Origin of the sequence: Klebsiella sp. JB_Kp042, from assembly GCF_040065275.1 — a bacterium.
Taxonomy (GTDB): domain Bacteria; phylum Pseudomonadota; class Gammaproteobacteria; order Enterobacterales; family Enterobacteriaceae; genus Klebsiella; species Klebsiella quasipneumoniae.
This window is the reverse complement of sequence record NZ_JBEAJL010000085.1, coordinates 1-56392: the sequence shown is the minus strand read 5'-3', so window position 1 is coordinate 56392 and position 56392 is coordinate 1. Positions and strand designations below refer to the sequence as shown.

Genomic DNA, 56392 nt, shown 5'->3' with positions numbered 1-56392 from the left:
GCAGATTGTCGCCATCGACTTACTGCTGGGCGGCGACAACGCCGTGGTGATCGCCATGGCCTGTCGCAAACTGCCGCCACAAAAACGCACCAAAGCGATCGTTATCGGCACCGTAGGCGCCATCCTGGCGCGCATCCTGCTGCTGGCGATCGCCCTGTATCTCCTGTCGCTGCCGTGGCTGAAAATAGTCGGCGCGCTGCTCCTGATGTGGATTGGCATCAGGCTGGTCAGTAATGAGGAGGACGAGAGCGAGGTTGCCAGCTCCGGCAGCCTGTGGCGCACCGCAGTCACCATCACCGTCGCCGATGTGATCATGTCGCTGGATAACGTGCTGGCGGTGGCCGCCGCAGGCAAAGGACACATTGCGCTGGTCGCCCTCGGCGTGGCGATCAGCATTCCGGTTATCGTCGCCGGCAGCAAGCTGGTGCTGGCCCTGCTCACTCGCTTTCCCGCGGTGGTGCTGCTGGGCGGGATGCTCATCGGCTGGATTGCCGGGTCAATGCTGGTCAGCGACCCTACCCTTCGCCAGCTGTTTCCCACCGCCGGCGACGGCATTGCGCGCCTGGCCGGCGCCATCGGCGCGCTGCTGGTGCTGTTCGCAGGCTGGCGCCGTCGTCCGCGGCCGCAGGTGAAAGACTAGCCGCGCCCGCGACGCCGTTGACCCCGACGGCGTCAAGTTTCCGCCACTTTTCTTCCCCTTCAGGGCGCATTTGCCCTACGCTTTATACAGACGCCTGATCCAGGGAATATGTAACCACCGCACTGAGCATAGATGAGATAACAGCATGGAATTGAAGGATTATTATGCCATTCTCGGGGTGCAACCAACCGACGATCTGAAAACCATCAAGACCGCCTACCGCCGCCTGGCGCGCAAATACCACCCCGACGTCAGTAAAGAAAACGATGCCGAAGCCAAATTTAAGGATCTCGCCGAAGCCTGGGAAGTCCTGAAAGATGAGCAACGGCGCGCGGAATACGATCAGCTCTGGCAGCATCGCAACGATCCCGGGTTCGGTCGCCAGCAGCAGACCCACGAGCAGAGCTACAGCCAGCAGGATTTCGACGACATCTTTTCCTCCATGTTTGGCCAGCAGGCGCATCAGCGTCGCCGTCAGCACGCGTCGCGCGGCCACGACCTGGAGATCGAGGTCGCGGTGTTCCTTGAAGAGACGCTGGCTGAGCAGACCCGCACCATCAGCTATAACCTGCCGGTGTATAACGTGTTCGGCATGATCGAAAGCGAGACGCCGAAAACGCTGAATGTGAAGATCCCCGCCGGGGTGGCCGATGGACAGCGCATCCGCCTGAAAGGCCAGGGGACGCCGGGCGAAAACGGCGGGCCGAACGGCGATCTGTGGCTGGTGATCCACATCGCCCCGCACCCGCTGTTCGACATCGTGGGACATAACCTGGAGATCGTCCTGCCGCTGGCGCCGTGGGAGGCCGCGCTGGGCGCCAAAGTCACGGTGCCCACCCTGAAAGAGAGCATTCTGCTGACGGTGCCGCCGGGTAGCCAGGCAGGGCAGCGCCTGCGTATCAAGGGCAAAGGGCTGGTGAGCAAAACCCACACCGGCGATTTGTTCGCCGTTATTAAAATTGTGATGCCGCCAAAACCAGATGAAAAAGCGCGTGAGCTCTGGCAACAGCTGGCCACCGCCGAAGCCAGCTTCGATCCGCGTAAGACATGGGGGAAAGCCTGATGGCTACAGTAACAGTGACGTTTACCATTACCGAATTGTGCCTGCGTACCGGGGTGTCGGAAGAGGAGCTGACGGAGATTGTCGGCTTAGGCATGATTGAACCGCACCAGCCGCAGGCGGACGCCTGGCTGTTCGACGACAGCGCGGTGACGATCGTCCATCGCGCGGTGCGCCTGCGTAACGAGCTGGAGCTGGACTGGCCGGGGATTGCGGTGGCGCTGACGCTGCTGGATGAGAACGCGCGGCTGACCCGCGAAAATCGCCTGCTGCAGCAGCGCCTGGCCCGCTTTCTCGCCCACGGATAGGGGCGACATCCCGGGTGGCGGCGTACCGTCTTACTGCCGGGTGGCGGCTACGCCTGACCCGGCCTACAAACTAAGCACAGCGCAAGCCGGGGAATTTCCCGGGTCGCGGCGTTCCGCCTTACCCGGGCTACCGGACAGTGTAAACAGTAGCCCGGCTAAGCGCAGCGCAAGCCGGGGAGTTTCCCGGATAGCGCAAACCGCGAATAGCGCTTAGTCCGGCAGCGAACCAGCGAGGTTGCGCGCCGAAACGCTCTCGCTGACCGGCGCGGGCGGCTCCGGCGCCTTAGCCGGGGCGGCCGCTGGGGCGGCTGCCGGGGCGGAAGAGGCCGGCTGGATCTCAAGGAACGAGGCCAGCATCTTGCGCAGCGTTTCCGGTTTAGTGTCTTCCGCCAGCAGCGCCGCCAGCATCGACGGCAAGCGGCTATCGACTTCCCCTAACGCCAGCCCCGCCAGCAGCGCCGTGCGCGACATATCGCCACGGTCGCCGCGATGGTGGGCCTCAATTTTTGCGTCCGCGAAGCGCTCGCTGGCGCTGATATCCGGGCGCAGGTAAATCAGCACTTTTCTGCGTTCCAGAGTCATAGACGCTCCTTAGCCAATAATTTTCAGACCACGCACCAGGGCGAACTGCGGCTCTTCAGCCACCACGAAACGGTCCTCACGCAGGCCCATACGTTCACGAATGGCATCGGCAACCAGCGGCGCGCCGCCGCCAATCACGATGGCATGCGAGTAGCCTTTAAAGCTATCGATAGCCGTCAGGACGCGGGTGGTCAGACGTTCGATGCTGTTAGTGATCACCTTTTTCACCTCAGAAACCGCATCCGGATCGTTGATGTTATCGGTCAGGTACGCTTCGTCATGGCGATTGATAATGATCTGGTCGACGTTATAGCTTGAGGTATCGGTGTTAGCCCGCGCCAGCGCCAGCTTAACGGCGTCGGTCACCAGCGATACGCCCAGCTTCGGGTCGCCGTAAATGCGCGAAACCGAGGTCATCTGCCCGGCGACCATCGAGATATCGAGCGTGGTGCCGCCGAGGTCGATAATCAACACCGAATGGGAGGGCTTGAGTTCATCGCACAGGCTAATGCCCGCCGGAATCGATTCCGGGCGCACGGTGACTTTGGTGATGTTAAACACCACGCCTTTATTCAGCTTAACTTCGCGCAGCAGGCTCTTTTTCTTACGCTCAATGTTATCGAGGCGATATTGCGCATCCTCGTCATAAAATTCAGTCAGCGGCAGCGTCACAACTATTTCGACGTCCTGTGGCTCAAGACCGCTGGTCAGCAGCGCGTGATGGACAGCGATGGAGTTCAACGGGCTGTACTGCCAGTCAATATTATTGGTCGGGAGCGCATCGGGAGTGATCAGGTCGAATGAGTACTTTTCATCATCCACGGTGTAGTTAAAGGGCTTCCCGGAACCGAAGGTGGCAGACCAGCCGCGTTTGAAACTGTTGGGGCTGATATGGGTGAAAGTTTCGCCATCTTGCTCCCACAGCATTTTGATATTGGTTGAACCATCATCGATAAAAATGCGCATTGCATTGCTCCATCACTGAGACAAATAAGAGAAAAATGTAACACCCAAAAAGAGTAGCAAGAGTTAAAAAGCAGCGCAAGAGCACGAAAAAGAGACAATTCTGAGTTTTAATTGAGAACAATTGGAGCAAATAACAACTTCACGAACCTAAAGAGAGAATATTTTGAGAAAAATTAGAGAAATTCGATTTCTCTTTTCGTCCGCTTTCAACGCTCATTTTTGTCCAAAAAAGAGAGCATCCCTCCCCTCTTTCGTCAGCTGTTTTCGAACGCTTTTTACACCTGGTTGGGTACCACAATGGGCCGTTCCGGCTCAGCCACATTTTCCGGTACCCGGCGATATTTATCCAGCAGGTGAATCTGAATGCGACGCAGCATATCGCCGTTGAGCTTGTAATAGCGGAAATAGAGAAACAGCGTCAGGGCAAAAAAGAGCGTCGGCAGCGCAATCATAATCGCCTGCATCCCCAGCAGCGTCTGGGACGACTGGGCCACATTCGGCACATAACCGATGATACCGAGCACGATGGCGATAAACCAGGCCGCGAACGCCGAGCCCGCTTTCACCACCAGCGTCTGCACCGAATAGGCGATACTTTCGCAGCGGATGTTCATCGTATATTCGCCGTAGTCGACGGTATCGGCCACCATAATAACCTGCAGCACCCAGAACAGCGCGGTGCCGATATTCAACAGCACGCCGGCCAGCGAAATCAGCGCGACGTTGTAGACCCCGCTCAGCGCCATCAGCAACAGCACGCCGCAGCCCAGCACCGGCATGATCGAAGCGCCCGCCCACAGAATGCGCCGCGACAGCCCTTTCACCAGCCGCGGAAACAGCACCAACGTCAGCAGGTTCGCCGCGCCGGCGTAGGACATGTAATACGGGAACATCTCCGCGCTGCCAATCACGTAGGTAAAGTAGTAAATCGCAAAGCCAGCGATAATATTCGCCGCCGTGTTATAGGCCAGCGCCATGCCCAACAGGCAGGCCAGCTGATCGTTTTTATAGATCAGCGCCACCATCTGGCGCAGTGAGAGATGGCTGGCATCCTCGCTCACGCCGCTATCCGAGGAGTAAACCTCGTGGACGTTACGCAGCGTGACGAGGGTGGAAACCACGAAGAAGGCGATCAACACCAAGGTGAACATCTGGAAACCGAAACCGCGGTCGGCGCCGCCCACGGCGCTGACAAACGGCAGCGTGACGCCGGCAGTGACGAATCCCGCCAGGCTGGCGAAAAAGCGTGGATACGGCACCAGCTGTTCACGTTCGCGTTTATCAAGGGTAATGGTCGGCACCAGCGACCAGAACGGCACATCCATGATGGTGTAGGTGAACCCCCACAGCAGGTAGGTCAGCCACACCCATGCCAGCAGCGCCCCGCCGGAGAAGTGATGGGCGCTGAACAGCATATACAGCACCACCGAGTTGGTTATCGTGCCAATCAAGATCCACGGTTTGAATTTCCCCCATCGCGATCGCGTACAGTTGACGATCCAACCCATGATCGGATCGGCTATCGCATCGAGGATCCTCGCCACCAGAAACAAGGTGCCGACCACCCCAACCGACAGTCCAACAATATCGGTGTAGTAATACATCAGGTACATGTAGACGATACCGATAGCGAAATCTTTACCAAAGGCACCAAATCCGTAGCTGAGCTTTGTTGTCATTGAAATACTCATAGGGTACAGGTCGCTGTCGCCAGCGCCTCCTTCAGTGTTTGATAGAGCATGCAGGACGCCGCCAGGGTCGTTGCCCCCGGCGGCATGAGAAGATTAACGATGCAGCCAGGACGGCAGCCAGTCGCCGTGGCTGGCGATCAGATCGTCCACCAGCGCGTAGATCTCTTCGATCCCCAGCACCGCGGCGGTGTGCGGATCCATCATCGTGGCGTAATAGACGTAATCGCGATTTTCGGTGAGGATCGCTTCCGTGAGCAGCGTCTGCACGTTGATGTTGGTCTGCATCAGCGCCGCCAGATGCGCCGGCAGCGCGCCCACTTTGGTCGGCTGAATGCCGTTGGCGTCCACCAGGCAAGCCACTTCCACGCAGCAGCCCTGCGGCAGGTTGTCGATAAGGCCGTCATTGCGTACGTTGCCATACACCACGCTTGGCTCGCCGGTCCAGATGGCGTTCATGATGGTGCTGGCATACTCACGGGATGGCTTCACCTCGATGCGCTCGCCGCGCTGATAGCTCTCCAGCTCCTGATGCCAGTTGGCCAGTTGCTCGACGCAGCGTTTCGGGTATTCATCCAGCGGCACTTTATAGCGGGCGATAAGGTCCTCGCGGCCCGGCTTGATAAACCATGGCGTGTATTCGGCAAAATGCTCCGATGACTCGGTCACAAAGTAGCCGAGCTTTTTGAACATCTCATAGCGGACAATGTTTTCGCAGCGCGGGTTACCGTGCAGGTTAGGCTTCGGCGCGCGCCCGTCGGCGTAGGCCTGCAGCAGGTCGGGATAGAGGCTGACATAGCTGCCGTCGGCGAGCTTTTTCTCCAGCGAGAGATAGAACGCCATATGGTTAATCCCGGCGCAGCGGTAGCGTAAATCCGCCGGGTTGAGGTCAAGATCGCGCGCCAGTTCTTCCGCCGTTCCCTGCACCGAGTGGCACAGGCCAACCTGTTTAATATGCGGGTAGCGGGCGTACATGGCCCAGGTGTTCATCGCCATTGGGTTGACGTAGTTAAGCAGGGTGGCGTCCGGGCAGACCTCGGTCATGTCGTCGCAGATAGCCCACAGGTGAGGTATGGTGCGCAGGGCGCGCATAATGCCCCCCGGACCCAGCGTATCGGCGATGGTCTGCTCCAGGCCATGGCGTTTACAGACCTCAAAATCGGTGACGGTACAGGGCTCATAGCCGCCAATCTGGAAGGCGACCACAACGAAATCAGCGCCCTGCAGGGCGGTTTTGCGATCGCGATGGCAGCTGATTTCGCCCTTCGCGCCGACGGAATCCATCAGCTTGCGCACCACGGTATGCGACTCTTCCAGCCGGGTGTCATCGATATCCATCAGCGCGACATGCGCCGATTTCAGCGCCGGGCGCTGGAAAACATCACCGAGAATATTTTTAACGAACACCGTCGAACCGGCGCCGATAAAGGTAATTTTTGGGGCGGTCATTACGCTCTCTCCATCTGGTCATTGAACCCTTGCAGAGTGGCACGCCGTTCAGCGTTGCGCTGCCCTGTTCCCACCGGAGCATTCCCGAAAGCTCAGATCGGCCATTAAGCGCCACAAAATCTGAGTTTTCGGGAACAGATTGCGCAAAAAGGAGAGAAAATGGGCCGATTCTTCCGCTAAGCTGTCGTCAGTTCTGGCGAAAAATGCAGCCACTCTGACAATTCAGGAATACGCTAACGATGGAATACCGCTTCACCTCCCTGCCCCCCGATCCCTTTATGTGCAGCAGCGATGAAAAGCAGAGCCGCAGCCCGCTGGCGCTCTACTCTGAGTATCAGCGTATGGATATCGAGCTGCGCCCGCCGCACGCCATGCCTACCAGCCACTGGCATGGCCAGGTGGAGGTCAACGTGCCGTTCGATGGCGACGTGGAATATTTGATTAATAACGAAGTAGTGCGCATAGAGAAAGGCTATATCACCCTGTTCTGGGCCTGTACGCCGCATCAGTTGACCCGCCCGGGGGATTGCCAGCAGATGGCGATCTTTAACCTGCCGATGCATCTGTTTCTCTCATGGCCGCTGGACCGGGAGCTGATCAACCACGTCACTCACGGGATGGTGATTAAATCCCTTGCCGCCCAGCAGCTGAGCGCCTTCGAGGTGCGCCGCTGGCAACAGGAGCTGAACCACGACAATGAACAGATTCGCCAGCTGGCGATCGATGAAATCGCCCTGATGCTGAAGCGGCTGAGCCTCGCCGGCTGGCAGCCGATTCTGGTCAACAAAACCTCGCGCACCCATAAGAACAGCGTCTCGCGCCATGCGCAGTTTTATGTCAGCCAGATGCTGGAGTTTATCGCCGCCCACTACGACCAGGCGCTGACCGTCAATGCCGTCGCCGAGCACGTTAAGCTCAACCCGAACTATGCGATGGGGGTATTCCAGCGAGTGATGCAGCAAACCATGAAGCAGTACATTACCGCCATGCGCATCAATCACGTGCGGGCGCTGCTGAGCGATACCGACAAGACCATCCTGGATATCGCCCTCACCGCCGGTTTCCGCTCCAGCAGCCGCTTCTACAGCACCTTTACCCGCTACGTGGGGATGCCGCCGCAGCAGTACCGTAAACTCAGCCAACAGCGTCGTCACGGTCTGGCCTTGCCGGAGGCATAAAAAATGCCGCCGGGGTTTCCCCAGGCGGCATGATTAGCAGTGAAAACAGTTAGTCGTTGATACGCGGATGCTGCTGCACCAGACGCGACCGTTTTGCCTGCAGATCGGCGATCTCCTGATCGATATCTTCGATTTTTTGCTCGATGTTATCGTAGTGCTCGCCAAGGATTTCTTTCGCTTCCTGGATGTCCGACGCCGCCGGGGTCGCCCCTTTCAGCGGACGGTTAGCGGTCTCTTTCATCGACAGGCCCGTCGCCATACCCACCACCGCGATTACCATCAGGTAGTATGCCGGCATCATCAGGTTCTGAGTGGTTTCCACCAGCCACGCCGCCAGGGTTGGCGTCAGACCGGCAATCAGCACCGAGATGTTAAAGGCGCTGGCCAGGGCGCTGAAGCGGATGTGGGTCGGGAACATCGCCGGCAGCGAGGAGGCCATCACCCCGATAAAGCAGTTCAGCACCACCGCCAGCAGCAGCAGACCGGCGAAGATCAGGCTAGTCACGTTGCTGTTGATCATAATGAAGGCCGGGATCGACAGGGCAAACAGCGCCACGCTACCAATCAGGATAAACGGGCGACGGCCGAAACGGTCGCTAAGCATACCGATAACCGGCTGTACAAACAGCATCCCGACCATGATAGCGATGATGATCAGCACCCCATGGTCTTCCGAGTAGTGCAGGTTATGCGACAGGTAGCTCGGCATGTAGGTCAGCAGCATGTAGTAGGTCACGTTGGTGGAAATCACCAGACCGATACAGGTCAGCAGGCTGCGCCAGTGCTTAGTGGCAATCTCTTTAAAAGAGACCTTCGGCCCGTCCTGCAGACCTTCACGATCGCCCTGCTCCATGGTGTCCACATGCTGCTGGAACGCCGGGGTCTCTTCCAGCGCATGGCGCAGATAGAGGCCGATGATGCCTAGCGGCAGCGCCAGGAAGAACGGGATACGCCAACCCCACTCAAGGAAGTTCTGTTCACCCACTACGCTGGAGATCAGGACCACCACGCCGGCCCCCATCACAAACCCGGCGATAGAGCCAAAGTCCAGCCAGCTGCCCATAAACCCGCGTTTACGGTCAGGGGAGTATTCCGCGACGAAGATCGACGCCCCGGTATATTCACCACCGACCGAGAAGCCTTGCGCCATTTTACACAGCAGCAGCAGGATCGGCGCCCAGATACCTATCGTGGCATACGAAGGAATAAGGCCGATACAGAAAGTACTTATCGACATGATCACGATAGTTATCGCGAGAATTTTCTGCCGACCGTATTTATCGCCCAGCATCCCGAAGAACAGGCCGCCCAGCGGACGAATTAAAAATGGAACGGAGAAGGTACCGAGCGCGGCAATCATCTGCACGCTTGGGTTGGCATCGGGGAAGAAGACTTTACCTAAGGCGTAGGCCACAAAGCCGTAGACGCCGAAATCGAACCACTCCATCGCGTTGCCCAGCGAGGCCGCGGTGATCGCCTTTTTCAGTTTACCATCGTCGATGATGGTCACATCCTTAAGGGTGATGGGCTTTATTTTTTTCCTTTTAAGCATATTTTTCCTCTGCTACTCCGCCTTGAATGCACGTCTCTTCGCCGAATGGCAAAGCCATTCGCAACGTGCGTCAGGAGCGGTGAATTGCTGTGCTCCTCATTTCAAGCGTAGCAGGTTTGCCTGCACTGTCTGCTGACAGAATGTACAACCGAACCTGTTGACGCCTGCTGTGGCTACTGGTGAATAAATGGAGCGGCTCATCGTCATAATTGATGAAATTGACCTGCTCCCCTTTTTTACCCTAACAGTGTTTATATCTGCGATCAACTTCACATAAATTTACCGCCTAATTACAGAGTCCCAGAAAATAAATAAGTTCATTTCCTGCCGTTTGCCCGGAAATTATTTCGTCGGTGTTGTTCCATCTCCGGCGGTTAATTTCAGCAATTATTCGGTTCTTCCCGGAATAGCGCCCCGGCTATTTTTTAGCAAAAAAACACCCGACAAAAGTGGGTGATTGCGCTATAATCATAGCCACTTTCGGCTCTCAGCCGCTGTTTAAAGGACCAACGTCCTGTTTTTCGACGACATCACGAGGAACGTCATGCAACTGCCACACTGCCCAAAATGCGATTCGACTTACACTTATGAAGACAACGGCATGTACATCTGCCCGGAATGCGCCCATGAGTGGAACCCTGCCGAAGCCACGGAAGAAAACGACGTTCTGATCGTTAAAGATGCCAATGGCAATTTACTGGCCGATGGCGACAGCGTCACGGTAGTGAAAGATCTGAAGGTTAAAGGCAGCTCTTCGATGCTGAAAATCGGCACCAAAGTGAAGAATATCCGTCTGGTCGAAGGCGATCACAATATTGACTGCAAAATTGACGGTTTTGGCCCGATGAAGCTGAAATCTGAATTCGTCAAAAAGAACTGATTTATTTCCGGGCAGGCGACGCGATTATTTTCCCCTATCGCCGTCGCCGCTCCCGATATCCTCACTGCCCTTCGCCTCCCTGCGCATCCGGTTATTTATCCCGCCAGCCGCCGCTATTTACGCTGCCGCCTGCAGCACTATTCCCGCCCCATTTTCGCGCTGCCGTCTGGCTCAATCCCGCTGTGGGCGACTACGCTTTACGGGTTACGGTCACTGAGGTATTCACCATGTCCTTAAGTCCCTACCTTGCCTTTGCGGGCAACTGCGCCGAGGCGATCGCCTTCTATCAGCAGACGCTGGGCGCCGAGCTGATGTTTAAAATGACCTTTGGCGAAATGCCGCCTTCGGCGCAGGAAGCCTCTGACGGCTGCCCGTCTGGCCAGAAGATGGCGGATGACGCCATCGCCCACGCCAGCCTGCGCATCGGCAACGGCGAGCTGATGCTAAGCGACAGCGCCTTCGGGCCCGATGTGCATTACGCCGGCTTCACCCTCGTCCTCGATCCCAACGATGTCGCTGAAGGCCAGCGCTGGTTCGACGCGCTGGCGGTCGGCGGGCGCATTGAGATGGCCTGGCAGGAAACCTTCTGGGCCCACGGCTTCGGCAAAGTCGTCGATCGCTTTGGCGTCCCATGGATGATCAACGTGGTCAAACAAGGCTGACCCCGCCAGGGCGGCCTGGCCGCCCTGTCATCCGTCTGGCATTAACTCTTCATCCTTTAGTCATCATCACTTAACAGAACTGCAACATAAACCGGTCAGGATCGGCTCACAACGCGAGGAGGCTCCTCGCCTATGCTGTGTGAGGCTTGATGACCATGCACCTGTCCAGACATCCGACCAGTTATCCCACGCGCTATCAGGAAATCGCCGCCCGGCTTGAGCAGGAGCTGCGCCACCACTATCGCTGCGGCGACTATCTGCCCGCCGAGCAGCAGCTGGCGACGCGCTTCGACGTAAACCGCCATACCCTGCGTCGGGCTATCGACCAGTTGGTTGAGCGCGGCTGGGTACAACGCCGTCAGGGCGTCGGCGTGCTGGTGCTGATGCGGCCGATCGATTACCCGCTCAACGCCCAGGCGCGGTTCAGCCAGAACCTGCTGGAACAAGGCAGCGATCCCACCAGCGAAAAACTGCTGTCGGTACTGCGCCCCGCCAGCGCGCACGTTGCCGAGGCCTTTGGCATTAGCGAGGGCGAGAATGTCATCCACCTGCGCACCCTGCGCCGGGTCAATGGCGTCGCCCTGTGCCTGATTGACCACTACTTTGCCGACCTGCGCTTCTGGCCGGTGTTGCAGACCTTCAGCCACGGCTCGCTGCACAACCTGCTCCGCGATCGGCTTGACGTCGAACTGACCCGGGTGCGTACCAAAATCAGCGCCCGTCGCGCGCAGGCGAAAGAGAGCAAGCTGCTGGAGATCCCCAATATGGCGCCGCTGCTCTGCGTGCGCACCCTCAACAGCCGCCAGGGCGAGCAGGCCGTCACCGAATACTCCGTCAGCCTGACCCGCGCCGACATGATTGAATTCACCATGGAGCACTGAATGCACTTCGATACCGCCACCCGCCAGCGCTGGATGTCCGTGCTGGCCCACAGTGAACCGCAAGATCTTCTGGCACGCATGCACGCCCTGCAGCTGGCGCCGGAGTATGAGCTGATCCGCTCTCCCGAGACAGGCCTGGTGCAGCTTCAGGCCCGGATGGGCGGTATCGGCGACCGTTTCTTCGCCGGCGACGCCACGCTCACCCGGGCGGCGATACGTCTGGCCGATGGTACGCTCGGCTACAGCTGGATCTTAGGCCGCGACCGCCCGCACGCCGAACGCTGCGCGGCCATCGACGCCCTGCTGCAGTCGCCCCGCCATTTTCACAATTTAATGGAAACCCTGATAACCCCGCTGGAAGCGCTACGCAGCGCGCGCATTGAAGCCCGACGCGCCGAAGTCAACGCCAGCCGGGTCGACTTCTTTACCCTGGTTCGCGGAGATAACGCATGACCTTACAACCCGCTTTTACCCTGGCTGTGCAGGATGCCCAACACAGTTTTCGTCGCCTGCTGAAAGCGATGAGCGAGCCGGGGGTGATTGTCTCCCTGCAGCAGTTGCAGCACGGCTGGCAGCCGCTGAACGTCGCCTCCACCAGCCTGCTGTTGACCCTTGCCGATCACGAAACGCCGGTCTGGCTCGCCAGCGCCCTGCATAACGATCTGGTGGGACAGAATCTGCGCTTCCATACCGGCGCGCCGCTGGTGGACCAGCCGCAGCAGGCGGTCTTTGCGGTCGCCAATGACGGCATCAGCGCCGAGCAGCTCAACGTCCTCTCCGCGGGCACCGTCACCGCCCCGGAGACCGGCGTCACGCTGATCGTCCAGCTCGCCAGCCTGAGCGGCGGGCGCATGCTGCGCCTGACCGGGGCAGGCATTGCCGAAGAGCGAATGATCGCCCCTCAGCTGCCGGACTGCATCATTGACGAACTGACGGAGCGCCCGCACCCGTTCCCGCTGGGCATTGACCTGATCCTCACCTGCGGCGAGCGCCTGCTGGCGATCCCGCGCACCACCCACGTGGAGGTTTGCTAAATGTACGTTGCCGTCAAGGGCGGCGAGAAGGCGATCCGCGCCGCTCACGCCTTACAGGAACAGAAACGACGGGGCGATGGACGGCTTCCCGAACTGAGCGTTGACCAGATAAGTGACCAGCTCAATCTGGCGGTGGACCGGGTGATGACCGAGGGCGGCATCGCCGATCGCGAACTGGCGGCGCTGGCGCTCAAGCAGGCCAGCGGCGATAACGTCGAAGCGATCTTCCTGCTGCGCGCCTACCGCACCACCCTGCCGCGGCTGGCGATTAGCGAACCGATCGACACCGCCGGAATGCGTCTCGAACGCCGCATCTCGGCAGTGTACAAAGATATCCCCGGCGGCCAGCTGCTGGGCCCCACTTACGACTACACCCACCGCCTGCTCGATTTTACCCTGCTGGCAAACGGCGAAGCGCCTTCTGTGCAGCAAGCCGAGTGCGACACGCAGCCGACGCCGCACGTCTTTAGCCTGCTCACGCAGCAGGGGCTGGCGAAGGCCGAGGAAGATCGCGGCACACCGCCCGACGATATCACCCGCACCCCGCCGGTCTACCCCTGCTCGCGTTCTTCGCGCCTGCAGCAGCTGATGCGCGGCGATGAAGGCTACCTGCTGGCGCTGGCCTATTCGACTCAGCGCGGCTATGGCCGCAACCATCCGTTTGCCGGCGAGATCCGCAGCGGCTACGTGCAGGTGGAGATTGTCCCGGAAGAGCTGGGCTTTAGCGTCAATATTGGCGAGCTGCTGCTGACCGAATGCGAAATGGTCAACGGCTTCGTCGCCCCGCAGGATGAACCGCCGCACTTCACCCGCGGCTACGGTCTGACCTTCGGCATGAGCGAGCGCAAAGCGATGGCCATGGCCCTCGTCGACCGCGCCCTGCAGGCGGCGGACTATGACGAAGAGATTGCCGGTCCCGCCCAGGATGAAGAGTTTGTGCTGGCCCACGCCGATAACGTTGAAGCCGCCGGCTTCGTCTCGCATCTGAAGCTGCCGCACTATGTCGATTTCCAGGCCGAACTGGCGCTGCTGAAACGCCTGCAACGGGAGAACGAACGTGGCTAACCCACTGACTGGCTATAACTTTGCTTATCTCGACGAGCAAACCAAGCGCATGATCCGCCGGGCTATTCTCAAAGCGGTAGCCATTCCCGGCTATCAGGTGCCGTTCGGCGGTCGCGAAATGCCGATGCCCTACGGCTGGGGCACTGGCGGCATCCAGTTGACCGCCAGCGTCATCGGCGAGAACGACGTGCTGAAGGTGATTGACCAGGGCGCCGATGACACCACCAACGCGGTGTCGATCCGCCAGTTCTTTAAGCGCGTAACCGGCGTCGCCACCACTGAGCGCACTGAAGACGCCACCCTGATCCAGACCCGCCACCGCATCCCGGAGACGCCGCTGGTGGAGGATCAGATCCTGATCTATCAGGTGCCGATCCCGGAGCCGCTGCGCTTTATCGAGCCGCGCGAAACCGAAACCCGCACTATGCACGCCCTGGAAGAGTACGGCGTGATGCAGGTGAAACTGTATGAAGATATCGCCCGCTTCGGCCATATCGCCACCACCTACGCCTACCCGGTGAAGGTCAATGGCCGCTACGTGATGGACCCCTCGCCGATCCCGAAATTCGATAACCCGAAAATGCACATGATGCCGGCGCTGCAGCTGTTCGGCGCCGGGCGCGAAAAGCGGATCTACGCCGTGCCGCCCTATACCCCGGTGGAAAGTCTCGATTTCGACGACCATCCGTTTACCGTTCAGGAGTGGGATGAGCCTTGCGCCATCTGCGGCTCGCGCCACAGCTACCTCGACGAAGTGGTGCTGGATGACAGCGGCCAGCGGATGTTTGTCTGCTCCGATACCGACTATTGCCGCCAGCAGAGCGAGGGGCAGAAAAAATGAGCCAGCCGTTACTTGCCGTCAATCACCTGACCCATCTCTATGCCCCGGATAAAGGCTTCCGCGACGTCTCCTTCGAACTGTGGCCGGGGGAAGTGCTCGGCATCGTTGGGGAGTCCGGATCCGGTAAAACCACCCTGCTGAAGGCGATTTCCGCCCGCCTGACGCCCCAGCGGGGCGAGGTGCTGTACCAGCAGCGCTCGCTGTACGCCATGAGCGAAGCCGAACGCCGCCGCCTGCTGCGCACCGAATGGGGGGTGGTGCATCAGCACCCGATGGACGGCCTGCGTCGCCAGGTCTCCGCCGGGGGCAACATCGGCGAACGGCTGATGGCCACCGGCGCGCGCCACTACGGCAACATTCGCGCCACCGCCGAAAAGTGGCTGCAGGAGGTGGAGATCCCGCCCTCGCGCATCGACGACCTGCCCACCACCTTTTCCGGCGGCATGCAGCAGCGCCTGCAGATCGCCCGCAATCTCGTCACCCAGCCGAAGCTGGTGTTTATGGATGAACCCACCGGCGGGCTGGATGTGTCCGTGCAGGCGCGGCTGCTTGATCTGCTGCGCGGCCTGGCGGTGGAGCTGAATCTGGCGGTGGTGATTGTCACCCACGATCTCGGCGTCGCCCGCCTGCTGGCGAACCGACTGCTGGTGATGAAGCAGGGCCAGGTGGTGGAGAGTGGCTTAACCGACCGGGTGCTCGACGATCCGCATCACCCTTACACCCAGCTGTTGGTGTCGTCGGTATTGCAGAACTGACGCTGTTTTGCCGGGCGGCGGCTGCGCCTTACCCGGCCTGCAGATGCGTTATTCGTAGGCCGGGTCAGCGAAGCGCCACCCGGCAACTCAACCCCGTGAGGGCTAACATGATCCGCGTTGAAAACATTCATAAAACCTTTGTTCTGCACCAGCAGCACGGCGTGCGTCTGCCGGTGCTGGCCGACGCCTCGCTGACCGTTAACGCCGGGGAGTGCGTGGTGCTCCATGGCCACTCCGGCAGCGGCAAATCGACCCTGCTGCGCTCGCTGTACGCCAACTATCTGCCGGACAGCGGACATATTCATATCCGCCACGGCGACGAATGGGTCGATCTGGTCACCGCCACGCCGCGCAAGGTGCTGGAAGTGCGTCAAACCACCATCGGCTGGGTCAGCCAGTTTCTGCGGGTGATCCCGCGCATTTCGGCGCTGGAGGTGGTGATGCAGCCGCTGCTCGACCTCGGGACGCCGCGTGAAGCGAGCGCCGCCAAAGCCGCCCAGCTGCTGACCCGCCTCAACGTTCCCGAACGTCTGTGGCATCTTGCGCCGTCGACCTTTTCCGGCGGCGAACAGCAGCGGGTCAATATCGCCCGCGGTTTTGCGGTCGACTATCCGATCCTGCTCCTCGATGAACCCACCGCCTCACTGGATGGCAAAAACAGTGCTGCCGTGGTCGACCTGATCCACGATGCCAAAGCGCGCGGCGCGGCCATCGTCGGGATTTTCCATGACGAAGGGGTACGCCGTCAGGTCGCCGACCGGCTGCACCCCATGGGAATAACAGCATGATTATCAATAACGTAAAACTGGTTCTCGACGATGACGTGGTCCACGGTTCGCTGGAAGTCCAGGACGGTCGCATTCTCGCCTTCGCTGAAAGCCAGAGCCGGCTGCCGCAGGCGCTGGATGGGGAAGGCGGCTGGCTGCTGCCGGGCCTTATCGAACTGCATACCGATAACCTCGACAAATTCTTTACCCCGCGACCGAAGGTGGACTGGCCAGCCCACTCGGCGATGAGCAGCCACGATGCAATGATGGTCGCCAGCGGCATCACCACCGTGCTCGACGCCGTGGCGATTGGCGACGTGCGCGATGGCGGCGATCGTCTTGAGAATCTGGAGAAGATGGTCAATGCGGTGGAAGAGACGCAAAAGCGTGGTCTTAACCGCGCCGAGCACCGCCTGCACCTGCGCTGCGAGCTGCCGCATCACACCACGCTGCCGCTGTTCGAAAAGCTCATTGACCGCGAGTCAGTGAGCATGGTCTCGCTGATGGATCACTCCCCGGGCCAGCGCCAGTATGCCGATCGCAGCAAGTACCGCGATTACTATCAGGGAAAGTACCATCTGACGCATGACGAGATGGATCGTTTTGAAGCCGAGCAGATGGCCCTGGCCGCCACCTGGTCGCAGCCCAATCGCCAGACCATTGCCGCCATGTGCCGCGCCCGCCGTATCGCCCTCGCCAGCCACGACGACGCCACCGAGGCGCATGTGGCTGAATCCCACCAGTTGGGTAGCGTGATCGCCGAGTTTCCTACCACCCTGGCCGCGGCGCAGGCTTCACGTCAGCACGGGATGCACGTCCTGATGGGGGCGCCGAATATCGTGCGCGGCGGTTCCCACTCCGGCAACGTCGCCGCCCACCAGCTGGCGAACCACGGTTTGCTCGACATTCTCTCTTCCGACTACTACCCCGCCAGCCTGCTGGATGCCGCATTCCGCATCGCCGACGCCGAGGATAACGCCTTCACCCTGGCGCAGGCGATCCGTCTGGTCAGCAAACATCCGGCGCAGGCGCTGGGCCTTGACGATCGCGGCGTCATCGCCGAGGGGAAACGCGCCGACCTGGTGCTGGCGCACCGTCGCGGCGAGCATGTCCACATCGACCATGTCTGGCGCCAGGGAAGGAGGGTCTTTTAATGCCGGGGAAACTGATTTGGCTGGTGGGGCCCTCCGGCTCCGGTAAAGACAGCCTGCTGGCGGCGCTGCGCCAGCGCGAGCACCCGCAGCTGCTGGTGGCGCATCGTTACATTACCCGGCCCTTTAACGCCGGTAACGAAAACCATATCGCCCTCAGCGAACATGAATTTTTTACCCGCGCCGAGCAGCATCTCTTTGCCCTCAGCTGGCACGCCAACCATACTTACTATGGCATTGGCGTGGAGATCGACCTCTGGCTGCACGCCGGCTTCGACGTGGTGGCCAATGGCTCCCGCGCCCATCTGGCGCTGGCGCGGGAACGCTACGGCGAGGTGCTGGTGCCGATCTGTCTCGCCGTCTCGCCGCCGGTGCTGCGCCAGCGGCTGGAGCAGCGCGGCCGGGAAAATGCGGTGGACATCGCCCAGCGTCTGGACCGCGCCGCGCGCTATAAGCCGGACGATTGCCTGACGCTGAATAACGACGGCAGTCTCCGACAATCGGTCGATGAATTTTTCCGCCTGCTGCGCAGCCACGCGGTGCGCGAAGCGGATCCGCTGGTATAAACACAAGGTGACACGATGAGCCTGACCCTCCGCTTAACCGGCACCGGCGGCGCTCAGCTGGTGCCGGTCTTCGGCTGCGATTGCGCGGCCTGCCGCCGCGCCCGCCGTGAGGAAAGCCATCGCCGCCGCCCCTGCAGCGGGGTGGTGACGTTCAACAGCGCAGTGACGCTGCTGGACGCCGGCAGGCCGGATCTGATGGAACATCATCCCGCCGGCAGCTTTCAGCAAGTGCTGCTAACCCACTATCACCTGGATCATGTGCAGGGGCTGTTTCCGCTGCGCTGGGGCGTGGGCGGGCCGATCCCGGTCTATGGCCCGCCGGACGACGCCGGCTGCGACGATCTGCTCAAGCACCCCGGCCTGCTCGACTTCAGCCATACCGTCACGCCGTTTGTGGTGTTTGAGCTGCAGGGCCTGCGGGTGACGCCCCTGCCGCTCAACCATTCGAAGCTCACCTTCGGTTATCTGCTGGAGTCGGCCCACAGTCGGGTGGCCTGGCTCTCGGATACCGCCGGGCTGCCGGACAAGACGCTGAAGTTTTTACTCAACAATCGCCCGCAGGCGATGATCATCGACTGCAGTCATGAGCCGCGCGCGCAGACCCCGCGTAACCACAACGATTTCACTACCGTTCGCGCCCTTAACCAGGCGATAGGCTGTCCGCGGGTGATCCTCACCCATATCAGCCATCAGTTTGACGTCTGGATGATGGATAACCCGCTACCGGAAGGTTTCGAAGCGGGTTATGACGGGATGGAAATCGTGCTGGATTAGGCGTCGGTCTGCTGCGGGGCGATCAATAGTCATCGTCCAGACGACGCTGATCGCTTTCTAACTGGCGGCGATCGCGATCGAGCTGGCGCTGGCGTTCATCCAGCTGACGGCGGCGATCGTCCAGCTGGCGTTGCCGATCGTCATACTGACGCTGGCTGTCACGACTCTGCTGGCGGCTCCCTTGATAGCGCCCGTCATCATAACGGCCATCGTCGTTGTCTCTGTCGTCGTCGTCACTGGAACGGCTACTGCCCGGGTTATAGGCGTCGTTAATGGCTTGCTGAATATTGCCGATCGCGTCATCGATAATATCGGCGCGAGCGGCCAGGCTGGTCAGCGACAGAGTGCAAAAGAGCAGTGCGGTTGCGTAACGTTTCATCGGGGCCAATCTCATCAGAGTCCTGCCGCTACCTTAATCAACGGCATGCCGCCCGGGTAGCGGAGGAATCTCAAATCCTCGCGTACGCCGCGCTCAGCGCCTGCGCCAGCTGGGCGCGGGTAAAGGGCTTACGCAGCCACTCCACCTCCGGCAGGGCCGGGTTCTGCGCCGGGCGCAAATCCTGACCGCTGATCAGCAGTACCGGCAGCGCCGGAAAGCGGCGTCGGGCGGTATGGATCACATCGGCGCCGCTCAGCGCGCCGGGCAGCATCAAATCGCTGATCAACAGGGCGATATCCGGCGAGGCCTCCAGCAGCTGCAGCGCCTCTTCCCCGCTGGCGGTTTCCAGCGTCAGCCAGCCCAGCTGATGCAGCTGCTCGCACAGCGTCTGGCGAACATCCTCTTCATCCTCCAGCACCAGCGCCAGCCGCTCTCCCGCCGGGATGGGTTCGTCTTCCACCGGCGCCACCGCCTTCCCGACCTCGGTCATCGCCCGGGGCAGCTGCAGCCGCACCGTCGTCCCCTGCCCCGGCGCGCTCTCCAGCGCCACCCGGCCGCCCGACTGGCGCACAAAGCCATACACCATCGACAGCCCCAGGCCGCTGCCGCTGCCGGTGGCTTTGGTGGTGAAGAAGGGTTCAAACACCCGGGCTTTCACCGCCTGCGACATGCCGCTGCCGTGATCGATCACCTCCAGGGCCACCATATCCTGCCGCTGGCCGCTGCTGCGAGTGACCCGCTGATTCCAGGTGCGAATTTTGATGACGCCCGCGCGCCCGGCCATGGCGTCGCGAGCGTTCATCACCAGGTTGATCAGGGCGTTTTCCAGCTGGCCGACGTCTATCCATGCCGGCCATGCCGGCGACTGCGCCTCAATCTCCAGGCTCAAGGTCGCCGGCAGGGAGTGGCGCATCAGCTCGCTGAGGTTCTCCAGCAGCGGCGCCATCGCCACCGCCTGGGGATGCAGCGCCTGCTTGCGCGAAAAGGCCAGCAGCCGCTGGGTCAGAAGCGCCCCGCGTTCCGCCGCCTTCAGCGCCCTGGTGAGGCGCGGCGCATCCTGCGCATTCGGCTCCACCAGCTCAAGGCTGCCGATGATCACCGCCAGCAGGTTGTTAAAATCATGCGCCAGGCCGCCGGTCAGCTGGCCGACGGCCTTCATCTTCTGGCTGTGCAGCAGCGCCTCCTCCAGCTCCTGGCGCTTAATCCGATCGATCTCCATCTGGGTGGTCTTCTCTTTCAGCAGCCGGGTGGTGTGCTCCAGCGACGCCGTATTGCGGGCGAAAACGTTAAAGGCGCGCGCCAGTTCGCCCAGCTCGTCGCGCCGCTGCAGGGCCGGCACCGAGACGTTCGGCTCTCCCTGAGCCAGCCGCGACATCGCCCGCGAGATAGCGGTCAGGTTAGAGCCCAGGTTACGGTAGATGTACCACCCGGCGCAGCCGGTGATCGCCAGCGCCAGCAGCGCGGAAAGCAGAATAAACATGCTGATGGAGCGCAGCTCCCGATGGCTCTGCGCCGCCCGCTGTTCGGAGGCTTCCGCCACCCGGGTCACGTACTGATTGATGTCGTCGTTAAGCAGCGCGACCAGCGCTTTGATGTGGTACATGTACCAGCTGATCGTCAGGTCGCTCTCCTCCAGCTGGGCCGACAGCGGGGCAAGTTTCGCCAGCTCCCGGGTGACGTCGGGGAGAACAAACGCCAGCGCGGGATCGGCGCTATGGGCCGGCAGGTCGCCGCGCAGCTGGTCGAGCTGCAGGACGATCGACCGCGGCGTGACGGTATGGATCGCGGCGACGATCAGCCGGTCCATCTCGGCCAGCCGGCGGGGATCGATCGCCCGCTCCCCGCCGCGATCGTTAAGATCGGCGAGATGGCGCAGGTTGCTCTGATTCTGGTAAAGCGAACTCAGCAGCGCATTGCGCTGCAGATGGCGGCGCTGGCCGCGCTCCAGCATCTCCGCCACGCTCTGCTGCAGCGCGTTGCTGCGGCGAATAATACTGGCCACCAGCGCCTGCTCCTGCTGCGCCAGCGGGGCCGCCGCCAGCTGGGCCAGCGAGTGCTTCAGCGCCTGCTGCGTCGCCCGCAGCCGTTCCGCTTCGCTTTTGTACTCCAGCGCGCCCACCACCTGCGACAGGCGCACCGCCGCCGTGGCGACATTCGCCGTGTCCCGCGCCAGATCCATACTGCCGCGCATATCGTTGAGGGTCTGGCGCTGCACCTGCTCCTGCAGCTGGCTGGCGTGGTGAAAGCCGAACACCGCCACGCCGCTCACCAGCAGGGTGACGACCACCATCAGCAGATTAAAGGAGAGCAGGCGGCCACGGGCGCTGGTGAAAAACGGGTGTCGGCGAGCGGTCATAGCAACTCCGGTGAAGGAACGGTCGGCAGATAGGCGTGACGGTGCAGAAAATGACGCCGCGTAACTGTGATCGCGGTTAACTATTTATCACTATGACAAATATGAATGGATTCTGACATCCTGCATTTATTTTCCGGTGGTGGACTGCAGCTATTGTTCTCGCAGACAGGAGCGCCGTGATGACCGCCACCCCGGTACTGGAAATGCGCCATATCGCCAAAGCTTTTGGCAAATTCTACGCGCTGAAGGGCGTCGACCTGACGGTCTGGCCCGGCGAGATCCATGCCCTGATGGGGGAAAACGGCGCCGGAAAAAGCACGCTGATGAAGATCCTCGCCGGCGCCTATACCGCCACCAGCGGCGAGATCCTGATCGACGGAAAACCGCAAACGATCCGCGGCCCCAAGGACGCGCTGGCCGCCGGGATCACGTTGATCTACCAGGAGATGCAGCTGGCGCCGAACCTGAGCGTCGCGGAAAACATTTTCCTCGGCAGCGAGCTGGCGCGCGGTGGCCTGGTGCAGCGCAAAGCCATGCTCAGCCAGGCGCAGGCGGTGATCGACCGTCTCGGCGCCCAGTTCAGGGCCAGCGACCGGGTGATGACCCTGACCATCGCCGAGCAGCAGCAAGTGGAGATCGCCCGCGCCCTGCACCGTCAAAGCCGCATTCTGGTGATGGATGAACCCACCGCCGCCCTCTCCTCGCGGGAAACCCAGCGCCTGTTCGACCTCATCCTGCGCCTGCGCGATGAGGGGATGGCGATTATCTATATCAGCCACCGCATGGCGGAAGTGTATGAGCTCTCCGACCGGGTCAGCGTCCTGCGCGATGGGCAGTATGTCGGCAGCCTGGTGCGCGACAAGCTCAATGCGCCGGAGCTGGTGCGCATGATGGTCGGCCGTCCGCTCAGCGATCTGTTCAATAAAGAGCGCGATATTCCCCGCGGCCAGCCGCGCCTGCGGGTCGAGGATCTGACCGATGGCGGCAAGGTTAAGCCCAGCAGCCTGGTGGTGCATGCTGGCGAAATCGTCGGCCTCGCCGGGCTGGTCGGCGCCGGACGCTCCGAGCTGGCGCAGCTGATCTTTGGCGTGCGCAAAGCCACCGGCGGGGTGATCGAGATCGACGGCGAGCCGGTGGTGATCCACTCGCCGCGCGAAGCCATCGACCATGGAATCGGCTTTCTGACCGAAAATCGCAAAGAGCAGGGCCTGTTTCTCGAACTGGCGGCCCAGGAAAACATCACCATGGCGACGCTGGAGCGCGACGCGACCTGGGGGATGCTCAATCGCCGTAAGGCGCAAACTATTTCCGATGACGCCATCCAGCTGCTGAACATCCGCGTGCCGCACGCCCAGGTGCGCGCCGGCGGACTGTCCGGCGGCAACCAGCAGAAGCTGTTAATTTCGCGCTGGGTGGCGATTGGCCCACGCATTCTGATCCTCGATGAACCCACCCGCGGCGTCGACGTCGGCGCGAAAAGCGAGATTTACCGCATCATGAACGACATGGCGCGCCAGGGCGTCGCTATTCTGATGATCTCCAGCGAACTGCCTGAAGTGGTGGGCATGAGCGACCGGGTCTATGTGATGCGCGAAGGGACTATCGCCGGCGAGCTGCAGTCCGGCGATATCAGCCAGGAACAGATCATGACGCTGGCCACCGGCGTGAACGATTCTCACCTTAAGGCAGGGCAACTATGAGCATACCGAAAGAGACCTCCGCGCCGGTCGCGACATCCGCTTCGGCGAAAAAAATGCTGATGGGCGACCTGATGCAGACCGTCGGCATTCTGCCGATCCTCATCCTGATCGTCGCCGTTTTCGGCTTTATCGCCCCCAACTTCTTCACGGAAAGCAATCTGCTGAATATCACCCGCCAGGCCTCGATCAACATTGTGCTGGCGGCGGGAATGACCTTCATCATCCTCACCGGCGGCATTGACCTCTCCGTCGGCTCCATTCTCGGCACCACCGCGGTGGCGGCAATGGTGGTCTCGCTGATCCCGGAGTTGGCGTTGCTGTCGATTCCGGCGGCGCTGATGCTCGGCCTGCTGCTTGGGCTGTTCAACGGCGCGCTGGTGGCCTTCGCCGGGTTACCGCCGTTTATCGTCACCCTCGGCACTTACACGGCGCTGCGCGGCGCCGCCTATCTGCTGGCCGACGGCACCACGGTAATCAACTCCGATATCAGCTTCGAGTGGATCGGCAATGACTACCTCGGCCCGGTGCCGTGGCTGGTGGTCATCGCCCTGGCGGTTATCGCGGTGTGCTGGTTTATCCTACGCCGAACCACCCTTGGGGTGCATATCTACGCGGTGGGCGGCAACATGCAGGCGGCGCGGCTGACCGGCATCAAAGTCTGGCTGGTGCTGCTGTTTGTCTATGGCATGAGCGGCCTGCTCTCCGGCCTTGGCGGGGTGATGAGCGCCTCCCGGCTGTACAGCGCCAACGGCAACCTCGGGGTCGGCTACGAGCTGGACGCCATCGCCGCGGTCATTCTCGGCGGCACCAGCTTCGTCGGCGGCATCGGCACCATCACCGGTACGCTGGTGGGGGCGCTGATTATCGCCACCCTCAATAACGGTATGACCCTGATGGGGGTCTCCTACTTCTGGCAACTGGTGATCAAAGGGGCGGTGATCATCATTGCGGTGCTGATCGACAAATACCGTACCCGACACCATCAAAGTGCATAACAACACCATCTTACCTGCGAGGAAAAGCGAATGCGTTTAAAACCGATAGTCACCGCGCTGTGTGCTGGCGCGCTACTGGCCGCCTCCCCCTTTGCGTCGGCCAAAGAGCTGAAAGCGATAGGCGTGACAGTGGGCGACCTTGCCAACCCGTTTTTTGTGCAGATCACCAAGGGCGCGGAGCTGGAAGCCCGCAAGCTGGCGGGGGATAACGTCAAAGTGACGCTGGTCTCCAGCGGCTACGACCTGGGCCAGCAGGTGGCGCAGATCGACAACTTTATCGCCGCCAGGGTCGATATGATTATCCTCAACGCCGCCGATTCGAAAGGCATTGGCCCGGCGGTGAAGCGGGCCAAAGAGGCCGGGATCGTGGTGGTGGCGGTTGACGTTGCCGCCGAAGGAGCCGACGCCACCATCACCTCCGATAACACCCAGGCGGGCGAGCTGGCCTGTAAATACATTAGCGACCGTCTGAACAACAAAGGCAACGTGGTGATCATCAACGGGCCGCCGGTCTCCGCGGTACAAAACCGCGTCGAAGGCTGCGAAACGGAGTTCAAAAAACACCCGGATATTAAAATTTTGTCCTCCAACCAGAACGCGAAAGGCAGCCGGGAAGGCGGACTGGAGGTGATGACCTCCCTGCTGGCGGCCAATCCGAAGATTGACGGCGTGTTCGCGATCAACGATCCGACGGCGATTGGCGCCGATCTGGCGGCGAAACAGGCGCAGCGCAGCGAGTTCTTCATCGTCGGCGTCGACGGCAGCCCGGACGGCGAAGAGGCGCTGAAGCGTAAGAACTCGCTGTTCGTCGCGACGCCGGCGCAGGACCCGCAGGTGATGGCGGCGAAGGCGGTGGAAATTGGCTACAACATCCTGCAGGGCAAACCGGCCCCAACCGCGCCGGTGCTGATCCCGGTGACCATGATCGACAAAAACAACGTCAGTTCCTACAAAGGCTGGACCGTGAAATAAGCGCAACCCGGCGCACAATCGTTCCGCCGATTGTGCGCTACGCTTAACAGGTATGACGGCGCGGAGTAGCGATCATGGAACGTAAAGGGATTATTGCCGCAGGCAACATGCTGGTCGATCATGTCCACCAGATCAGACAGTGGCCGGAGCGCGGCTGGCTGGTGGAAATTATTCACAGCGAACGCGCCACCGGCGGCGCGCCGCTGAATGTCCTGCTGACCCTGGCCAAAATGCACGCCGGACTGCCGCTGCAGGCGGTCGGCCTGATTGGCGAGGATAACGATGGCGACTACATTACCGCCATGCTCGATCAGTACCATATCAATCGCCAGCTTGTGCAGCGCACCAGCTCCGCCCCCACCTCGATGACTCAGGTGATGACCGACGCCGAAGGCCAGCGCACCTTCTTTCACTCTCCCGGCGCCAACCGCCTGCTTGACCTTCCGGCCTTTGAGCCGCTGGATGCGCCGCTGAAAATTTTCCATCTCGGCTATCTGCTGCTGCTTGAAAGTCTCGATCGCCCCGACGAAGAGTACGGCACCCGCAGCGCGCGGTTGCTGGCGCAGATGCGCGAGCGAGGCTATGAGGTTTCCCTCGATCTGGTGTCGCGCAAGGGCGACCCGCGCTACCGCCCGCTGGTCCTGCCGGCGCTGGCGCATCTTGACTACCTGACCATCAATGAGCTGGAAGCCAGCGAGTTTAGCGGGCTGGAGATTCGTCTACCCAACGGCGAGCCGCACGTCGCCCATATCGCCCGCGCCGCCAGCGCATTGCTTGACGCAGGCGTGCGCCAGCGAGTGGTGATCCACTGTCCGGAGGGGGCATGGGGCGTCTCCCGTACCGAAGCCGGGCGCTGGGTACCGTCATGGCGGCTGCCGCCGGAGGAGATTGTCGGCAGCGTCGGCGCCGGAGATGCCTTCTGCGCCGGCCTGCTATACGGCAGCCACGAACGCTGGCCGTTAACCGACAGTCTGCAGCTGGCTCATGCCTGCGCCCGCGCCAGCCTGCAGGCCGCCAATGCGATCGACGGCGCCAAAACGCTCTCTGAGCTGCAGGCGTTTATTCAGTTGCAGAATAGTGAGAGGGGTTAACACCGCCAGCAATGGGCAGGCCGGTTAGACAGCCCCCGCCCTACGCCGCCTTCTCGCTGTGGGTCACGTCGGCGGAAAAGACATAGCCCAGGCCGCGCAGCGTTTTAATCAGCGTCGGCTGATGCGGGTTCAATTCGATTTTGCGCCGCAGGCGCATGATCAGCACATCGATGGTGCGATCGAACACCTCGGTGCTTTCGGTATGGGTTAGCGCCAGCAGCTGTTCACGGTTCAGCACCCGGCGGGCGTTCTGCGCCAGCGCCAGCAGCAAACCGTATTCTCCCTGGGTCAGCGGGATCGCCTGCTGCTGTGGGTTATACAGCTCACAGCGGGTGGTATCCAGCCGCCAGCCGTTGAACGTCAGGCCGGCGACGCCGCCCGGCGCCTCGCTGGCCAGCGCCCCGCTGCGCCGCAGCACCGCCTTCACCCGGGCGACCACCACCCGCGAACTGAACGGTTTGGCGATGTAATCATCGGCGCCCATCTCCAGGCCCACCACCACATCGGACTCGCTGCCCAGGCCGGAGAGCATCACCACCGGCAGCTCAGGCCGCGTGCGCTGCAGCTGCTGGAGCACCTGCAAACCATGGGTATCCGGCAGGATCATATCCAGCAAAACCAGCGCGATGTCCGCCCGCTGCGCCACCGTCGCCAGCGCGTCGTCGCCGGTCTGGCAGACCAGCACCTCAAACGCGTGCGCGCCGAGCACATCGCTGAGCAGCTCGCCCATCGCTATGTCGTCATCAACCACTAAAATGACCGGTTTCATCTTTGCCTCTGCCCGCGGGGGAGTTAGTGTCAGTCTGATCGATTCTGCAAGGCTGTGCCGACAAATTCCTCTTCCGGTGACATTTTTTCAAGCGCCGTCACATCTCCAGGGTATCGACACGTCAAATCTGTCGACAGGCTGTTTTTCGTCAGCATTTCGCCCAAAAAAGCCACGTATCATCAAGGAATACCCACAATGAAAATATGGCATAGAAGATGCATAGTGACGGCGCGATAGCGCAAACGCGCCCATTGAATAACTGGAGCAAGACCGATGAAAAAAGTCGTCACGGTTTGCCCGTATTGCGCATCAGGTTGCAAAATCAACCTGGTGGTCGATAACGGCAAAATCGTTCGGGCTGAAGCGGCGCAGGGGAAAACCAACCAGGGAACCCTGTGCCTGAAGGGCTATTATGGCTGGGACTTTATTAACGATACCCAGATCCTGACGCCGCGCCTGAAAACCCCCATGATCCGTCGTCAACGCGGCGGCAAGCTGGAAGCTGTCTCCTGGGATGAGGCGCTGGATTACGTCGCCACTCGCCTCAGCGCCATTAAAGCCAAATATGGCCCGGATGCGATCCAAACCACCGGCTCCTCCCGCGGTACCGGTAATGAAACCAACTATGTGATGCAAAAATTCGCGCGCGCCGTTATTGGTACCAATAACGTCGACTGCTGCGCTCGCGTCTGACACGGCCCTTCGGTTGCAGGTCTGCACCAGTCGGTCGGTAATGGCGCCATGAGTAATGCCATCACGGAGATTGATAACACCGATCTGGTGTTTATCTTCGGTTACAACCCGGCGGATTCCCACCCTATCGTGGCGAATCACGTCATTAACGCTAAACGCAACGGGGCGAAAATTATCGTCTGCGACCCGCGCAAAATTGAAACCGCGCGCATCGCCGATATGCACATTGCGCTGAAGAACGGCTCGAATATCGCGCTGCTCAACGCCATTGGCCACGTGATTATTGAAGAGGATCTGTACGATAAATCCTTCGTCGCCAGCCGTTCCGAAGGCTTCGAGGAGTATCGCAAAATCGTTGAAGGCTATACGCCGGAGTCGGTGGAGGAGATCACCGGGGTCAGCGCCCAGGAGATCCGCGCCTGCGCCCGGATGTACGCCAGCGCCAAATCCGCCGCCATTCTGTGGGGCATGGGCGTGACCCAGTTCTACCAGGGCGTGGAGACCGTGCGTTCCCTGACCAGCCTGGCGATCCTCACCGGCAACCTCGGCAAGCCGAGCGTCGGCGTCAACCCGGTGCGCGGCCAGAACAACGTCCAGGGCGCCTGCGATATGGGGGCGCTGCCGGATACCTATCCGGGCTATCAGTACGTTAAGTTCCCGGAAAACCGCGAGAAGTTCGCCAAAGCCTGGGGCGTCGACAGCCTGCCGGCACATACCGGCTATCGCATCAGCGAGCTGCCGCACCGCGCGGCGCACGGCGAAGTGCGGGCGGCGTACATTATGGGTGAAGATCCGCTGCAGACCGATGCCGAACTCTCGGCGGTGCGCAAAGCGTTCGACGATCTGGAGCTGGTTATCGTCCAGGACATTTTCATGACCAAAACCGCCTCCGCGGCCGACGTCATCCTGCCGTCCACGTCGTGGGGCGAGCACGAAGGCGTGTACACCGCAGCGGACCGCGGCTTCCAGCGCTTCTTTAAAGCCGTGGAGCCGAAGTGGGATCTGAAAACCGACTGGCAGATCATCAGCGAAATCGCTACCCGGATGGGTTATCCGATGCACTACAACAACACCCAGGAGATCTGGGACGAGTTGCGGCATTTGTGCCCGGACTTCTACGGCGCCACCTACGAGAAAATGGGTGAGCTCGGCTATGTGATGTGGCCGTGCCGCGATGAGTCCGACGCCGATCAGGGGACGTCGTACCTGTTTAAAGAGAAGTTCGATACCCCGAACGGGCTGGCGCAGTTCTTCACCTGCGACTGGGTCGCGCCGATCGATAAGCTCACCGACGAGTACCCGATGGTGCTGTCGACGGTGCGCGAAGTCGGCCACTACTCGTGCCGTTCAATGACCGGTAACTGCGCGGCGCTGGCGGCGCTGGCGGATGAGCCTGGCTATGCGCAAATCAACACCGCCGACGCCCAACGGTTAGGCATTGAGGATGAAGCGCTGGTGTGGGTGAATTCGCGCAAGGGTCGGATCATCACCCGCGCGCAGGTCAGCGACCGGCCGAACAAAGGGGCGGTGTATATGACCTACCAGTGGTGGATTGGCGCCTGTAACGAGCTGGTGTCGGAGAACCTGAGCCCGATAACCAAAACGCCGGAGTACAAGTACTGCGCGGTCAACGTTGAGCGGATTGCCGATCAGCGCGCGGCGGAACAGTACGTGATCGACGAGTACAATAAGCTGAAATCCCGCCTGCGCGAAAGCGCGATGGGTTAAGGTGCGGCGGCCTGATCCGGCTCGCGCGATGCGTAGGCCGGGTCAGGCGTAGCCGCCACCCGGCATACAAGCGGCGCCGTGTCCGCGTACCTGCGGTAGGTAGAGAGAATCCGCTCTACCTACCGATCCCTGTCATTTTCTTCTTTTTCGCCTCCCTTTATACTGCGCGCTATGTTCCTTGCTGATAATAAATACAAATGAAATACCTCTTTTTATTTTTACTGGTCATTACCAGCGGCGCAGCGGTGGCCACCGAACCGGGTAGCCGGTATCAACAGCAGGCGGAAGCCGGCGATCGACGCGCGCAATATTACCTTGCGGATACCTGGGTTAGCTCCGGCGATTATCAGAAAGCCGAATTCTGGGCACAGAAAGCAGCGGCGCAGGGCGATGGCGACGCGCTGGCCCTGCTGGCGCAGCTAAAAATTCGCAATCCGCAGCAGGCGGACTATCCGCAGGCTCGCCAGCTGGCGGAAAAAGCCGTCGAGGCCGGCAGTAAATCCGGGGAGATCGTCCTCGCGCGAGTGCTGGTGAACCGTCAGGCTGGCCCCACCGACGTGGCGCACGCCATCACGCTTCTGCAGGATGCCGCCCGGGACAGCGAAAGCGATGCGGCGGTAGACGCCCAGATGCTGCTGGGGCTGATCTACGCCAGCGGCGTGCACGGTCCGGAAGATGATGGGAAAGCGAGCGCCTACTTTAAAGGCAGCTCGGCGCTCTCGCGGACCGGCTATGCCGAATACTGGGCCGGGATGATGTTCCAGCAGGGAGAGAAAGGCTTTATCGAACCGAATAAGCAGAAGGCGCTGCACTGGCTTAACGTCAGTTGCCTGGAGGGGTTTGATACCGGCTGCGAAGAGTTTGACAGGATCAGTAAAGGATAAGAAAAAGCCCGGCGCTCGCGCCGGGCTTTGTGTTTTATTGCGCGGTTTTATCAAACTTGCCCAGCACTTCGCGTTCATACGCCAGCGCTTTTTTGCGGTCGAACTTATGCTCCCACTTGGCGATAACCAGCACCGCCAGCGCATTGCCCACCACGTTCAGCGCGGTACGCGCCATGTCGAGGATACGGTCGACGCCGGCGATAAAGGCGAGGCCCTCCAGCGGGATCCCGACGCTGCCCAGGGTGGCCAGCAGCACCACAAAAGAGACGCCCGGCACGCCGGCGATCCCTTTCGAGGTCACCATCAGGGTCAGTACCAGGGTGATCTCCTGCCAGATGGAGAGGTCGATGCCGTACAGCTGGGCGATAAAGATCGCCGCGATGCTCTGATACAGCGTTGAGCCATCGAGGTTAAAGGAGTAGCCGGTCGGCACCACGAAGCTGGTGATCGACGCCGGCGCGCCATAGGCTTCCATTTTCTCGATAATACGCGGCAGCACGCTCTCGGAGCTGGCGGTGGAGTAAGCCAGAATCAGCTCATCTTTCAGGATGCGGATTAGGATCCAGATGCTCAGGCCGCACAGGCGGGCGACAATCCCCAGCACCACCAGCGCGAAAAACAGGATCGCGAAGTAAACCAGCAGCACCAGCTTGGCCAGCGGCCACAGCGAGGCGAAACCAAAGGTGGCGACGGTCACTGAAATCAGGGCGAACACCCCGATCGGCGCATAGCGCATCACCATATGGGTGACTTTGAACATGGTTTCGGAGATGGAGCGGAAGACCGTCACCAGCGGCTCACGGTGCGTCGCCGGCAGCGAGGAGAGCCCCAGACCAAACAGCACCGAGAAGAAAATAATCGGCAGCATATCGCCTTTCGCCATCGACGCCACGATGTTGGTCGGCACCAGCGACAGGATGGTGCCCATCAGGCCATGCGCATGGCTCTGCACCTCAGCGGTGGTGTTCTGGTATTTCGAAATATCAACCGCCGCCAGCTGCGACATATCAATGCCCGTTCCCGGCTGGAAGACGTTGGCCAGGGTGATACCCAGCACGATCGCCACCGTGGTGATCACTTCGAAATAGATAATGGTTTTGGCGCCGATCCGGCCTAACTGTTTGGCATCGCCCACGCCGGCAATCCCGACCACCAGGGTCGAAATAACAATTGGGACTACGATCATTTTAATCAGATGGATAAAGATATCGCCCGCCGGCGTCAGCAAATTGCTAATCAACCAATCGCGACTTTCGGCGTGGTAATGCAGATAACTGCCCAAAAGGATACCCAGCACCAGGGCTAGCAAAATTTGCCAGGCCAGACTGACTTTTTTTGTTTTCTTCACTACTGACTTCCTCAATGAAAGGCACCATTCCTTTTCGTCATGGTACCCACTGCAGGGGGTATGAATTGTGTTGCGTTGCTTTGTGGGGTTATTTAACGCGCAATATCAGTATCATTTGCACGGCATGCTGCGCAAGCCTTTAAGAATAGGGCTTTCTTCTGGTTTTCTGCATAAAGTCACGAATTTCCCCCAGTTACAATGCATAAGTATTTGTAATAAAAAATATTTCACATCTTCCGTTTCTATAAATTCATTTACGCAATTATTTCACTTCAAAGTTTCATTTGACGAAATTTCACTCAGTTGAATCATTGCGTGATCTGCCCCCCAATTAACAAACAAAGCTGTCAAAACCCCTACTCTTAACGTTTGTTTGACATATATTTAACAAGTTCAAAGGAGAAAAAAAGCCATGAGCCAAATACACAAACACCCTATTCCCGCTAACATTGCGGAACGTTGCCTGATTAACCCGGATCAGTACAAGGCGCAGTATCAACAATCCATAACCGACCCTGATACATTCTGGGGCGAGCAGGGCAAAATCCTTGACTGGATGCGCCCCTATACCCGCGTGAAGAATACCTCCTTTGCGCCAGGTAACATTTCCATCAAATGGTATGAAGACGGCACCCTGAACCTCGCCGCCAACTGCCTCGACCGCCATCTCGCCGAGCGCGGCGATCAAACCGCCATCATCTGGGAAGGCGACGACGCCAGCCAGAGCAAGCACATCACCTACCGTGAACTGCATGCGGACGTCTGCCGCTTCGCCAATGTGCTGCTCGGCATCGGGATTAAAAAAGGCGACGTGGTCGCCATCTATATGCCGATGGTGCCGGAAGCCGCGGTGGCGATGCTGGCCTGCGCCCGCATCGGCGCCATCCACTCGGTGATTTTCGGTGGCTTCTCGCCGGAGGCGGTGGCCGGACGCATTATCGACTCCAGCTCGCGCCTGGTGATCACCGCGGATGAAGGGCTGCGCGCCGGTCGCGCCATCCCGCTGAAGAAAAACGTCGATGACGCGCTGAAAAACCCGAACGTCAACAGCATTGAACACGTCGTGGTCCTGAAACGTACCGGCGGTAAAATCGACTGGCAGGAAGGCCGCGATCTGTGGTGGAGCGATCTGATGGCGAACGCCAGCGCCGAACACCGCCCCGTCGAGATGAACGCCGAAGATCCGCTGTTCATCCTCTATACCTCTGGCTCCACCGGTAAACCGAAAGGGGTGTTGCACACCACCGGCGGCTATCTGGTCTACGCGGCCACCACCTTTAAATACGTTTTCGATTACCACCCGGGCGATATTTACTGGTGCACCGCCGATGTCGGCTGGGTCACCGGCCACAGCTATCTGCTGTACGGCCCGCTGGCCTGCGGCGCCACCACTCTGATGTTCGAAGGGGTGCCGAACTGGCCAACCCCGGCGCGTATGTGCCAGGTCGTCGATAAGCATAAGGTCAGCATTCTGTATACCGCTCCGACGGCGATCCGTGCCCTGATGGCGGAAGGCGACAAGGCTATCGAAGGCACGGACCGCTCCTCACTGCGCATTCTCGGCTCGGTCGGCGAACCCATTAACCCGGAAGCCTGGGAGTGGTACTGGAAGAAGATCGGTAACGAGAAGTGCCCGGTGATGGACACCTGGTGGCAGACCGAAACCGGCGGCTTTATGATCACCCCGCTGCCGGGGGCGATTGAGCTGAAGGCTGGCTCCGCTACCCGCCCGTTCTTCGGCGTTCAGCCGGTACTGGTGGATAACGAAGGGCTGCCGCTGGATGGCGCCACCGAGGGCAATCTTGCCATCGCCGACTCCTGGCCCGGCCAGGCGCGAACCCTGTTCGGGGATCATGAGCGCTTTGAGCAAACCTACTTCTCCACCTTCAAAAATATGTACTTTAGCGGCGACGGCGCGCGCCGAGATGAAGATGGCTATTACTGGATCACCGGCCGCGTGGATGACGTTCTGAACGTCTCCGGCCACCGTCTGGGTACTGCCGAGATCGAATCGGCGCTGGTGTCGCACCCGAAAATCGCCGAAGCGGCAGTGGTCGGTATTCCGCACAACATCAAGGGCCAGGCTATCTACGCCTACGTGACGCTCAATCACGGTGAAGAACCGACGCCGGAGCTGTATGCGGAAGTGCGTAACTGGGTGCGTAAAGAGATTGGCCCGCTGGCGACGCCGGATGTTCTGCACTGGACCGATTCGTTGCCAAAAACCCGCTCGGGCAAAATTATGCGCCGCATTCTGCGCAAGATCGCCGCGGGCGACACCAGCAACCTCGGCGATACCTCGACTCTCGCCGATCCTGGCGTAGTGGAAAAACTGCTCGAAGAGAAGCAGGCCATTACCATGCCTTCTTAAGTAAGGACCGATTCCCTACACCCTCTCCCCCACCGGGGAGAGGATAAAAATAAGTCCCTCCCCCAGGATTTCACTCGCAGGAACGCCGTCAGCGAACCGTATCCCGGCCTTTAACGCCGGAGGGGTTGCTGTCGCCAGCGTCCGCTGCGTGGATGACGAAAGGGAGACCTCTGGAGACGCTAAGATGAATGAACAACTTTGTCAGCGGATAGAAAATAGTGCGCATTTCAGGGAGCTGGTAGCATCACGGCAACGGTTTGCCGCCATTCTGTCAGTGATTATGTTAGTGATCTATGTGGGCTTTATTCTGCTTATCGCCTTCGCGCCAGGCTGGCTCGGCACGCCGCTGCACGCCGGGACCAGCGTCACCCGCGGGATCCCGCTGGGCATCGGGGTGATCGTCATTTCGTTTGTTCTCACCGGTATTTATGTCTGGCGGGCCAACGGTGAATTTGACCGTTTGACCAAGAGCGTTCTCAACGAGGTAAAAGCATGATCAAGAGAGTCCTGACGGCGCTCGCCGCCACGCTGCTGCCCCTCGGCGTTCAGGCCGCAGACGCCATTACCGGCGCGGTACAGCGCCAGCCGACCAACTGGCAAGCGATTGTCATGTTCCTGATTTTCGTCGCCCTGACCCTGTACATCACTTACTGGGCGTCAAAACGGGTGCGTTCGCGCAGCGATTACTACACCGCCGGCGGCAATATCACCGGTTTCCAGAACGGGCTGGCGATTGCCGGCGACTTTATGTCGGCAGCGTCGTTCCTTGGTATCTCCGCGCTGGTGTATACCTCCGGTTACGACGGTCTGATCTACTCGCTGGGCTTCCTTGTCGGCTGGCCGATTATCCTGTTTCTGATTGCCGAACGTCTGCGTAACCTTGGCCGCTACACCTTTGCCGACGTGGCGTCCTATCGTCTCAAACAGGGACCGATCCGCACCCTCTCCGCCTGCGGCTCGCTGGTGGTGGTGGCCCTCTATCTGATCGCCCAAATGGTCGGCGCCGGCAAGCTGATCCAGCTGCTGTTCGGTCTTAACTATCACGTTGCGGTGGTGCTGGTGGGCGTCCTGATGGTGCTCTATGTCCTGTTCGGCGGCATGCTGGCGACCACCTGGGTGCAGATTATCAAAGCGGTTCTGCTGCTGTTCGGCGCCAGCTTTATGGCCTTTATGGTGATGAAGCACGTCGGCTTCAGCTTCAATAATCTGTTTACCGAAGCGATGGCCGTCCACCCGAAAGGCGCGGCGATTATGAGCCCGGGTGGGCTGGTGAAAGATCCGATATCCGCGCTCTCCCTTGGCCTCGGTCTGATGTTTGGTACCGCCGGCCTGCCGCATATCCTGATGCGTTTCTTCACCGTGAGCGACGCCAAAGAAGCGCGTAAAAGCGTGTTCTACGCCACCGGTTTTATGGGCTACTTCTATATTCTGACCTTTATCATCGGCTTCGGCGCCATCATGCTGGTCGGCGCGAACCCAGTGTTCAAAGACGCGGCCGGGCAGCTTATCGGCGGCAATAATATGGCGGCGGTGCATCTGGCGGATGCGGTGGGCGGCAACCTGTTCCTCGGCTTTATCTCCGCGGTCGCCTTCGCCACCATTCTGGCGGTGGTCGCTGGCTTGACGCTGGCGGGCGCCTCAGCGGTGTCGCACGACCTGTACGCCAACGTCTTCCGTAAAGGGGCGACCGAGCGTCAGGAGCTGAAGGTCTCCAAAATTACGGTGCTGATCCTCGGCGTGGTGGCCATTCTGCTGGGCATCCTGTTCGAAAATCAGAATATCGCTTTCATGGTCGGCCTGGCGTTCTCTATTGCCGCCAGCTGTAATTTCCCGATCATTCTGCTGTCGATGTACTGGTCGAAGCTGACCACCCGCGGGGCGATGATCGGCGGCTGGCTGGGTCTGCTGACGGCGGTGATTCTGATGATCCTCGGCCCGACCATTTGGGTGCAGATCCTCGGTCATGAGAAAGCGCTGTTCCCGTATGAATACCCGGCGCTGTTCTCCATCGCTATCGCGTTCATCGGTATCTGGCTCTTCTCCGCGACCGATAACTCACCGGAAGGAATGCGCGAGCGCGAGCAGTTCCGCGCCCAGTTTATCCGTTCGCAGACAGGGATTGGCATCGAGAAAGGTCAGGCGCATTAATCTTCTCCCCCTTCCCCGGCATCGTCCGGGGAAGGGGCTTATTCTGCCCCCGTCAGTTGTAGGTGAAGGTGATCACCCCTGCTGCGTTTGCTGAACCTGCTGTCACTATACTTCCCGTCTTATAATAGTTTGTGGAAAAAGCGAGCGACTGCTGAGCGGCTGCCCCGCCAGGACTGTCGGGATGGGTGAAATAGCTATAGCTGGCATCTGCGCCGTCGTTCGTTACCGTCGTACGGCTCGAGGTATAGAGGCTGATGTCGGTATTCAATGGCAGCGCTTCGCCATCCAGATTCAACTGGACCCCCACCCCGGTGGCAACATTCTCTTCTGCCGTTAAGGCCATTACGGTGTTATCCGGATTATCCCCACTCGCTTCCGCCGCCACCACCCGCATCGAAACATTGGTTCCCGGCTCGCAAAAGAGATTCATGGACTGCCGCGCTGATCCTACCTTCGTCGCGCTATTAAACTCGCCGGTATTGATGCTGCCCATGGCAAAACTAAGATTATTGCTACTGACATCGCACCCCATCGGGATCATCTGGATGCTGGTGGTTCCGCTGATATGCAGTTGGGAAATCGCTACCGAGCCTGACTTATCCTTTGCCGATACCGTCGCCACCGGGTCGTTAAAGGATAATGTACTATTGCTGGCAATCGCGCCGCCAGTCGCTACCAGCTGCAGCTGATACGCCGGGGTGTAATGTGTGGAAGCGTAGAAATCTAAAAAGCCATTAGGTTCACCGAGTTTAAAGTTGGCATCGCCGATATAATGCACCTGCGAGTCGGGAGTGAAATCATCTGTATCGTTCTCATATTCACCACTGATATTAAGCCACACTTTAACGCGTATCCCGATCCCCTGCACCGAGGTGGTATAGATGTTATCGCCGACCAACGCCCCGGCATTGCTCGAAGACCAGGCAAACACCGCGTAAATTTGCCCCTGGCAATTGAGCATAAACGTTTGCGCGTGATTCATTTTCCCGGAATCGTATAGCACCGTACCCGCGGTATAATTTCCGGCGTTGATCAGTATTTTTTCCGGCAGGTTAGTCATCGAGATATCGCCATAATTTTTCCCCTCACATAACGCCCAGCTGTAGGAGGGGATCAGCACCACAATGAAAAATAAAATAAGCTTTTTCATAAACTTCCCTGTCGAAATGATTATTTATAAGCCACATCAAACGTGGCGGTAAAACCGACAATGCCGGGACTCACCTGGCCATAAGGTGAGTACATCCGTGCCGCCATGGTGAACGTGTGGATGTCCGCTTCGCTATCAAAGGTGAAGAGATACTGGTTACCGGGGCCCAGCGGCTGCTGGTCGGCCATGCTGAGCAGTTGCAAACCAATGCCGCTGGCCCCGCTATTGCCTGTCATATAGCTTTTATAGATCGAAGTATGGGCTTCATCGAAACCAGCCCCACTGAATGTGATCGTCACTGCTGACGCATAGGCGGAACAGTTGGAAAAGAGCAGCTTCACCGGCACGCTGGCGCTGCTCGATCCCGCTTTTCCGGAGAACGTCTGATAGGGAACGGTGCCCAAATCAATACGATTCGACGGCTCCACAGCCACCTCACAGGAGGGCGCTTCGATCGTGCCCGTAACCTTAAAATTGACCGTGCTGTTGCTCTCGTAAGCCAACCCGGGAGCGGAGAGCAGTAAAAGGCTAGCCAGTACACAGCCCCCTGCTCCGCAGTCTTTAATGCTCATATCAGCCCTTTTTTCCTGTTGCGAACGTGCGGCCATTATCGGCAGATGGCCTGATAAAACTGAATATTGTCGCTCAGCGTGGTGCTGGAGAAATCATAATGAGCGGTGCACTGCTCACTGCTTTTGTCCCCCCAGCGTGCTAGCAGCTGGCCTTTTTTCTGCAACCCCGTCAGGTAAACCTGCCCCTCATCGCCAACGATATTGCTGCGCGAGACGCTGGTGTTAGGCCGGGCGTTATCGAGGGTCACCAGCGCGCCGAAGGGCACCACCCCGCTGCGGGTGCGCAGTGTGAGCATCGCCTTATAGCCAATTCGCGTGTCATACTGCACTTTGACGATCGCGTTGCGCGTCGGTACCACCGTTCTGGCAACGTTATCCACTTCAGCGCCGGGGATTTCCTGTTCATCCAGCGCCAGGCTATTACGATGGTATGGACGGACGTAGGGCACCACGGCATATCCGGTGGAATCCGTCGTCACGTTTGTCTGGCCGCGCACCGTCACATCGCTGACGCCGGGGGTCTCGACCAGCGCCGAACTCTCCCCCAGAAAGCGTGACAGCGTGAGCCCACCTGAATGGGCGACCATGCCGCCGCGCAGCGAATAGTTGTAGTGATTGCTGTAGCGGTCGTAGCCATAGCCGCCCGCCACGTCGCCTTTTGCCCCCTGGTAGTTGACGCTGAGGTTGCCGGAAGTGCTCTTATCCTGGGTGTTGTACCCTTCCAGCACGCTCCAGTTCAGGGAGCGATCCTCGAACGCTGAACCGTTAAGTCCCACGCTGTGCGTGGTGTCGTTATGGCGGCCATGGTTCATGGTGTAATTCGCCGAGAGTGAGTCTCCCAGCGGAATGCTTAACGTCAGGGAGACGACCGTATCGCTGGCCGGCCGGTTATGACCGCTGTCATCGGTGTTCTGCACGTTGCGGTTATAGGAATAGTTAATAAAGTAGGAGGCTTTGCCGATTGCTCCGCTATAGCCCACCCCGACCGACGCCATGCGCGAGTTGTCCCAGTAGGTTTCATTGATCAGCGACAGCGAAAGTGAGCCATAGCCAAACAGCGTCTGTGACACCGAGGCGTCAAAACGGCCTTTCGTTCTGCCGTTGCTGGTACAGCAGTCATACTGAGTGGAAGCGTTATCGATAAAATCCTGAAACGAATAGTATCCCGCGGTGGAGTAGCGATAACCGGCCACGGAAAAGTTGGTCCCGGTCTGGAGAAAACTTTTGCTAAAGCGGACGCGATAAGATTGCCCCTGTTCTTTACTGGTCGATGTGGCCGCGGCGTTGGCGTTGACATCAGCCCATGACTGAGAACCATCAAATGAGAGGGCGCCGATAGTCCCAAGATTAAAACCGGCGCCTAACAGCAAGTTGGTGTATTTATCTTCCGCCTGCTGAAAGCCGCTATAAAGAGTAACGTTGCTGGTCACGCCATAAACCAGAGAGGACTGAATAAAGTTATATTCTTTATCGTCGGAGCTACCTGAGCGCGTTCTGCCACTGCTCAGCGCATAGTCCAGCTGGCCCTCGCGCTGCAGGATCGCCAGCGAGGCGAATGGCACCACAAAGTTTTGCTCGCTGCCGTCAGACTCTTTAATGCTGACGTACAGATCGCCGGCGCTGCCGGTGGCGTAAAGATCTTTTATTTCAAAGGCGCCGGGTGCAACGGTGGTTTTATAAATGCTATAGCCATTCTGATAGACCGAGACCTCAGCGGTGGTACGCGCAATACCCTTGATCGTCGGCGCAAACCCGTGAAGGCTATCCGGCAGCATCTCTTTATCTGAGCTGAGCTGTAGGCCGGTAAAGCTCATGCTGTCGAAGATGCCGGACGACGTATAGGTGTTGCCTACCACCAGTTGACTGCGCAGGGTTTGGATATCGCGGGTGATATAGGAGTATACCGACTCCCAGCGACTGCTATTGTCGCTGTGGCTATAGGTGCTGTAGTTGCGCAGGCGCCACGGCCCCAGGTTCACGCCAGGCTGCAGGCTGATAAACTGACTGTCGATAGTCGCGCCGTTATGTCGCGGGGTATTGCGCTGCCCGGAAATGCTGTAGTTGAGAATACCGGCGTTAATCCCCTGCTGCCACTGGCTCTCCGGCACATAGTCCCTGGGGCGGTTCAGCATGGCGGCTTGTGGGACGGTAAAATCTATCCGCTGTTGGGCAAGTGAAACCGTAAACGTCACGCCCGGGATCGCCGACAGCTGAGCACAGGTTTCTCCTGCCTCGAACAGCTTCGGATAGGCGGCGGTATTGATGAGCCATGAATGAAGAAACTCCGTAGAAAGACAGGGAGTCACCGTTGCGTTTGCACCAGCGTCAGGGTTATTTACCTGAAACAGGAGCGATTCAGAACCGACATACTTATCATTGATGAAAACATCCAGGTAATAAGTACCCGGCGGTACGCCATCTTGCGAAAAAAAAGACAGATCAACTGAAGTCGCACTATTAGCGGTGACTTCGAGTAGGTTTGGGTTGAAATATTCGCCGGCCTCAGCGCAAGTAGGTAGGGTACTCAGGCACAGAAAAATAGCGACGCAGAGACTTTTAGTTGGAAATAGCGGCTCAATGCTACTGAATAAGAGCGGTATATTTCTTCCCTGACATACCATAATCATTAATCACGCTCCATGTGATTTCTTTTTTTCCTGCCGAGGACAGGTTACTCCTGACGGGTATTTTTAAAGTCGAAAACGGGGCTGCAAACCATGCACCAGAAATATTTTTACCGTTAATACTAACCTGCGAGAAATTCATATACACTGGCGAACTATTTTTTACCGTTAGGGACGCCCCTTCTTTACCCCATCGTAATTTGTCGGCATAGCTTTCTGGTGTATTACCTTTTAACGCGGCAGGCCGGTAAATTAATTTTATTTTCGAGTTGATAGCAAACTGCACGACATTTTTATCAGGAATATATTCCGTCGCCGGGATCCCTTTAATATTTAGCCAAAACATGGATTCGCGGTCGTCTGGTAACATCTTTCCTGAACGGACAATACGCACAAATCCTTTTTCTCTGGCTTTAAGACGAAATAGCGGTGGTGTAATAATAAATGCATCTTTTGCTGGTGAAGCAGCATCAACTACAGAGAGCCAGGACTGCACGATATTGCTGTTCTGATCTTTATTCTCAACGCTAATAACGGCGTTATTCTTCGTACCATCAAAGACAAGGCGCGTACCGCCAACCACCACGCTGGCTTGCGCGATAGAAGACGACAGCACTAAACCAACCACAAAAAAAGGATATCTCATACGCTTAAATAAGGGGAATAACAGACGATCCCCCTTTCTCCCTTCAATAAAATGCAGAATTAATGATAGGTCACGTTATAAGTTACCGTTGTCTGAACGGCACCCTTTGTCGGTTCACCAGAGCCCGATTTCACCATCTTAACGGTGAACGGAATCGTTGCGGCACCGGAAGAGATATCGACATCGGAACCTTCTTCGTTATTTTTCATCAGGCTACCGGCTTCGTCATACAGCGCCACAGCGACGCCCGTTGCTGCGTCTTCCGTAGCCTGGTTTTTAAAGTAATCGCTATTCGCGGTATCGGAAACCCCGCCGAAAGTCACGCGGGCGGAGTTATTTCCCCCCTCTTCCACCGTCGGGCAATCCGCTAAGCTAAAGGAAAAGTTTTTGGCTGCGCCGAAGGTATACGCTTTCAGGTCCGCCACCGAGGTGGTACCCATATCAATGGCAGTCACACCGCCATCGATGGTCGCCGTACAGGTAGTATCTGAAACAATGCCATTAAAGGTAATGGTGTTATCAGCCTGGGCAACGGTAGACAGCGCGCTGCAGGCAGAGAAAATCAGGGCACCTGCCAGAAATTTTTTACTCATCTTCATATTTATTCCCATATCCATTATAAACGACAATCAGTCCGTCAATTGCTTTATGCAGCGATATTAGAGAATGAAATTCAATCAGCGCGGCGTCATGCCGGCATTTACATGCTATCGGCTTGATGACAGGCACTATTATGCAGAAATAAACGACCCGCTATGAATCCATTCAATAATACAAGCTCGCGTAAAAAGAATAACTAACACAAGGTAAAAATTCAATTATCAACAGATATGCTATTTTTTAAACAACGCGTATTAAAAGATTAGCGGCGCGACATAAAAAACCTTAAAAATCACTTGGATAAGCAGTTATATAATTCGTGAGAATAATAAAAACACTGAATTATATTTAGATTGCAATTAAATAATTGCCGCCAGTGAAATATTTTCTTACAAATTCAGAAGAAACATAAGAATCGACTTAATCTTTTATGATGAGTAATAACGGGTATAAACAAAAACAGGGGAAAATAGTCCATAACTATTCTCCCCCTCAATATTTCATAATATCCGGTTACGGGACCATGTTAAAACAGCAGCCAGCGCACGACCGGCGCAGCCAGCACGACGACCACACCTGAGAGCATCATCACCAGGCTGGCCACTACGCCCTCCTGCTGGCCCAGCTCATAGGAGCGCGCGGTTCCGGCACCGTGGGAGGCCGCCCCGAACCCGGCCCCTTTCGCCATCCCTTCCCGGATAGCAAGCCGTAAAAACAGCATGTCCCCCACCGCCATACCAAAGACGCCGGTGATCACCACAAACAGCGCCACCAGATCGGGTTGACCGCCGAGCGGTTTCGCCGCCGCCAGGGCAAAAGGCGTGGTCACCGAACGCACCGCCAGGCTACGCTGTATTTCGTCAGACAACATCAATCCGCGCGCCAGCCACACGGAACTGGTCACCGCTACCACCACCGCCGTCACCACCCCTGCGCTGAGAGACATCCAGTGGCGTTTGATCACCGCGATATTTTCATAGACCGGGACGGCAAAGGCGATGGTCGCCGGGCCCAGCAGCCAGAGCAGCCAGTGGGTCTCTCCCATATAGCTCTGATAAGAGATATGGCCTGCCACCAGGATCAGCACCAGCAGGATCGGCGTAAATACCAGCGGCATCAACGGCAGTTTATGAAAACGGCGATACAGTTTTTTATTAGCGTAATAGAGGCCCAGCGTCGCCGCCAGACACAGGATACTTAGCGTGGTATCGCTCATTTTTTTATCCTGTTCACTTCGTAACGATAAACCTTGTCAACGACCCAGGCCGTAGCGCCGAGCACCATCAGCGTGCTTAACGCAATGACCAGGAAAATACGCCATCCGTCGACCATCAACAGCTGGGCATAATTGACCACCGCCACCACCGCCGGGACGAAAAACAGCAGCATCTCCGCCAACAGCCAGCGGGCGCCGGCGCGAACCCAGTTGAGGGGGATCACCCGGCAAACGATCATCAACAGGAGCATCACCATGCCCACTAAGTTGGCCGGCAAGGGTACCTGCCACCTGTTCACCAGATATTGTGCGAAGATGAATAACCCGACGTAGAGCAGCACCTGTATCGGGATCTGAAGTCGCTGCGCCACAGCAGGGGCAACGCGAGCTGGCGCGAAGGCCATGAGCGATAGTCCTGAAAAAAGAAGTCAGGCATGCAGTATAGAGAGCCGCCGACGCGGACAGAAATGAATTAAAATCATCGCAGGTATAGTCTCAGGGAATAATTATGGATATCCGAACGCTGCGCTATTTCGTTGAAGTGGTTCGTCAGCAGAGTTTTACTCGCGCGGCGGAAAAGCTGTTTGTCACACAGCCCACCATCAGCAAGATGCTCAAAAATCTCGAAGATGAACTGAACTGCACGCTGTTGATCCGCGACGGCCGCAAACTGCTGCTTACCGATACCGGGCGCGTGGTTTTTGAACGCGGCCAGGCGATCCTCGGCGAGTTCAGCCAGCTGGAGTCAGAGCTGAGCGATATCAATCACCTGCATAAGGGGGTGCTGCGTCTTGGCATTCCGCCGATGGTCGGGATGCTGATGGCGGAGCCGATCAGCCGTTTCCGCCAGCGCTACCCGGGCGTCGAGCTGAAAATCGCCGAGTTTGGCGGCCTGACGGTCCAGCAGGCGGTCAGCAATGGCGAACTTGATATGGCGATGACCGCCCTGCCGATCGAAGAGGGTAGCAGCCTCACCACCCTGCCGTTGTTCAACCACCCACTGTGCGTCCTGACGCCCAGGACCGCGGCGTGGGAAGGCAAAACGTCGCTCTCGCCGGCGGAGCTGGCGGCGCATCCGCTGGTTATCTACAACGAGGAATTTGCCCTCAGCCAGCAGCTGATGCGCCTGTTTAGCGAGCACGACGTGAAGCCGCGGATCGCCGTGCGCAGCGGCCAGTGGGACTTTCTCGCCGCCATGGTGCAGGCCGGCATTGGCGTGGCGATCCTGCCGGAGCCGATTTGCCAGCGTCTCGACCCGCAGAACTTTTGCTGGATCCCATTGCAAAGCGAGCTGCGCTGGGAGCTGGGGATGATTTGGCGGGAAGGCGTGTATATGTCGCGCAGCGCTGAGGCCTGGCTGGCGTGCAGTAAAGCGTTCTGGCTGGAATAACGCCTGGCGGCGCCAGGCTGGTGCGCATCGGGTGGATACCGCGGAGGTTGTCGGCCCGGTAAGGCGTCAGCTGCCCGCGGGCGCACGTGCGTTACGAGAGATCACCCGGCGGCGCTACGCCACCGGGCCTGACGATCACTGATCTTCGATCAACAGCGCTTCCAGCAGGTCGAGGTCGTGCAGCAGCTTCTGCAGCGTCTCGTTACTGATCTGCCGGGTGGCGCGCAGATGGTACAGCTCACCGCGCTCAGAGCGCAGCGCCGCCAGGCGGAAGCGCCGCTCCAGGCTCTCTTCGAGCATCGAGGTTTCCACATCGTTACGACCATCGGCGCGGCGGCGCAGGTTACCGATCACCCGCGAACTGACTTCGGTCAGCAGCTGGTTATCGATATTCTCTTTGGTATCCGCCGCCAGCCGCTCTTCCATCTTCTGGATCGCCACAATCGCCACGTCCGCCGTCGCCGCGCGCGCCAGACGCTCCTCTTTCCGCTGCTGCACATTATCGCTCGATTCAATGTGGCGCAGCAGGATCGGCAGCGCAATCACCCCAACGAACAACGAGAACAGGATCACCCCGGCGGCGAGGAAAATCAGCTCATAGCGCGCCGGAAAGACATTCCCGTCCGGCAGTAGCAGCGGAATAGAGAGCACACCGGCGAGGGTAATCGCCCCGCGCACCCCGGCAACGGAGGAGATCAGCAGCTCGCGCGTGGTCCAGGAGCCAAACTCCATCGGTTTCTTCTTCAGGAAGCGCTGGCTAAGCTTACGCATCGACCACAGCCAGCCAAAACGCACCAGCATCAGCGCGGCATAGATCAGGATGATGTCGGTAAACAGCATCCAGGTCTCGACATTAGGGTCGGCTTCCGCCGCCACCAGCGAGCTGGAGAGGATATCCGGCAGCTGCAGGCCCAACAGCAGAAACACCATGCCGTTAAAGACAAACTCCAGCATCGCCCAGGTGCTGTTGGCGCGCAGGCGCATCGCCAGCGGTGCGGTACGCATCACGCCGGAACGGGTGATGGTCATCCCTGCCGCCACCGCCGCCAGAATGCCGGAGACGCCGATATGTTCGGCAATCAGATAGGAGGCAAACGGCAGCAGGAACAGCAGGACGATCTGCGTGGCGGGCTCGTCACCGCCCCAGCGGCTGAGGAAGCGCATCGAGCGGCCATACGACCAGCTCACCACAAACCCGGCCAGCACGCCGCCAATCGCCACTTTCAGAAACTCGACGGTGGCGCCGCCGACGGTAAAGACCATGGTGCCCATCGCCACCGCGACGGCAAACTTGAGCGAGACCAGGCCGGAGGCGTCGTTCATCAGCGCCTCACCCTGCAAAATGCCCATGATTTTTTTCGGTATCCGCCCTTCCCCGACGATACCCGAAAGCGCCACGGCATCGGTCGGCGACAGCACGGCCGCCAGTGCGAACGCCGGGATCAGCGGAATGCCCGGCACAATCCAGTAGATCAGAAAGCCGATGCCGACCACCGTCACGACCACCAGCGCCAGCGCCAGGCCGAGGATCTCGCGCCCGTGCTCAATGAATTCGCGAGTTGGCGTTTTCCAGCCGTCGGCGAACAACAGCGGCGGGATAAACAGGACCAGAAACAGCTCTGGATCAAATTCAACATGCAAACCAAAGGTCGGCCACGCCAGAAGCGCGCCAATGGCGATTTGCATCAGTGGAAGTGGAACCTGAAAGGGCAGTACGCGCGTCACTACCCCGGAGAGTGAGACCACAAGGGTCATGATGAGGATGGTAAAGAATATTTCCATGTGTTCCCTGTTTGCTGCGTTTTCTTTTATACCTGTGAGGCGTCTTGCCTTTGAATCATACGCTACCCAGATTAACGCAAATGGAAACAGGATGTGGCTTAAAAATAAAACGGGCGGCCTGAGCCGCCCGTGAGGAGCACAAAGGGTTTAAATCGCCCACCCGCCGGCGTAGAACACCACCAGCGCCACCGCGATAATCACCGTGCCGAGGTTCAGCTTACGCCACTCGCCGGAGACCAGACGGCCGATCACCAGGGTCGCGAAACCGATCATGATGCCGGTCACGATGTTGCAGGTCAGCACGATAAACACCGCGGTGATCAGGCCAGCCATGGCGTCAACGAAGTCATTGAAATCGATCTTCGCCACGTTGCTCAGCATCAGCAGGCCGACGTACATCAGCGCCGGCGCGGTCGCGTAGGCCGGCACCAGATAAGAGAGCGGAGAGAGGAACAGGATCAGCAGGAACAGGACCCCTACCGTCACCGCGGTCAGGCCGGTTTTACCGCCGGCTGCCGTACCCGCCGCCGATTCGATATACACCGCCGCCGGCGCCGCCCCGACTAAGCCTGAGAAGACGCTGCTCAGGGAGTCGGTGGTCAGCGCTTTACCGCCGTTGATGATCTGTCCGTCTTTGTCCAGCAGGTTCGCCTGACCGGCCACCGCGCGGATGGTGCCGGTGGCGTCAAAGACCGCCGTCATCACCAGGGCCAGTACGCTGGGCAGCACGACCGGATTCAGCGCGCCGACGATATCCAGACTGCCAATCAGCGAGTTGCCCTGGTCATCGCTCAGGGATGGCATGGCGAAAATCCCGGAGAAATGGACGTTAGGATCGAATATCAGGCCGACAATCGACACGCCGATAATGGTCAGCAGAATACCGCCCGGTACCTTCATTTTTTCCAGACCGATGATCACCGCGAGGCCAATCAGCGACATCACCACCGGGAAGCTGTCAAAGTTCCCCAACGCCACCGGCAAACCGTCCAGCGGGTTTTTGATCACCAGGCCAACGCCATTGGCGGCAATCAGCAGCAGGAACAGACCGATCCCGATCCCGGTACCGTGGGCCACGCCCTGCGGCAGGTTGCGCAAGATCCAGCTGCGGATGCCGGTTGCCGAGATCACCGTAAACAGGACGCCCATCAGGAATACCGCGCCGAGCGCCACCGGAATACTGATGTGCTGCCCCAGCACCAGGCTGAAGGCGGTGAAAGCGGTCAACGAGATAGCGCAGCCGATGGCCATCGGCAGGTTTGCCCATAATCCCATCGCCAGCGAGCCAACGCCCGCCACCAGACAGGTAGAAACAAACACCGCGGCCGGCGGGAAGCCCGCTTTTCCGAGCATGCCCGGCACCACGATGACGGAGTACACCATTGCCAGAAAGGTAGTAAGACCTGCAACAATCTCCTGACGCACGGTGCTACCGCGCGCCGAAATTTTAAACCAGGCGTCTAATGAACCGCCGGTACGCGCTGAAGGCGTAGACATAGAAAACTTCCCCTGAAAATTTTTATTGTTCGTTGATATGCGTGGTGGACCTTCCACTGCCAGTTAAACGCGATCTCCTTGTACCGAATCGCAGCGCCAGGGGGGCCGCAAAAAAGCAAACGTTTAACTCCGCGCATACACTACGGTGTGTCAACCTTATCCACTCCCCCCGGCTAGCAGAAAAAAGAGGGAGTAAAACAGAAAGGCAAACGATTATCCGGCCTTTAGATAACCCTTTTCAACCGATGTTTATCGTATTTCGCTAAATTTCGCTTATGACGAACAGAAAATAACCAGCCGATGCGCAAACGTTATCGTCCATGCGCAATCCGCTAACAATTTTTTAGTGAGTTGCTTTCATTTAGCCGCGTCATCGGATCCGCTGATACTTCAGGCGCCGGGTAAGGTGAAGGGGCCGCCGCGCTCGATAGCCCGCTGCCAGGCCGGGCGCTGTTCCACCCGCTGTCGCCAGGCCTCAATATGGCGAAGATCATGCATGCCGCCGCGGGCCAGCAGCGCCATCACCGGGAAGCTCATCTGGATATCGGCCATGCTCAGCCGATCGCCGGCAAACCATGGCCGCGTGGCAAGATGGTCGTCAATGAACCGCGCATGGGTGGCCAGCTGAGGATCGAGCCACGCTTTCTGGATACCTTTGCCCAGCAGCGAGCCCAGCGAGCGGACGCCAAAGGGCACCGGGGGTTTGCCGAGGCTGGCGAACACCAGCTTCATTAACAGCAGCGGCATCAGCGAGCCTTCGGCATAGTGCAGCCAGAAGCGGTACTGCAGTTTGTCATCCGCGCCCTGTGGCTTCAGCAGCCCATCGCTGTCCCAGCTCTCCTGCAAATACTCAAGGATCGCGCCGGACTCCGCCAGCACATAGCCGTTGTCTTCCAGCACTGGCGATTTCCCCAGCGGGTGGATTTTCTTCAATGCCGCTGGCGCCAGCATCGACTTTTCCCGCTGATAGCGGACTATCTGATAAGGCAGCTGTAGCTCCTCCAGCGCCCACAGTACGCGTTGCGATCGTGACTGATTAAGATGATGTACCGTCAGCATGGGCCTCTCCCGTGGTTTGTTCAAATTAACTATAGGAACAGGCGCGGATTGCCGGGAAAATTTCGGCAAAATAGTGAGGAAAAAACGGCGGCGGATGCCATAGTTAAAGTGTCGACGCAAACCGGAACCTCCATCAACAGATTACGCAATATTGAGGGACGTCGACGTCGGGGGAAACCCTCTCGTGAACCAACGAGATAATGCGAAAGACCAAGACCGGAAAACAACTAAAGCGCCCAGTTGTGGCGCTTTAGTTTTATCACTCCTCCTCCAGCAGCCGGGCGCCGGTCCCCTCTTCCCCCAGCTTATCGCCCGGGTTGCGTAGCGGGCAGTCGCGCCGCGATAAACAGCCGCAGCCGATGCAGCCGTCGAGCTGGTCGCGCAGCGCCGTCAGGGTGTGGATACGCCGGTCCAGCTCCTCGCGCCACTCGGATGACAGCATTTTCCACTCTTTTGCGCTGAGATTGTGCCCTTCCGGCAGCACGCCAAACGCATCGCCGATGGTGGCCAGCGGGATGCCGATACGTTGCGCAATTTTGATAATCGCCACCGCGCGCAGGACATCGCGCCGGTAGCGCCGCTGATTGCCGGCATTCCGCTGGCTGTGGATCAGCCCTTTACTCTCATAAAAATGGAGGGCCGAGACCGCCACGCCGGTTCGTTTTGCCACTTCCCCGGGCGTCAGCAGCATTTTGATGCGGGGTGATTTCTTTTCCATAAAGCGCTTTACCTCAAGTTAACTTGAGGAATTATACTCGCCCGCAGACAAAACGACGAATCGAGAATTGAGAGAGGCCGCTTTATGTCCCATCAGGATATTATTCAAACACTGATTGAATGGATTGATGAACATATCGATCAACCACTTAACATTGATGTAGTCGCCAAAAAGTCAGGATACTCGAAGTGGTACCTGCAGCGGATGTTCCGCACCGTGATGCATCAGACGCTGGGGGATTATATTCGTCAGCGCCGTCTGCTGCTGGCGGCGGAGGCGTTGCGAACCACCCAGCGGCCGATCTTTGATATCGCCATGGATCTGGGCTACGTCTCGCAGCAAACCTTCTCGCGAGTCTTCCGCCGGGAGTTCGACCGCACCCCCAGCGACTACCGCCATCAGATCTCCGCGTGACGCGACGGCTGAGGCACGTTCACAGGCGCGGGCGCATTGGCTAACCACTGCATAAACTCCCGCGCCGGCATCGCTTTCGCAAACAGCCAGCCCTGGCAATACTGCACGCCGCGCTTGTAGAGCCAGCTTACCTGCTCAGGCGTCTCCACGCCTTCCGCGATAGTCTTTAGACGCAACCCGCGCGCCATCTCGATGATGTGTTCGGCAATCAGGTGGCTGGTGTTGTTGGTGGTCAACGTATCAACGAAGGTTTTATCGATTTTAAGGATATCGACATTCAGGGCGTGCAGATTATGCAGATTCGAATAGCCGGTGCCGAAATCATCGATGGCAATTTCATAGCCCGCTTCGCGGAACGCCTGAATCACCGGCGTGGTCTTCGGTACGTCGATAAACCCCCGCTCGGTTACTTCGATTTTGATCTGCCCGATACAGACCGCATAGCTGCGCGCTTTCTCACTGATCTGTGAAATCAGCCGCGCCGAGTGGAAATCCGACGCAGAGAGATTGATCGCCACGTACAGCTGAGGATGGCTGGCAAGAAACTCTCCCATTTCGTAAAACAGCTCATCCACCACATAGTCCGTCACCTGGGCAATCATGCCTTCATTTTCCGCCAGCGGAATAAACTCCGCCGGGTTCATCACCGGACCGTCAAACCCTGGCCAGCGCAGCAGCGCTTCCGCCCCGACGCAGCGGTTATTTTTAATATCGATAATCGGCTGGTAGTGCAGGCGCAGCTGGCGGCAGCTCAGAGCCCGCTGCAGCATATTGCGCGGCGAGTGATACTGACGGCGGGTGCGCGACCACACCAGCACCAGTAAAATACTGCAGATGATCCCCAGCGGCAGCGTCAGGCTGGCCTGGTCACAAAAGTTGTGATAATAGCTGGCCCGCGAGGTGGACATAATGACGGCGATCGGCCGGATAGCAGAGCGGGCTATCGTATACACCCGGCCATTCTGATTAAAAAAGGTATCGCCTTCGCGAATTAACGCATGGAGCTCTGCGGGCTCGACATTGTTACTTACCGAGAAAAAGAGGTTGGTTTTGGTATCGAACACGCCATAGGCTAAATCGCGATCGCTGGCGATCACTGAGCTGAACGAGAAGGGATTGACCACCACCACATAGGGCCCCTTCTGCATATAATTCATGGCAAAGCCGGGATAAAACGGCGTGTCCCGGTAATAGTAAATCGCGACATCCGGCTTTTTGGTGTAATTGGCCGCCGGCATCCGCCAGCCGGTTTGCTGATGAACGGACGTTGAACAGATAAAGCGCTGACCGTTAGCGTAGATCAGATCTTCCACATACAGCAGGCCGCGAACGATATGCAATAAATAACGCTGATGGTCCGCTGAGCACAGCTCCCCGCGATACTGGCTGGCTTTCGCCCGGGCCTGATCCGCTTCGCGGATGACCATTTCCGTTTTTTGCAGCGCCAGCTGCGAAAATGAGTGTAATTGATCAATGGTTTCGGCTTTTGCCCGCAGCTGGGCAAACCACAATGCCAGTACCACTGGCAATAAAATAACCAAACCCGTTCCGATGAGCCTTAGCGCCTTATGCGGCGTACTGTCACCCATTTACGCTTACATCCATGCGATATGCCTTAATTAAGGTAGCCCAAACACGTTAGCAATCGCGACTGCGATAGACATCAGCCGATTTCCGCCAGCCCTCACGGGCGTCAGCTTTACCACTGACAGGGAAGAATAATACTTATTTATCAGGTATTCGGAAGATATTCCGCCAAGATTAAGAATAGACGCGCTTCTGACTCGGTTTCTCCGTGTATTAAACAAGAACAAGTAATAAAACCCGCAGAATAATAATCATTAGCAAGAGAATGAAAATAAGATCATCGGAGGTTACTTACTAATATCCACATTAATAACATTGTTATTAAGCGCAGCGAAAGCTCATTTTTTGACTGGTGAATAAAGCGCCAAGTGTGATATAGTTCACACAAGTTGATGAAACAGAAATGGCGTTTCATCACTCTCTAGTACGCCAGTTGAGACCAGAGCGCTATGCCATCGTCAGTCGCGCCAGGTCGTCCATGGCTCCCCGACTTTCTTTGAGGACAGGTTAATGGCTTCCATTACTACCAGTGTTGTGTTGTTGCGCTGGCCCCTGGTGAGCGCGGTACTGATGTTTCTTGCCAGTTCACTGAATATCCAACTTCGCAAAAGCGATTATGCCGGTCTGGCGGTGATCTGCAGCTGCCTCGGCCTTGCCGCCGCCTGCTGGTTCGCCACCGGTTTGCTCGGCATCACCCTGCTCGATATTGCCAAAATCTGGGGCAATATCAAAGATGTGATGATTGAAGTCATGAGTCAGACACCGCCAGAATGGCCAATGATGATGACCTGAGGTTAAAAAGCTTCCCACCGGGAAGCTTTTTCGTTTTCTGCAGCCCTTATTTCCCCAGTTTCGCCATCATCTCCGGACGCATAAATTTATGGATCACCACCATAAAGAGCAGCGATGGCGCCAGTAAAATCAGCGCGGTAATCGACGAGACCTGATAGTTACCCGACATGCTGGCGTTATAGAGCAGCAGCGGCAGCGTAGTGACATCCGGCGCCCCGACGAAGAAGGTGCCGGTAAACTCATCCAACGACTCCAGAAAAACAAAGATGCTGGCGGCAACGATCCCCGGCGCCGCCTGCGGCAGCACGATGTGCCAGAAGGTATACATCGGTCCGGCGCCCAGGTTACGCGATGCCCGCGCCAGCAGCGGGTCGATGGCTGAAAACGCGGCCACACAGATCCACACCGAGTACATCAGACCGTGGACGCTATGCACCAGCACCACCCCCGCGATAGTTCCGTTCAAGCCCCACTGGTAAAACAAACGGGCAATATTCATGTATACCGTCAGGTTGGGAAAGGCCTGCGGGAGGAGAAACAGCAGCATAAACAGCACCCGCAGCGGCATTTTCCGCCGGGAAAGCGCATAGCCGGCGGGAACGGAAATCAGCAAACAGACCACCACCGACAGCAGGGCGATCAGTACGCTGGTTAACAGCGAGCTGGAGACATCGCTGTACGGATTGAAGACCTGATACCAGTACTTCAGGCCCCACTGGCTGGGCAGCGAATGGGGAAAATACCAGCTTTCCGCTACGGTCCAGATCAACAGGTTCAGAAGCGGGCCAAACATCGCCAGCAGCATAAACAGCAGTAGCAGGGTCTGCAGCACCGGGCTGGCGTTCACTTTACGGCGTCCTCTTACCCACCATGACGGAGAGGAAGCAAGGTGCAGCGCTTTCATCCTTCACCGCCTTTTTGCTGCAGGCTGTGGCGCAGGTAAAACCACGACAGCGCGCCGCAGATCGCCAGCGACACCACGCCAAGCGCATTCGCCACCGCGTAATCACCATAGGAATTGACGCGAAACGCCATATCCACGGTCAGCATCGTCGGCGTCCCCACGCCGATCATCAGCGGTACCGACAGCACCGACATCATGGTTACCGTCGACAGCACCAGCGCCACTCCGATGGTCGGCAGGACCTGCGGCAGCATAATATCGAACAGCAGCCGCGGCCGGGAGGCGCCAAGATTACGTGCGGCGAGGATCTGCGACGGCTCCAGCGCCGCCATCGCTCCGCAGATCAACAGCGTAGCAAAGGCCAGCTGCTTCCAGACAAAGGTAATGACAATTCCCTTCCATCCCAGCCAGGAGAGGGTCTCCAGCGGCCTGACCAGATCGGCCGCCACCAGCGCATTGTTCATCAGGCCATTTTTGGCGAGAAAAGTGCGCATCATCTGGGCGACGACAATAAAGGGGATAAACAGCGGCAAGCGATACAAAAAACCCAGCAGGCGAACAACGGGCCGGCAAGGCGACAGCGCAATCACTGCCGAGAGGGTAATGGCGATCAGCGCTAACAACGCCACTGAGATCAGCACGATAAGCAGCGAAAAGAGCACATCGTTGGCGTAAAGCGCATAGACCTTGCGAAAATGATCGAGGGTGAACGACTGTCCCGGCGCGGTAAACGCCGAGACCAGCGAAAACCCCAGCGGATACAAAAACAGGACCGCGATCATCAGCGCGGCCGGGGCAACCAGCAGCAAATATTTCAATGAACTGGACATAAAGGACCTGGCGTTGGCACAAGCAAGCGCCCGGGTCGGCGACCCGGGCTGGAAAAAGGGTTAATTGGCCACCTGGCTTTCGTAACCCTCTTTGATATCGTCAAAGTAGGGGGCGATCGGGAAGCTTTTGCCATACTTCGCCAGGGCTTCAGGCGAAATTTCGGCAAACAGCTTTTGCCAGGTCGCCGCATCCAGCTTCGGCTTCACCTGCCCGGCGTCGATGCCCGGGTACCAGTTGAACTGCTTAACGATCCCCTGCGCCTGCACTTCCGGGCTGGTGGCCAGCGCGATAAAGTCGCGCGCCAGCTGCGGATTCGCCGCTTTCGCTGGGATGACGTAATACATCGGCTGACCCGGCATACCCGGGGCCAGTAAAGCGAGCTTAATCGATGGCGGCAGCTTGCCCTGATCTTTCCAGCTATAGAACATGTCGACCCATACCGGGCCCATGGCGATCTCTCCCCGACTTAGCATATCGAGCGTTCCGGCGTTGCCCGGAGTGAAAGTGACATTTTTATTAAACGCTTTCAGTTTCGCATAGGCCTGCTGCCAGCCCTTTTCGACGCTTTTATCATAAGGCGCGGAGGAGAGGCGCTCGGCGCCGGTCCCGTAGGCGTAGATCCAGCCCACCACAAAGCTAACGCCGGACATGCCGTTCTTGATGCCGTTATAGCCAAAAGCCTGCGGATGTTTCTGCGTCCACGCGACCAGCTCGTCATACGACGCCGGTGGCGTACTGACGAGATCGCTGTTCCAGGCGATAGCGGTCTGGCTTAAGAACATCGGCATGACGTATCCGTCGACGTTAACGCCGAGCGCCTGGGTGGCGCTCGGCGAGCTCACCATGCCGCCGGTCTGAATATCCTGGCGATATTTTTGCAGCAATCCCTTTTCCACCTGTTCGCCCCCCGCCTTCTGATGCACCACGGCGACGTCGATATCCCACTGCTGCGCGCCGCTCTCCTGTTGGGCGCTCAACTTCTCGCTGATTTTATTCGACCCGGCGTCGCCAGGGCCGGTACCGATCACCCGCACCTTGACGCCGGGATGAGCGGCTTCAAATTTTGGCCCCAGCCAGGTTTTCACGTAATCCACCATATTCTGATCGCCCGCGGTAGCGACGTTAAGAAAGGTGTCGGCCTGGGCGCTAACGCTCAGGCAGAGGGTCGTTAAGATCGCTGCTTTCGTCTTAGTAAACATGGATTGTCCCCAGAATGAACACGCTGATATCACTGTGATAGTGGTAAAGGAAAAATATGGAGGGCCGGCATGGGCACATGGAGCCTGACGCGGCTTTTCGTCGGCCAGCACTGAGCGGAGTCGGCCTGCAGCAGGCGGTCATGGCAGCGCACGCTGTGGCGATACAGATTGCCCAGAAACGCGCTTTGCTCCACCATCCCCTCCAGGGCGAGCCCCTCCTGCGGCGCGGGCTGCGTTAATTCGCCGAGCGTGGCATCGGCGCTGCGAAAATAAATGACTTTTTCACCCTGCTGAGCTGCGGATAAACCGGATATTGCGGCAGCAGATATTTCATCAGAGGTTATTTTATTATCGGCGCCCATAAAATCAGCGACGAAGGGTGTCGCGGGTCGCTGATATATTTGTTGCGGCGTACCGGTTTGCTCAATTCGCCCCTGGTTTAATACTGCAATACGGTCCGCCATCACTAATGCCTCCTGTTGATCGTGGGTGACAATTAACGACGTAAAGCCGAGTTTCTTTTGCAGAGATTTAATTTCATGGCGCACATTGAGCCGCACTTTGGCATCCAGATTAGATAACGGCTCATCCAGCACCAGCACCTGAGGCTCTATCGCTAGTGCCCTCGCCAGCGCCACCCGCTGCCGCTGGCCGCCCGACAGTTCAGTCACCTTCACGTCAGCCAGCCCGTCGAGATTGACGATCCGTAGCAGCTCCGCCACTCGCCGTGTGATGTCCGCCCCGCGCCATTTGCGCAGCTTCAGGCCATAGCCAATATTGCGCGCCACCGTCAGGTGCGGCCACAGGGCGTAGCTTTGAAACACCATGGTGATATTGCGCTGCTCCGGCGCCTGATGGGTGATCGCTCGGCTGGCGATGGAGATCTCCCCGCTTTCCACCGGAATAAAACCGCAGAGGGCATTCAGCAGGGTGGTTTTTCCACATCCCGAAGGACCGAGCAGCGCGATCATCTCCCCCTGCTCGACCGCCAGATCGATATTATGTAAAACCACTTTATCGCCATAACTAATTTTAAGGCCGGAGATCTTTAAATAACTCATATTCGCTACCTGACAGCGCTGTTGCGGGCATTTTTTATTGCTGTGAACACGTGTTCATTTAGGGAAGGTGCGAACAAGTTCCTGATATGAGATCATCATATTCATCCGGAGCGCATC

At 58.5% G+C, this 56392-nt stretch carries 53 protein-coding genes and 1 pseudogene (1 of these 54 cut by a window edge); 28 read left to right on the top strand and 26 right to left on the bottom strand.

Annotated elements, in window-relative coordinates; all coding sequences use genetic code 11:
- The 3 genes from ABLV54_RS15470 to cbpM all read left to right on the top strand — a co-directional run.
- Positions 1–640: the 3' portion of a TerC family protein gene (locus tag ABLV54_RS15470; protein WP_032454594.1), read on the top strand. The gene continues 44 nt to the left of window position 1, outside the view; only the last 640 of its 684 coding nucleotides appear in the window; the start codon falls outside the window, past its left edge; it ends in the stop codon at positions 638–640.
- A 145-nt stretch (positions 641–785) separates the two neighbouring features.
- Positions 786–1703, top strand: coding sequence for a curved DNA-binding protein (gene cbpA / locus ABLV54_RS15465; protein WP_023291678.1), 918 nt, complete (start codon positions 786–788; stop codon positions 1701–1703).
- The gene (gene cbpM / locus ABLV54_RS15460; RefSeq protein ID WP_020481009.1) at positions 1703–2008 is read left to right on the top strand and encodes a chaperone modulator CbpM; all 306 of its coding nucleotides are present in this window, start codon (positions 1703–1705) and stop codon (positions 2006–2008) included. Before cbpA ends, cbpM begins: the two co-directional genes overlap by 1 nt.
- 210 nt (positions 2009–2218) lie before the next feature.
- Here cbpM and ABLV54_RS15455 read toward each other — a convergent pair whose 3' ends face one another.
- The 4 genes from ABLV54_RS15455 to ABLV54_RS15440 form a co-directional block, all read right to left on the bottom strand.
- A complete protein-coding gene (locus ABLV54_RS15455; RefSeq protein ID WP_050533649.1) occupies positions 2219–2590 on the bottom strand; it encodes a plasmid partitioning/stability family protein in 372 nt (123 codons plus the stop codon).
- 9 nt (positions 2591–2599) lie between these two features.
- On the bottom strand, positions 2600–3556 hold the full coding sequence (gene parM, locus ABLV54_RS15450) for a plasmid segregation protein ParM domain-containing protein (RefSeq protein WP_032454592.1): 957 nt from the start codon (positions 3554–3556) through the stop codon (positions 2600–2602).
- A 275-nt stretch (positions 3557–3831) separates the two neighbouring features.
- Entirely contained in the window at positions 3832–5247 is a 1416-nt protein-coding gene (gene melB / locus ABLV54_RS15445; RefSeq protein ID WP_044525156.1) for a melibiose:sodium transporter MelB, read from the bottom strand.
- Positions 5248–5340: 93 nt separating this feature from the next.
- Positions 5341–6693, bottom strand: coding sequence for an alpha-glucosidase/alpha-galactosidase (locus ABLV54_RS15440; RefSeq protein ID WP_023291675.1), 1353 nt, complete (start codon positions 6691–6693; stop codon positions 5341–5343).
- Between the two features lie 239 nt (positions 6694–6932).
- Between ABLV54_RS15440 and melR the strand changes: the two genes are divergently transcribed.
- Positions 6933–7871 (top strand): transcriptional regulator MelR, encoded by a 939-nt coding sequence (gene melR / locus ABLV54_RS15435; RefSeq protein ID WP_004206385.1) that lies wholly within the window; start codon positions 6933–6935, stop codon positions 7869–7871.
- Between the two features lie 49 nt (positions 7872–7920).
- Here melR and proP read toward each other — a convergent pair whose 3' ends face one another.
- Positions 7921–9423, bottom strand: a complete 1503-nt coding sequence (proP, locus tag ABLV54_RS15430; RefSeq protein WP_023291673.1) for a glycine betaine/L-proline transporter ProP — start codon at positions 9421–9423, stop codon at positions 7921–7923.
- Between the two features lie 544 nt (positions 9424–9967).
- On the opposite strand from proP, the gene ABLV54_RS15425 reads away from it, so the two are divergent.
- The 12 genes from ABLV54_RS15425 to phnP all read left to right on the top strand — a co-directional run bounded on the left by ABLV54_RS15425 (position 9968) and on the right by phnP (position 18799).
- Entirely contained in the window at positions 9968–10303 is a 336-nt protein-coding gene (locus ABLV54_RS15425) for a zinc ribbon domain-containing protein YjdM (RefSeq protein ID WP_023291672.1), read from the top strand.
- Positions 10304–10530: 227 nt separating this feature from the next.
- Positions 10531–10965, top strand: coding sequence for a VOC family metalloprotein YjdN (yjdN, locus tag ABLV54_RS15420; protein WP_023291671.1), 435 nt, complete (start codon positions 10531–10533; stop codon positions 10963–10965).
- Between the two features lie 155 nt (positions 10966–11120).
- Positions 11121–11846 carry a phosphonate metabolism transcriptional regulator PhnF gene (phnF, locus tag ABLV54_RS15415; protein WP_023291670.1) on the top strand — a complete coding sequence of 242 codons (726 nt, stop codon included), beginning with the start codon at positions 11121–11123 and terminating at the stop codon, positions 11844–11846.
- Complete coding sequence (phnG, locus tag ABLV54_RS15410) at positions 11847–12299, top strand: phosphonate C-P lyase system protein PhnG (protein ID WP_135704543.1); 453 nt, start codon at positions 11847–11849, stop codon at positions 12297–12299.
- Positions 12296–12880 carry a phosphonate C-P lyase system protein PhnH gene (gene phnH, locus ABLV54_RS15405; protein ID WP_008807244.1) on the top strand — a complete coding sequence of 195 codons (585 nt, stop codon included), beginning with the start codon at positions 12296–12298 and terminating at the stop codon, positions 12878–12880. Before phnG ends, phnH begins: the two co-directional genes overlap by 4 nt.
- A complete protein-coding gene (locus ABLV54_RS15400; protein ID WP_050533647.1) occupies positions 12881–13945 on the top strand; it encodes a carbon-phosphorus lyase complex subunit PhnI in 1065 nt (354 codons plus the stop codon).
- Positions 13938–14786, top strand: a complete 849-nt coding sequence (locus tag ABLV54_RS15395) for an alpha-D-ribose 1-methylphosphonate 5-phosphate C-P-lyase PhnJ (protein ID WP_002885202.1) — start codon at positions 13938–13940, stop codon at positions 14784–14786. Before ABLV54_RS15400 ends, ABLV54_RS15395 begins: the two co-directional genes overlap by 8 nt.
- Positions 14783–15541, top strand: coding sequence for a phosphonate C-P lyase system protein PhnK (gene phnK, locus ABLV54_RS15390; protein ID WP_023291666.1), 759 nt, complete (start codon positions 14783–14785; stop codon positions 15539–15541). The genes ABLV54_RS15395 and phnK overlap by 4 nt, the downstream gene beginning before the upstream one ends.
- A gap of 107 nt (positions 15542–15648) precedes the next feature.
- A complete protein-coding gene (gene phnL, locus ABLV54_RS15385; protein WP_050533646.1) occupies positions 15649–16329 on the top strand; it encodes a phosphonate C-P lyase system protein PhnL in 681 nt (226 codons plus the stop codon).
- Positions 16326–17462, top strand: a complete 1137-nt coding sequence (gene phnM, locus ABLV54_RS15380; RefSeq protein WP_050533645.1) for an alpha-D-ribose 1-methylphosphonate 5-triphosphate diphosphatase — start codon at positions 16326–16328, stop codon at positions 17460–17462. Before phnL ends, phnM begins: the two co-directional genes overlap by 4 nt.
- The gene (gene phnN, locus ABLV54_RS15375) at positions 17462–18025 is read left to right on the top strand and encodes a ribose 1,5-bisphosphokinase (RefSeq protein WP_004206368.1); all 564 of its coding nucleotides are present in this window, start codon (positions 17462–17464) and stop codon (positions 18023–18025) included. The genes phnM and phnN overlap by 1 nt, the downstream gene beginning before the upstream one ends.
- Before the next feature lie 15 nt (positions 18026–18040).
- Positions 18041–18799, top strand: coding sequence for a phosphonate metabolism protein PhnP (gene phnP, locus ABLV54_RS15370; RefSeq protein ID WP_023291662.1), 759 nt, complete (start codon positions 18041–18043; stop codon positions 18797–18799).
- Between the two features lie 22 nt (positions 18800–18821).
- On the opposite strand, the gene yjdP is transcribed toward phnP, so the two are convergent.
- Complete coding sequence (gene yjdP, locus ABLV54_RS15365; protein WP_032429059.1) at positions 18822–19178, bottom strand: DDRRRQL repeat protein YjdP; 357 nt, start codon at positions 19176–19178, stop codon at positions 18822–18824.
- A gap of 70 nt (positions 19179–19248) precedes the next feature.
- On the bottom strand, positions 19249–21534 hold the full coding sequence (locus ABLV54_RS15360) for an ATP-binding protein (protein ID WP_101881286.1): 2286 nt from the start codon (positions 21532–21534) through the stop codon (positions 19249–19251).
- Between the two features lie 179 nt (positions 21535–21713).
- On the opposite strand from ABLV54_RS15360, the gene ABLV54_RS15355 reads away from it, so the two are divergent.
- The 4 genes from ABLV54_RS15355 to ABLV54_RS15340 all read left to right on the top strand — a co-directional run bounded on the left by ABLV54_RS15355 (position 21714) and on the right by ABLV54_RS15340 (position 26292).
- Positions 21714–23234, top strand: a complete 1521-nt coding sequence (locus ABLV54_RS15355; protein ID WP_050533643.1) for a sugar ABC transporter ATP-binding protein — start codon at positions 21714–21716, stop codon at positions 23232–23234.
- A complete protein-coding gene (locus tag ABLV54_RS15350; protein WP_023291658.1) occupies positions 23231–24229 on the top strand; it encodes a ribose ABC transporter permease in 999 nt (332 codons plus the stop codon). The genes ABLV54_RS15355 and ABLV54_RS15350 overlap by 4 nt, the downstream gene beginning before the upstream one ends.
- A 30-nt stretch (positions 24230–24259) precedes the next feature.
- Entirely contained in the window at positions 24260–25201 is a 942-nt protein-coding gene (locus ABLV54_RS15345; protein WP_032454582.1) for an ABC transporter substrate-binding protein, read from the top strand.
- Positions 25202–25275: 74 nt separating this feature from the next.
- Positions 25276–26292 (top strand): carbohydrate kinase family protein, encoded by a 1017-nt coding sequence (locus ABLV54_RS15340; protein ID WP_032454581.1) that lies wholly within the window; start codon positions 25276–25278, stop codon positions 26290–26292.
- Between the two features lie 40 nt (positions 26293–26332).
- Here ABLV54_RS15340 and ABLV54_RS15335 read toward each other — a convergent pair whose 3' ends face one another.
- Positions 26333–27061 (bottom strand): response regulator transcription factor, encoded by a 729-nt coding sequence (locus tag ABLV54_RS15335; RefSeq protein WP_050533642.1) that lies wholly within the window; start codon positions 27059–27061, stop codon positions 26333–26335.
- Positions 27062–27334: 273 nt separating this feature from the next.
- Between ABLV54_RS15335 and fdhF the strand changes: the two genes are divergently transcribed.
- The gene (gene fdhF, locus ABLV54_RS15330; RefSeq protein ID WP_077625397.1) at positions 27335–29482 is read left to right on the top strand and encodes a formate dehydrogenase subunit alpha; all 2148 of its coding nucleotides are present in this window, start codon (positions 27335–27337) and stop codon (positions 29480–29482) included.
- 197 nt (positions 29483–29679) lie between these two features.
- Positions 29680–30366 carry a tetratricopeptide repeat protein gene (locus ABLV54_RS15325; protein ID WP_023291654.1) on the top strand — a complete coding sequence of 229 codons (687 nt, stop codon included), beginning with the start codon at positions 29680–29682 and terminating at the stop codon, positions 30364–30366.
- 34 nt (positions 30367–30400) lie between these two features.
- Here the strand turns inward: ABLV54_RS15325 and gltP are convergent, their stop codons facing one another.
- Both gltP and ABLV54_RS15315 read right to left on the bottom strand, forming a co-directional pair.
- Complete coding sequence (gltP, locus tag ABLV54_RS15320) at positions 30401–31714, bottom strand: glutamate/aspartate:proton symporter GltP (RefSeq protein WP_004206354.1); 1314 nt, start codon at positions 31712–31714, stop codon at positions 30401–30403.
- 111 nt (positions 31715–31825) lie between these two features.
- Positions 31826–32026, bottom strand: a pseudogene (locus tag ABLV54_RS15315) (hypothetical protein).
- A 100-nt stretch (positions 32027–32126) separates the two neighbouring features.
- Between ABLV54_RS15315 and acs the strand changes: the two are divergent.
- The 3 genes from acs (at position 32127) to actP (ending at position 36233) form a co-directional block, all read left to right on the top strand.
- Entirely contained in the window at positions 32127–34085 is a 1959-nt protein-coding gene (gene acs, locus ABLV54_RS15310; RefSeq protein ID WP_050533640.1) for an acetate--CoA ligase, read from the top strand.
- A gap of 184 nt (positions 34086–34269) precedes the next feature.
- Positions 34270–34581 carry a DUF485 domain-containing protein gene (locus tag ABLV54_RS15305; protein ID WP_004206350.1) on the top strand — a complete coding sequence of 104 codons (312 nt, stop codon included), beginning with the start codon at positions 34270–34272 and terminating at the stop codon, positions 34579–34581.
- The gene (gene actP, locus ABLV54_RS15300) at positions 34581–36233 is read left to right on the top strand and encodes a cation/acetate symporter ActP (protein ID WP_025999225.1); all 1653 of its coding nucleotides are present in this window, start codon (positions 34581–34583) and stop codon (positions 36231–36233) included. The genes ABLV54_RS15305 and actP overlap by 1 nt, the downstream gene beginning before the upstream one ends.
- A gap of 52 nt (positions 36234–36285) precedes the next feature.
- Here the strand turns inward: actP and ABLV54_RS15295 are convergent, their stop codons facing one another.
- The 7 genes from ABLV54_RS15295 to ABLV54_RS15265 form a co-directional block, all read right to left on the bottom strand.
- A complete protein-coding gene (locus ABLV54_RS15295; protein WP_044525148.1) occupies positions 36286–37383 on the bottom strand; it encodes a type 1 fimbrial protein in 1098 nt (365 codons plus the stop codon).
- Positions 37384–37403: 20 nt separating this feature from the next.
- Positions 37404–37955, bottom strand: coding sequence for a fimbrial protein (locus ABLV54_RS15290; RefSeq protein WP_044525147.1), 552 nt, complete (start codon positions 37953–37955; stop codon positions 37404–37406).
- 35 nt (positions 37956–37990) lie between these two features.
- Positions 37991–40582 (bottom strand): fimbria/pilus outer membrane usher protein, encoded by a 2592-nt coding sequence (locus ABLV54_RS15285; RefSeq protein ID WP_050533639.1) that lies wholly within the window; start codon positions 40580–40582, stop codon positions 37991–37993.
- A complete protein-coding gene (locus tag ABLV54_RS15280) occupies positions 40536–41225 on the bottom strand; it encodes a fimbrial assembly chaperone (RefSeq protein ID WP_044525145.1) in 690 nt (229 codons plus the stop codon). Before ABLV54_RS15280 ends, ABLV54_RS15285 begins: the two co-directional genes overlap by 47 nt.
- A gap of 59 nt (positions 41226–41284) precedes the next feature.
- Complete coding sequence (locus ABLV54_RS15275) at positions 41285–41842, bottom strand: fimbrial protein (protein ID WP_072096590.1); 558 nt, start codon at positions 41840–41842, stop codon at positions 41285–41287.
- Positions 41843–42351: 509 nt separating this feature from the next.
- Positions 42352–43041 (bottom strand): LrgB family protein, encoded by a 690-nt coding sequence (locus tag ABLV54_RS15270; protein ID WP_044525144.1) that lies wholly within the window; start codon positions 43039–43041, stop codon positions 42352–42354.
- Positions 43038–43445: a CidA/LrgA family protein gene (locus tag ABLV54_RS15265; protein ID WP_004206336.1), complete on the bottom strand. Its 408-nt coding sequence runs from the start codon at positions 43443–43445 to the stop codon at positions 43038–43040. Before ABLV54_RS15265 ends, ABLV54_RS15270 begins: the two co-directional genes overlap by 4 nt.
- A gap of 104 nt (positions 43446–43549) precedes the next feature.
- Here ABLV54_RS15265 and ABLV54_RS15260 point away from each other — a divergent pair, with 104 nt between their 5' ends.
- On the top strand, positions 43550–44431 hold the full coding sequence (locus tag ABLV54_RS15260; RefSeq protein ID WP_017900105.1) for a LysR family transcriptional regulator: 882 nt from the start codon (positions 43550–43552) through the stop codon (positions 44429–44431).
- 135 nt (positions 44432–44566) lie between these two features.
- Here ABLV54_RS15260 and ABLV54_RS15255 read toward each other — a convergent pair whose 3' ends face one another.
- From ABLV54_RS15255 to soxR, 4 genes are all read right to left on the bottom strand, one after another.
- Entirely contained in the window at positions 44567–46213 is a 1647-nt protein-coding gene (locus tag ABLV54_RS15255) for a Na+/H+ antiporter (protein ID WP_004206334.1), read from the bottom strand.
- Positions 46214–46360: 147 nt separating this feature from the next.
- Positions 46361–47710, bottom strand: coding sequence for an NCS2 family permease (locus tag ABLV54_RS15250; protein WP_004206333.1), 1350 nt, complete (start codon positions 47708–47710; stop codon positions 46361–46363).
- 390 nt (positions 47711–48100) lie between these two features.
- Positions 48101–48769, bottom strand: coding sequence for a glutathione S-transferase (locus ABLV54_RS15245; RefSeq protein WP_023291647.1), 669 nt, complete (start codon positions 48767–48769; stop codon positions 48101–48103).
- 259 nt (positions 48770–49028) lie between these two features.
- Positions 49029–49487: a redox-sensitive transcriptional activator SoxR gene (gene soxR / locus ABLV54_RS15240; RefSeq protein ID WP_050533638.1), complete on the bottom strand. Its 459-nt coding sequence runs from the start codon at positions 49485–49487 to the stop codon at positions 49029–49031.
- Positions 49488–49571: 84 nt separating this feature from the next.
- On the opposite strand from soxR, the gene soxS reads away from it, so the two are divergent.
- On the top strand, positions 49572–49901 hold the full coding sequence (gene soxS, locus ABLV54_RS15235; protein WP_004206330.1) for a superoxide response transcriptional regulator SoxS: 330 nt from the start codon (positions 49572–49574) through the stop codon (positions 49899–49901).
- Here soxS and ABLV54_RS15230 read toward each other — a convergent pair.
- Complete coding sequence (locus ABLV54_RS15230; RefSeq protein WP_023291645.1) at positions 49886–51490, bottom strand: EAL domain-containing protein; 1605 nt, start codon at positions 51488–51490, stop codon at positions 49886–49888. The genes soxS and ABLV54_RS15230 overlap by 16 nt on opposite strands.
- Positions 51491–51998: 508 nt before the next feature.
- Between ABLV54_RS15230 and ABLV54_RS15225 the strand changes: the two genes are divergently transcribed.
- Positions 51999–52280 (top strand): YjcB family protein, encoded by a 282-nt coding sequence (locus ABLV54_RS15225; protein ID WP_002885064.1) that lies wholly within the window; start codon positions 51999–52001, stop codon positions 52278–52280.
- A 46-nt stretch (positions 52281–52326) separates the two neighbouring features.
- Here the strand turns inward: ABLV54_RS15225 and ABLV54_RS15220 are convergent, their stop codons facing one another.
- Genes ABLV54_RS15220 through ABLV54_RS15205 form a run of 4 tightly spaced genes read right to left on the bottom strand, consistent with a single transcriptional unit; the run spans position 52327 to position 56275 of the window.
- Positions 52327–53184 carry an ABC transporter permease subunit gene (locus tag ABLV54_RS15220; RefSeq protein ID WP_044525142.1) on the bottom strand — a complete coding sequence of 286 codons (858 nt, stop codon included), beginning with the start codon at positions 53182–53184 and terminating at the stop codon, positions 52327–52329.
- The gene (locus ABLV54_RS15215; protein ID WP_044525141.1) at positions 53181–54014 is read right to left on the bottom strand and encodes an ABC transporter permease subunit; all 834 of its coding nucleotides are present in this window, start codon (positions 54012–54014) and stop codon (positions 53181–53183) included. Before ABLV54_RS15215 ends, ABLV54_RS15220 begins: the two co-directional genes overlap by 4 nt.
- 60 nt (positions 54015–54074) lie before the next feature.
- On the bottom strand, positions 54075–55214 hold the full coding sequence (locus tag ABLV54_RS15210) for an extracellular solute-binding protein (protein WP_044525140.1): 1140 nt from the start codon (positions 55212–55214) through the stop codon (positions 54075–54077).
- Positions 55215–55243: 29 nt separating this feature from the next.
- Positions 55244–56275, bottom strand: a complete 1032-nt coding sequence (locus tag ABLV54_RS15205; RefSeq protein ID WP_048296440.1) for an ABC transporter ATP-binding protein — start codon at positions 56273–56275, stop codon at positions 55244–55246.
- Between the last annotated feature and the right edge of the window lie 117 nt (positions 56276–56392).

Coding starts and splice junctions, on each gene's coding strand:
- ABLV54_RS15225 (WP_002885064.1), top strand. CDS start 51,999: ATGGCTTCCATTACTACCAGTGTTGTGTTGTTGCGCTGGCCCCTGGTG.
- ABLV54_RS15265 (WP_004206336.1), bottom strand. CDS start 43,445: ATGGCCTTCGCGCCAGCTCGCGTTGCCCCTGCTGTGGCGCAGCGACTT.
- yjdN (WP_023291671.1), top strand. CDS start 10,531: ATGTCCTTAAGTCCCTACCTTGCCTTTGCGGGCAACTGCGCCGAGGCG.
- ABLV54_RS15215 (WP_044525141.1), bottom strand. CDS start 54,014: ATGTCCAGTTCATTGAAATATTTGCTGCTGGTTGCCCCGGCCGCGCTG.
- phnH (WP_008807244.1), top strand. CDS start 12,296: ATGACCTTACAACCCGCTTTTACCCTGGCTGTGCAGGATGCCCAACAC.
- phnF (WP_023291670.1), top strand. CDS start 11,121: ATGCACCTGTCCAGACATCCGACCAGTTATCCCACGCGCTATCAGGAA.
- ABLV54_RS15325 (WP_023291654.1), top strand. CDS start 29,680: ATGAAATACCTCTTTTTATTTTTACTGGTCATTACCAGCGGCGCAGCG.
- ABLV54_RS15250 (WP_004206333.1), bottom strand. CDS start 47,710: ATGTCTACGCCTTCAGCGCGTACCGGCGGTTCATTAGACGCCTGGTTT.
- ABLV54_RS15455 (WP_050533649.1), bottom strand. CDS start 2,590: ATGACTCTGGAACGCAGAAAAGTGCTGATTTACCTGCGCCCGGATATC.
- ABLV54_RS15285 (WP_050533639.1), bottom strand. CDS start 40,582: ATGATTATGGTATGTCAGGGAAGAAATATACCGCTCTTATTCAGTAGC.
- ABLV54_RS15350 (WP_023291658.1), top strand. CDS start 23,231: ATGAGCATACCGAAAGAGACCTCCGCGCCGGTCGCGACATCCGCTTCG.
- ABLV54_RS15355 (WP_050533643.1), top strand. CDS start 21,714: ATGACCGCCACCCCGGTACTGGAAATGCGCCATATCGCCAAAGCTTTT.
- yjdP (WP_032429059.1), bottom strand. CDS start 19,178: ATGAAACGTTACGCAACCGCACTGCTCTTTTGCACTCTGTCGCTGACC.
- ABLV54_RS15290 (WP_044525147.1), bottom strand. CDS start 37,955: ATGAGCATTAAAGACTGCGGAGCAGGGGGCTGTGTACTGGCTAGCCTT.
- ABLV54_RS15245 (WP_023291647.1), bottom strand. CDS start 48,769: ATGCTGACGGTACATCATCTTAATCAGTCACGATCGCAACGCGTACTG.
- phnK (WP_023291666.1), top strand. CDS start 14,783: ATGAGCCAGCCGTTACTTGCCGTCAATCACCTGACCCATCTCTATGCC.
- ABLV54_RS15335 (WP_050533642.1), bottom strand. CDS start 27,061: ATGAAACCGGTCATTTTAGTGGTTGATGACGACATAGCGATGGGCGAG.
- ABLV54_RS15260 (WP_017900105.1), top strand. CDS start 43,550: ATGGATATCCGAACGCTGCGCTATTTCGTTGAAGTGGTTCGTCAGCAG.
- ABLV54_RS15210 (WP_044525140.1), bottom strand. CDS start 55,214: ATGTTTACTAAGACGAAAGCAGCGATCTTAACGACCCTCTGCCTGAGC.
- ABLV54_RS15345 (WP_032454582.1), top strand. CDS start 24,260: ATGCGTTTAAAACCGATAGTCACCGCGCTGTGTGCTGGCGCGCTACTG.
- soxR (WP_050533638.1), bottom strand. CDS start 49,487: ATGGAAAAGAAATCACCCCGCATCAAAATGCTGCTGACGCCCGGGGAA.
- proP (WP_023291673.1), bottom strand. CDS start 9,423: ATGCTTAAAAGGAAAAAAATAAAGCCCATCACCCTTAAGGATGTGACC.
- ABLV54_RS15280 (WP_044525145.1), bottom strand. CDS start 41,225: ATGAGATATCCTTTTTTTGTGGTTGGTTTAGTGCTGTCGTCTTCTATC.
- ABLV54_RS15220 (WP_044525142.1), bottom strand. CDS start 53,184: ATGAAAGCGCTGCACCTTGCTTCCTCTCCGTCATGGTGGGTAAGAGGA.
- phnM (WP_050533645.1), top strand. CDS start 16,326: ATGATTATCAATAACGTAAAACTGGTTCTCGACGATGACGTGGTCCAC.
- ABLV54_RS15305 (WP_004206350.1), top strand. CDS start 34,270: ATGAATGAACAACTTTGTCAGCGGATAGAAAATAGTGCGCATTTCAGG.
- ABLV54_RS15255 (WP_004206334.1), bottom strand. CDS start 46,213: ATGGAAATATTCTTTACCATCCTCATCATGACCCTTGTGGTCTCACTC.
- ABLV54_RS15340 (WP_032454581.1), top strand. CDS start 25,276: ATGGAACGTAAAGGGATTATTGCCGCAGGCAACATGCTGGTCGATCAT.
- ABLV54_RS15230 (WP_023291645.1), bottom strand. CDS start 51,490: ATGGGTGACAGTACGCCGCATAAGGCGCTAAGGCTCATCGGAACGGGT.
- melR (WP_004206385.1), top strand. CDS start 6,933: ATGGAATACCGCTTCACCTCCCTGCCCCCCGATCCCTTTATGTGCAGC.
- soxS (WP_004206330.1), top strand. CDS start 49,572: ATGTCCCATCAGGATATTATTCAAACACTGATTGAATGGATTGATGAA.
- phnP (WP_023291662.1), top strand. CDS start 18,041: ATGAGCCTGACCCTCCGCTTAACCGGCACCGGCGGCGCTCAGCTGGTG.
- ABLV54_RS15440 (WP_023291675.1), bottom strand. CDS start 6,693: ATGACCGCCCCAAAAATTACCTTTATCGGCGCCGGTTCGACGGTGTTC.
- phnL (WP_050533646.1), top strand. CDS start 15,649: ATGATCCGCGTTGAAAACATTCATAAAACCTTTGTTCTGCACCAGCAG.
- ABLV54_RS15360 (WP_101881286.1), bottom strand. CDS start 21,534: ATGACCGCTCGCCGACACCCGTTTTTCACCAGCGCCCGTGGCCGCCTG.
- phnG (WP_135704543.1), top strand. CDS start 11,847: ATGCACTTCGATACCGCCACCCGCCAGCGCTGGATGTCCGTGCTGGCC.
- melB (WP_044525156.1), bottom strand. CDS start 5,247: ATGAGTATTTCAATGACAACAAAGCTCAGCTACGGATTTGGTGCCTTT.
- ABLV54_RS15425 (WP_023291672.1), top strand. CDS start 9,968: ATGCAACTGCCACACTGCCCAAAATGCGATTCGACTTACACTTATGAA.
- ABLV54_RS15205 (WP_048296440.1), bottom strand. CDS start 56,275: ATGAGTTATTTAAAGATCTCCGGCCTTAAAATTAGTTATGGCGATAAA.
- ABLV54_RS15275 (WP_072096590.1), bottom strand. CDS start 41,842: ATGGATATGGGAATAAATATGAAGATGAGTAAAAAATTTCTGGCAGGT.
- cbpA (WP_023291678.1), top strand. CDS start 786: ATGGAATTGAAGGATTATTATGCCATTCTCGGGGTGCAACCAACCGAC.
- acs (WP_050533640.1), top strand. CDS start 32,127: ATGAGCCAAATACACAAACACCCTATTCCCGCTAACATTGCGGAACGT.
- phnN (WP_004206368.1), top strand. CDS start 17,462: ATGCCGGGGAAACTGATTTGGCTGGTGGGGCCCTCCGGCTCCGGTAAA.
- ABLV54_RS15270 (WP_044525144.1), bottom strand. CDS start 43,041: ATGAGCGATACCACGCTAAGTATCCTGTGTCTGGCGGCGACGCTGGGC.
- parM (WP_032454592.1), bottom strand. CDS start 3,556: ATGCGCATTTTTATCGATGATGGTTCAACCAATATCAAAATGCTGTGG.
- ABLV54_RS15400 (WP_050533647.1), top strand. CDS start 12,881: ATGTACGTTGCCGTCAAGGGCGGCGAGAAGGCGATCCGCGCCGCTCAC.
- cbpM (WP_020481009.1), top strand. CDS start 1,703: ATGGCTACAGTAACAGTGACGTTTACCATTACCGAATTGTGCCTGCGT.
- ABLV54_RS15295 (WP_044525148.1), bottom strand. CDS start 37,383: ATGAAAAAGCTTATTTTATTTTTCATTGTGGTGCTGATCCCCTCCTAC.